This is a genomic window from Ferrovibrio sp. (assembly GCF_046297595.1).
Lineage (GTDB): Bacteria > Pseudomonadota > Alphaproteobacteria > Ferrovibrionales > Ferrovibrionaceae > Ferrovibrio.
This window is the reverse complement of the sequence record NZ_JBKBHT010000006.1, coordinates 53,983-108,028: the sequence shown is the minus strand read 5'-3', so window position 1 is coordinate 108,028 and position 54,046 is coordinate 53,983. Positions and strand designations below refer to the sequence as shown.

Sequence of the window (54,046 nt, the reverse complement as noted above, 5' to 3'; positions counted from 1 at the left end):
GACCGACGAGGAGCGGGCACGCGCCACCGACCGCTTCTATCGCGGCGACAGCAGCCGTTCGGCCGCCGATGGCGTCGGGCTGGGCCTCAGCCTCGTTGCTGCGATTGCGAAGCTGCATGGCGGGGAACTGAGGCTGGAGGACAGCCTGCTGGGCCAGACCCCGCCCGGCCTGCGCGCGGCCTTGGCTTTGCCGGCGCCGGCTTGCTAAGCTCCAGCCATGAGCCAGCACGATCACGACCACCATCATCATGACCACCACCACGGCAGCGAACTGAGCGACGTGGAGCTGCGCGTGCGCGCGCTGGAAAGCATCCTTGTCGAAAAGGGCTATGTCGATCCGGCCGCGCTGGACGTGCTGATCGAAACCTACGAAACCAAGGTCGGGCCGCATAACGGCGCCCATGTGGTGGCCAAGGCCTGGAGCGATCCGGCCTATCGCGACTGGCTGCGCAAGGATGCCACGGCCGCCATCGTCTCGCTGGGGTATTCTGGCCGCCAGGGCGAGCATATGGTGGCGGTGGAGAACACGCCGGACACCCACAACATGGTCGTCTGCACACTCTGCTCCTGCTATCCGTGGCCGGTGCTGGGCCTGCCGCCGGTCTGGTACAAGTCGGCGGCCTACCGCTCGCGCGCGGTGATCGACCCGCGCGGCGTGTTAAAAGATTTCGGCGTCACCCTGCCGATGGCCAAGCAGATCAAGCTGTGGGATTCCACGGCGGAAGTGCGCTACCTCGTGATCCCCGAACGCCCGGCCGGCACGGAGGGCTGGAGCGAGGAGCGGCTGGCGAAACTGGTGACGCGCGACAGCATGATCGGTACCGGGCTGGCCCGCGATCCGGAGGAGATCGGCGCATGAATGGCGCAGCCGATATGGGCGGCATGATGGGCTTCGGCCCGGTGCAGCCCGAACCCGAACATATCCGCTTCCATGCCGGCTGGGAAAAGCGCGTGCTGGCCATGACGCTGGCGATGGGCGCGACCGGGCAGTGGAACATCGACCAGTCGCGCTCGGCGCGCGAAAGCCTGCCGCCGCCGCAATACCTGGCCAAGAGCTATTACGAGATCTGGCTGGCGGGGCTGGAAAAGCTGATGGCCGACCGCGGGCTGGTCGGCGCGGACGAGATCGAGGCCGGCCGCGTGCTGGCGCCGCCGAAACAGCTGCCGCGCATCCTGAAGGCCGAGGCCGTGCCGGCCGTGCTGGCGAAAGGCGGCCCGACCGAACGCGAGGCGACCCAGCCGGCGCGTTTTAAAGTTGGCGACCGCGTGCGGGCGAAGAACATGCATCCCGCGGGCCATACCCGTCTGCCGCGTTACGTGCGCGGCCATGTCGGCATTGTCGAACTGTTGCATGGCATGCATGTCTTCCCCGATGCCAGCGCGCAGGGCCGGGGCGAGATGCCGCAATGGCTCTACACCGTGCGGTTCGAGGGCCGCGAGCTCTGGGGCGAAGGCGCCGATCCGACGGTGTCGGTCTCGGTCGATGCCTGGGACAGCTACCTGGAGCCGGCATGAGCGAGCTGAAGGCCCTGCTGCCCGATCTGCCCTGTGACGAGACCGCCGCGCCGGTCTTCCGCGCGCCGTGGGAGGCGCAGGCTTTTGCCATGGCCGTGGCCCTGCACCAGAAGGGCCTGTTCACCTGGCCGGAATGGGCCGAGAGCTTAAGCGCCGAGATCAAGCGCGCGCAGGCCGCCGGCGACCCCGATACCGGCGAGACCTACTATTACCACTGGCTCAACGCGCTGGAAAAACTTGTCGTGGCCAAAGGCGCGACTTCGGATGCCGCGCTGCATGAGCGCGCCGAGGCCTGGGACCGCGCGGCGAAAGCCACGCCGCACGGCCAGCCAATCATTCTCTAGCCATAGGCGGCATTGGCGGCAGGGGCCGGCGGGCGATCTCGTCGGCATCGTCTGGCGCCATGCCCAGACCGCGCAGGATGGTTGCCGAAATGGTCGCGACATGGCTTTTGCCGGCGCGACCGGCGAGGATGCTGTTGATCGCGGCATAATTGGTGCCGGTGATCATGTCCATGGCGGCGGGCACGCTGGCGACATGAAAGCGCTTCTGCCTGATGCCCAGCATCAGGTCGGCGCGGATGAAGGGTTCTACCTGTGCCGCCCAGATCGGCGAGAAGACCGCCACGGACATCGTGAATCGTGCCAGTTCGGGTTGTTCTAGCGCCATGACCATATAGCGGCGGCCGCCAATCGACATACGTTCGGCGCCGTCAGGAAGATGGGCGGCGCTGGCAGCGATCCGCTTGCAGTAATCCACACCGACCGCGACGGCGGCGGCCTCCATGATTCCTTCCTTGGTCTGGAAGTAGTTGTAGAAGGTGCCGTTGGCGACACCAGCGACCGCGGCGATTTCCTGGATCGTAGCGGCCTCGACGCCATGAGCGGCAAAAACCTTCACGGCGGCATCGAGCAGCTGGCGGCGGGTGCGGTCGCGTTTGGAGGGCGCCGATTTAGCCATTGACAAACTGAGAATCCTCTCATAAATGACGCTAGTCTCAGAAATGAGGTTATTCTCATTTTCTTAATGATACGCTAATCGCAGGAAGTTCCAAGGCAATTATGGCAGAGGCAAGCGAACGCAAAAAGGTCGTCGTGCTCGGCGCCGCCGGCAATCTCGGGCGCAGGCTGGTTGCGCGTGGGTTGGCCCATGGGCACGAGGTCACCGTATTCGTACGCAATGCCAGCCGTTTTGCCGAGCATTGGCCCGGTATTCTCCCGGAGCATGTCAGGGTCGTGGAGGGCGATGTCTTCGACAAGCGGGCCATGGCCTCGGCGGTCATGGGCTGCGATGCTCTTGTCAATGCAGCCGGCCATGTTGCGGACGGGGCGAGGTTTGTCTCGCTTTTCGAGAATGTCGTCGCTGCCGCGGAGCAGCATATGGCGCCTTCAGGCCGCCTATGGCTGCTCGCCGGCGCGGCGGTGCTGACCGTGCCGCATGCCGACCGGATTGGAGTCAGCCTGCCTGGCGTGCCGGCCATGTACAAAACGCACGAAATCAACTGGCGGCGTCTGCAGGCATCAAGCTGTGACTGGTCTCTGATGTGTCCCGGTCCGATGGTCGCCGCCGCCAACGGCCTGCCGCGAGACGATCTGCGGATCAGTGTCGAGATGCTGCCGTATCGGGTGGGGGCCTGGGCGCGCTGGGCCCCGCCTGTGGCCCTCTCGCTGCTGATGAAATCCAAGCTCTCGGAACTGATCGTAAGCTACGAGGACGTGGCCGAGATCATCATGACCAATCTTGCGCCGAATGGTCGCTTCAGTCGCCGTCGCGTGGGCGTTGCACTGCCCCTAAACGAGCGCGGCCGCAAAGAGAACTGGACACTTGGCGAGAAGGGGCCGACCGGCTGAAGCCGGCCTCGTATCCAACGGAGAGGGAAATGCGTAGACTCTGGAAGGTCGCGGCCGGTGTGGCCGGGGCGATAGCGCTTGTCATCGGCGGTGCCGCGGGATTCGCGGAACTCGTCAGCGAACGCAAGCTGCAGCGCGTGGTGCCGGTGACGGTCGCGGCCATCGACATCCCGTCCAGCACCGATGCCCTGCAGCACGGCCGGTATCTGTTTGAATCGCGCGGCTGCATCGACTGCCATGGCCGCGACGGTGCAGGCAAGACCTTCATCGATGATCCCAATGGCCTGTATGTCAAAGGGCCGAACCTGACGCTTGGCGCCGGCAGTCCGACCGCTGTTTACACCTCCGCCGACTGGGTGCGCGCGATCCGCCATGGCCTGAACCGGAATGGCCAGCCGCTGCTGATCATGCCCAGCGAAGACTATAACCGGATGACCGATGCCGATCTGGGCGCGATGGTGGCCTATATTCGCGCGCTGCCGCCGGTCGAAGGCGACCGGCGCGATCTGCGCCTGCCGCTGCCGGTGCGCCTTGTCTATGCCGCCGGCATTCTGAAAGACGTCGCCGAGAAAATCGACCATAGCCTGCCGCCCGCTTTGCCCGCACCGGCGGACGATGTGATCGCGCAGGGCGCCTACGCGGCCAATATGTGCCTGGGCTGTCACGGCGAAGGTTTCCGCGGCGGCAAAATCCCGGGCGCGCCGCCGGACTGGCCGGCCGCCGCCGACCTGCGCCCCGGGCCCGTGATGGCGCGGTATCCGACGTCCGAAGCCTTCGCTGCCATGCTGCGCGGCGGCAAGCGTCCGGATGGCAGCACCATCCAGGTAATGCCCTTCGACTCCCTCAAGGAAATGTCGGATGCCGAAATTGCCGCCCTGCTGGCCTATCTGAAGACGCTGCCGGGACCGGCCAGCTAAAGAACAGCCGCTAGAAATGCAGAACGCCGGGCTTGTGGCCCGGCGTTCGCGTCTTCGCAGGATGGATGTGGTTCAGCCCAGCGCGGCCAACACGGCGCGCTTGGCGATCACGCCCACCAGATGGGCGCGGTATTCCGAGCTGGCATGGATGTCGTTGTTCATGCTGCCCGCATCGGTCTTGATGCCCTTCAGCGCATCGGGCGAGAAGGACTTCGCCAGCGCGGCTTCCATCTCCTTGTGACGGAATACGCAGGGGCCGGCCCCGTTGATGGCCACCCGCACGCCGCTCGTCGTCTCGGCCACGAAGGCGCCCGCCATCACGTAGCGCGAGGCCGGGTTGGGGAATTTCACATAGCCGGCGCGCTTCGGGATCGGGAATTCCACCTTGGTGATGATCTCGCCTTCCTCCAGTGCGGTCTCGAACATGCCGGTGAAGAAATCGTCGGCCGCGATCTTGCGCTTGGAAGTATGGATGGTGGCGCCCAGGCCCAGCACGGCACCGGGATAGTCGGCCGCCGGGTCGTTGTTGGCCAGCGAACCGCCGATGGTGCCCATGTTGCGCACCTGCGGATCGCCGATGCCACCGGCCAGGGCCGCCAGGGCCGGGATGGCTTTCTTGACCTCGGCCGAGGCGGCGACGGCGGCATGGCGCGTGGTGGCGCCGATGATGACGCTGCCGCCCGAGACGGTGATGCCGTTCAGTTCGGCGATGCCGTTCAGGTCGACAAGGTCGGACGGCGAGGCCAGGCGCTGCTTCAGGGTCGGCAGCAGGGTCTGGCCGCCGGCCAGGAACTTGCCGTCGGTGGCGCTGCCGAGCAGCTTGGCCGCATCCGCCAGCGAGGCCGGGCGATGGTAATTGAACGCATACATGGGGCTTCTCCTCTGAACTCTATTCGGCGGCGGCGGCCAGGTGACGGCTCTGGATCACCTTCCAGACCTTCAGCGGCGTCGCCGGCATGGTGATGTCTTCGGTACCGAGCGCGTCGGTGATGGCATTCATCAGCGCCGCCGGCGCGGCAATCGCGCCGGCCTCGCCGCAGCCCTTCACACCCAGCGGATTATGCGGGCAGGGCGTCTCGATCATGCCGACCTTGTAGCTCGGCAGGTTGTCGGCGCGCGGCATGCAGTAATCCAGGAACGACGCCGTCAGCAGCTGGCCGCTTTCGGGATCGTAGACCACGCCTTCCAGCAAGGCCTGGCCGATGCCCTGGGCGATGCCGCCATGCACCTGGCCTTCGACGATCATCGGGTTGATCACCTTGCCGAAATCGTCCACCGCGACCCAGTTCGCCACGGTGGTGACGCCAGTGTCGCTGTCGATCTCCACCTCGGCTATGTGCACGCCGGCGGGGAAGGTGAAGTTGGCCGGATCGTAGAAGGCGCTGGCCTCCAGGCCCGGTTCCAGGTCGGCCGGGTAGTTATGCGGCACGTAGGCGGTGAAGGCCACCTGCGCCATCGGCACCTGCTTGTCGGTGCCCTTCACCGAGAAGGTGCCCTTGTCGAACACCACGTCGTCCACCGAGGCTTCCATCAGATGGGCCGCGATCTTCTTGCCCTTCTCGATGATCTTGTCGGCAGCACGCATCAGCGCCGAGCCGCCAACGGCCAGCGAGCGCGAGCCGTAGGTGCCCATGCCCATCGGCACCTGGGCCGTGTCGCCATGCACCACCTCGATATTCTCGAGCGGCACGCCCAGCTTGTCGGAGACGATCTGGGCGAAGGTGGTCTCGTGGCCCTGGCCGTGGCTGTGCGAGCCGGTATAGACGAACACCGTGCCGGTGGCGTTGAAGCGGATCTGGCCCGACTCCCACAGACCGACGCCGGCGCCGAGCGAACCGACCACGCTGCTGGGCGCGATGCCGCAGGCTTCGATATAGGCGCAGAAACCGATGCCGCGCAGCTTGCCCTTCTTGGCAGACTCCGCCTTGCGCTTGGCAAAGCCGGCGTAATCGGCAGCCTTGCAGGCTTCATCCAGCGCCTTGGCATACTGGCCGCTGTCATACACGCAGGCCACCGGCGTCTGGTACGGGAAGGCATCCACCGGCACGAAATTCTTCTTGCGCAGCTCGACGGGGTCCATCTTCAACTCGCGCGCCGCGGCTTCCACAATGCGCTCCACCACATAGGTGGCTTCCGGCCGGCCGGCGCCGCGATAGGCATCCACCGGCGTGGTGTTGGTGAACACCGCCTTCACCTCGGCATAGACGGCGGGCGTGGTGTATTGCCCGGCCAGCAGCAGGGCATAGAGATAGGTCGGCACGGCGGACGCGAAGGTGGACAGATACGCACCCATATTCGCCTTGGTGTCGACGCGCAGGGCCAGGAACTTGCCGTCCTTGTCGATGGCAAGCTCGGCATGGGTGACGTGGTCGCGGCCATGGGCGTCGGTGAGGAAGGCCTCGGTGCGGTCCGAGGTCCATTTCACCGGCTTCTTCAGTTTACGCGCCGCCCAGAAGCAGACGGTCTCTTCGGGATAGTTGAAGATTTTCGAGCCGAAACCGCCGCCCACATCCGGCGCGATCACGCGCACCTTGTGTTCGGGCAGGCCGAAGACGAAGGCGCACAGGATCAGCCGCAGCACATGCGGGTTCTGCGACGTCGTATAGACGGTGGTGGTGTCGGCGCCCGCATCGTATTCGGCGATGGCGCTGCGCGGCTCCATCGGGTTGGGCGACAGGCGATTGTTCAGCAGGTCGATCTTGGTGACATGGGCGGCCTTGGCAAAAGCAGCCTCGGTGGCGGCCTTGTCGCCGAATTCCCAGTCGTAGCAGAGGTTGCCGGGCGCATCGGCATGTACCTGCGGCGCCCCGGGCTTCAGCGCGGTGACGACATCCACCACCGGCGTCAGCACGTCGTAATCCACCTCGATGGCTTCGACGGCATCCTTGGCCTGGGACAGGCTTTCGGCGATTACCACCGCCACCTGATCGCCCACATGGCGCACATGGTCGACGGCGATGATGTCATGCTTCGGCGCCTTGTGCGGTTCGCCCTTCTTGTCCTTGACGGTCCAGCCGCAGATCAGGCCGCCGACCTTGTCGGCCGCCACATCCTGTCCGGTGAAGACGGCCACCACACCCGGCATCTTCTTCGCCGCATCGGCGCGGATCGCGCGGATCTTGGCGAAGGCATGCGGCGAGCGCAGGAACGCGGCATAGAGCTGACCAGGGCGATTGATATCGTCGGTGTAATGCCCCTGACCGGTAATGAAGCGGAAATCTTCTTTACGACGTACGGACTGACCGATGCCCTGGTTTGTCATGACGCTTACCCCCGCATTGCCTGTGCCCCGGCCATCACGGCCTTGACGATGTTATGATAGCCGGTGCAGCGGCAGAGATTGCCTTCCAGCTCGTGGCGAACGGTTTCTTCGCTCGGGTTCGGATTGCGCTGCACCAGGTCGATGGCGCTCATGATCATGCCCGGCGTGCAGAAGCCGCATTGCAGGGCGTGATGCTCGCGGAAGGCTTCCTGCATCGGATGCAGCTTGCCGTCCTTGGCCAGGCCCTCGATGGTCGTGACCTTGGCACCCTGGGCCTGTGCGGCCAGGATCGTGCAGGATTTCACGCTGTTGCCGTTCACATGCACGACGCAGGCGCCGCACTGGCTGGTGTCGCAGCCGACATGCGTGCCGGTCATGTTCAATTGGTCACGCAGAAACTGAACGAGCAGGGTGCGCGGTTCGACATCGCGCGTCACCGACTGGCCGTTGACGGTCATCGTCACGGAAATGGTCATGCTTTCCTCCCATCAAGCGCGGAGCTGAAGATAGCGCGCGCTTCACCCGGACAAGAGAGTGGGCGAAACGCGCGAATGGCGTCAAGTTGCAAAACGGCGAAGCCGCTCAATGCTGTGGAAAATATCTCAGCCGCGCAGCACGAGGACCGTTGCTGCGCATACGATCACGATCAGGCCGGCGATCCACAGCCAGCTCGGTATCCCGCCGGTGACCGGCCCCGCTTTCTGCGTTTGCGGTGCAACAGGCTGCTGTGATTTCGGCAGGGCGTCCAGGCTGGCCGACGCCGCGATCGGCTCGGCCATGGCGATATCCTTCGCGGCTTCGGCCACGGCGGCGGCATCTTGCGGTGCGGCAACGATCTGGTTGAACTTGGCGAAGAAGTCCTCGGCCATCTTGGCGGCCACGCCGTCGATCAGCCGGGCGCCGATCTGGGCCAGCTTGCCGCCCACCTGGGCCTGCACGCTGTAGGTCAGTTTCGTGGCGCCATTATCGGCATCCGCAAGCTGCACCTTGGCATTGCCCTTGCCGAAACCGGCCGCCACGCCGCCCTGGGCCTCGCCGTTGATCGTGCAACTGTTCGGCGGATCGATATCGGTCAGGGTCACCTTGCCCTTGAATTTGGCCTTCACCGGGCCGACCTTGACCTGGACGGCGGCCTCGAACTCGGTATCCGAGGTTTTGGTGACGGTTTCGCAGCCGGCAATGCACTGGCGCAGAATCTCGGGGTCGTAGAGGGCATCCCAGACCTTGGCCCGGGGGGCGGGGATGAGCTGTTCGCCGGTCAGTTCCATGGCAAATCTCCAGAAAACACTACATAATTACAGGCAGGGCGATGGGGCGGTCGATTCACGGGCTGTTAAGCTTAGCCGCCTAGGTTTGCGATAACTAGGTTCAGGTCTGGATGAGGGATTAGGGACGGTCATGGTCCCCGCAACGCGATCCGGTATCGATGTCAGTTTCTGGCTGCTTGAACGCGCGGCCACGGAACGTATTGCCATGTCGCTGCCCAAGCTGCGCTGGCTGCTCTACCTTGCCCAGGCCCATTATGCCATCGCCCGCGAGGGTGCCAAGCTGATGCCCGCCACCTTTCTGGTCGGCGAGGACGGGCCGATCGAACCCACGCTGGATCTGGTCTTCCAGGCCGGCATCGAGAATCCCTGGTCGCCGAGTTTGAGCGAAACGGCGGAAGCCTTCCTCGACGGCTTCTGGAAGCGTTTCGGCGCGCTGCCGGCCATCGCCCTGCATAAGCTCGTGGTCGGAGATCCGGCCTGGCGCCGGGCGCAGGAGAACGGCCCGGGCAGCGAGGTTCATGTCGAAACCCATCGCAGCCATCCCACCAAGAGCGCCGCCAAGGCCGGCCATGCCGCTCAGGCGCGCCCGAAGGTGGACCTGCCGCCGTTCGAGGAGGCAGTGCGGGCGAAAATCGCACAGCATTCCGGCGGACGCGCGCCTAGCCATGCCCTGACCCGGGCCATGCAGGGTCAGCCGGCCAAACCGCCGGTCCCGGCATCTGCGGGCCAGGCTTCGCCGGCCCCGGTTCCGGCACGCACGGCGTCGGTGCAGGAAGCCGCCGGCCATCTGCGTGCCGCGCCGCCCGACAGCCAGGAAGTCCGCTTTACCGCCGATGGCCGCTCGGTCACCCGCTGGCGCCCGAAACGCCGGGTCGAGGGCCCTACGATCTAAGTCCAAAGTCGCAGCTAACCCCACGCACGCCTTGTTAGAATCGTTTTGGCAGGTCCAAAAAATGATGTTACGCTTGGGGGCGTAGTCGGCAATTGAAGGATTAAAAGAGTGGATCAAGGGGGCTTCGGCGACGCGGAAATCATCAAGATTTCTGGCAAAGTTAAGTGGTTCAACGCCGTCAAAGGGTTTGGTTTCGTCAGTCCAGACGACAATTCCGGTGACGTGTTCCTGCACCTGTCCTGCCTGCGTCAGGCGGGTCACGAAAGCATCGAGGAAGGCACGACCGTGATGCTTGAGGTTGCCCGCAGGCCGAAAGGCATGCAGGCGATCCGTGTTCTGTCGGTCGATACCAGCACGGCTGCGCCGTCGGCCGGCCGCGGTCCCGGCGGCATGGGTGGCGGTTTTGGCGACCGCGGTCCGCGCCCGCCGCGTCAGCCGCGCTTTGGTGGCAATGACCGTTTCGGTGGCGGCGATCGCTTCGGCGGCGACCGCGGCGGTTTCGGCGGCGGCGGTTTCGGGGGAGACCGTGGCCCGCCGCGCTTCCCGTCGGTGGTCGCCCAGGGCGATTTCTTCGAGGCCAAGGTGAAGTGGTTCAATGCCGTGAAGGGCTACGGCTTCGTGTCGCGCGGCGATGGCCAGCAGGACATCTTCGTCCACATGGAAGTGCTGCGCCGCGAGGGCATCAACGAACTGCAGCCGGGCGATTCCGTGCGTGTGCGCATCGGCCAGGGCCCCAAGGGTCCGCAGGTCGCGGAAATCCGCAAGGACTGAGTCAGGGCTTTACGCCATCCTTCAAAACGCCGGCGCAGCTCACTGTGCCGGCGTTTTTGTTTCCAGGTTCGGCGGCCTCCTGTTGTCCGTCCTGTCTGCCTCAGGTTCGGCTTTCGCCTCGGTATTTGCCTCTTCCTCATGCGGGTAGTCGTTGAGGATCAGCAGCATGTCGACGGTTTCGCCGTCGCGCGCCAGCGGAAAATAGACGCGTTCGGTATCGATGAAATCACGATCGGGATGCGGCATCGGAAACCGGTCGTAGATCGGCCGGCGCGTGGTGACGCATTGGCGCATGTTGTTCCGGATGCGCTCCACATATTCCGGCAGCACCGCATCCTCGACATAGCGGCCATTGATCTCGCGACCGGCCACTTCTGTTTGCAATGTGCCGGTCAGGCGGAAGCGGAACCGCAATCCCTCGGCGCTGCGTTCCACATCCACCAGGTTGATGAAGGGCAGCAGCGCTTTCAGCCTCGTCGGGTCGATATCCTGCCGGCCCGGCAGGCGACCTGGCGGGGCCGCCTGCGCCAGATAGTCACGCAGTGCCGCGAAACGCGGATGCAGCCTGGCAAAATTCGGTCGCTGCACTGGACGTTCCTCCACGCCATACGACCTCAACTTGAATATTGAGTGCCTTTCTGCCGGTTAATTCAAGCGCTTCATAATCCGTATCCGGCCTATATCAGGGCAGTTCCACGGCATAATCGCCCACCGGCAGGGCCTTCGGGATCAGGCCCTGCCTGGTCAGGTAGTCGGCGAAGCGGGCATAACGCCGGCTGTCCAGCGCGCGCGGCGACTGGGCGAAGCGCGGCAGGGTGGCGGCCCAGGCCCGGCGGTTCAGCTCGTCGTCCAGGGTCTTGTTCTCCTTGATGAAGGCCTGCCAGCTCTGCTGCGGCTGGTTGTGCAGGGCGGCGACCGCTTCCTCCAGGGCATCCAGCAGGCGCGAGAGGCGCTGGTCGCCCAGCTTGTCCTTGTGCGCCACCAGGATCAGTTCGTCATAGAGCGGCACGCCGTAATCCTCGGGATAGAAGGCGCGGCCGGGCTTGCCGGCGATGTCCATCTGGTTCAGCTCGAAATTGCGAAAGGCGCCGATGGTGCCGTCCACCTTGCCGGCGAAAATCGAGGGCGACAGCGCGAAATTCACATTCACCAGGGTCACGTCCTTCAGGGTCAGGCCGTATTGCCCCAGCATGGTCTTCAGCAGCGCATCCTCGAAGCCGCCGACCGAATAGCCGATGGTCTTGCCTTTCAGGTCGGCCACCGATTTCACCGGCCCATCGCGCAGCACCACCAGCGAATTCAGCGGCGTCGCCACCAGCGTGCCGATGCGCCGCAACGGCAGGCCCTGCGCCACCTGCACATGCAGCTGCGGCTGGTAGGAAATCGCCACATCGGCCTTGCCGGCGGCCACAAGCTTGGGCGGATCGTTCGGATCGGCCGGCGCGATCAGGTCGACCTGCAATTCGTGCCGGTCGAAGATGCCGGTCTGCTTGGCCACGATCAGCGGCGCATGGTCGGGGTTGACGAACCAGTCCAGCATCACGGTCAGCTTGTCATGGGCCGAAGCCGCAACCGGCATCAGCAGCAGCGCGGCGGCAAGCGCGATATTACGCAACATCATCACGAACTCCTTCACTTGGATACATGGCTGTCCGCCTGCCAGGGCAGCAGACGGCGCGAGAGGAAATCTACGGCCGCATAGAGCGCGACGGCGCAGAGCGCCAGCGTGATCAGGGCGGCGAACATCAAATCGGTCTGCACGCGTGCATTGGCCTGCAGCATCAGGAAACCCAGCCCCGCGCTGGACCCGACCCATTCGCCGATCACCGCGCCGATGGGCGCCACGGCAGCCGCGATCTTCAGGCCGCTGGCAAAAGCAGGCAGGGCGGCCATCAGGCGGATGCGCAGCAGCACGCGATGGCGATGGCGCGGATCGTTCGCCGTCATCACCCGCGCCAGCTCCAGCCAGCCCGGCTCGGTGCGGCGCAGGCCGTCATACAAGGTCGCGGCCACGGGGAAGAAGATGATCAGCATGGCCATCACGATTTTCGACGCCATGCCATAGCCGAACCACAGCACCAGCAAAGGCGCCAGCGCAAAAACCGGAATCGCCTGGCTCGCCACGATCACCGGCAGCAGCCAGCGCCGCGCCTTGTTCGAGGCCAGCAGGCCGAGCGCAGCCATCGCACCGAGCAGCGCGCCGAACAAAAGACCCAGCAGCATCTCTGCGAGCGTGACAGTGGCCTCAGCCAGCAGCACATCGCCGCGCTCAATGAAGGCCCGCGCCACGGCGTAAGGCGGCGGCAGGATGTAAGGCGGCAGGGCGAACAGCGTGACGATCAACTGCCACAGCAGCGCGAGGCCTGTCAGCGTCACCAGAGGCCGCATCATGGCAGCGGCTCCTGCAGCGCTGCATGGATCAGGCGCAGGGCCGGCAGCACGGCGGGCGACAGCGGATCGCGCGGCGCGGGCATGCCGAACGCCGTCACTGGGCGCAGCTGCGCCGGATGCCCGGCCAGCAGCAGCACGCGGTCGGCAATGCGGCAGGCCTCGGCCGGGTCATGGGTGACGAACAGCACCATGCGATCCCGCAGCATTTCGCAGGCCAGCTCCTGCATCGATGCGCGCGTGATCGCATCCAGCGCCGAGAAGGGCTCGTCCATCAGCACCAGCGGCCGGTCTTCCATCAGCGTACGCGCCAGGGCCGCGCGCTGGCGCATGCCGCCCGACAATGCGGCGGGATAAGAGTCCATCCACGCATGCAGCCCCAGCCGGCGCAGCAGGGCCTCGGCCTTCGGAATGTCGGGCGTGTCGCCGCGCAGGCGTCCACCCAGCAGCACATTCTCGCGGATCGTCGCCCAGGGCAGCAGCAGGTCCTGCTGCGCCATCCAGGCCACGTTTCCGGCAACCGGCGTTTCCAGTCCGGGCAGCAGGCCGGCCACCTGTTTCAGCAGTGTGCTCTTGCCGCCGCCGCTCGGGCCCAGGATGGCGACGGTTTCGCCCGCGCGCAGATCGAGCGCAAAAGGGGCCAGCACTGCGCGGTCGCCATAGGCAAAGCCGCCGCCCTTCAGGCGAAGGGTGAAAGGCGGACTCGCAGACGAGGAGGAGAGTGGCAATATCACGCCGCTGATCCCTACGCCGGTCTTAACCGGATCAGGTTCGAGGGGTCGTCCGGACAACCCGGACCTCTCAGCCGCCCATCGGCTCCCCCTCAGAGGCAAGCCGTCATTATAGGGCAGCCGGCCGGCTTGTTAAGTCCCGCCACTTGTTAAGACTGGGTCGGCCGCTAGATTCAGGGCCTATGCCGGCCCCGCTGCTGATCGCCAACGACATCTACCGCCATTCCACCCTGGGCGGAAAACATCCGCTCTCGATTCCGCGCGTCTCCACCGTGCTCGATCTGGTGCAGGCCCTGGGCTGGCTGGCGCCGCAGCAATACCGCGACAGCCGCCCGGCCACGCCCGGGGAACTGGCGCGGTTCCATCGCCCGGACTACATCGCCGCCGTGCAGGCGGCCGAACGCGACCTCGCCATCAGCGCCGAGGATTCCGAGCGTTACAATCTCGGCCGCGGCGGCAATCCGGTCTATGCCACCATGTTCCGCCGCCCGGCCACCGGCGTCGGCGGCAGCCTGATCGCGTCACGGCATCTGCTGGACCAGCCGGGTATCATCTACAGCCCCGGCGGCGGCACCCATCACGGCCGCCCGGCTCAGGCTTCGGGCTTCTGCTATTTCAACGACCCGGTGCTGGCGATCCTGACCTTCCTCGATGCCGGCCTGTCGCGCGTGGCCTATGTCGATCTCGATGTGCATCACGGCGATGGCGTGGCGGAAGCCTTCGCCCATGATTCGCGCGTGCTGGTCCTCTCGGTGCACGAGGCCGGGCGCTGGCCGCATTCCGGAAGGCTGGAGGAAGAGGGCGCCGGCAACCTGTTCAACCTGCCGGTTCCGCCCGGCATGATCGACGACGAGATGGCCGCGCTTGTTCAGGACGCCATCGGTCCGCTGCTCGAATCCTTCCGGCCCGATGCCATGGTGATCCAGTGCGGCGCCGATGCGCTGGCCGACGATCCGCTGGCCAAGCAGGAACTGTCGAACAATGCACTGTGGCAGGCGGTGGCGGCGCTGAAAGGCATCGCGCCGCGCCTGTTGGTGCTGGGCGGCGGCGGTTATAATCCGTGGTCGGTGGCGCGCTGCTGGACCGGGATCTGGGCCGAGTTGAACGACCTGGAAAAACCCGACCGTCTGCCGGCGCCGGCGGAAAGCCTGCTGCGCAGTCTGAGCTGGAACCGCACGGCCGGGCGTTACCCGCCGGAGCACTGGTTCACCACGTTGCAGGATGCGCCGCGTTTTGGTGCCGTGCGGCAGGAAACCCGCGACCTCGTGCGGCGGGTGCAGGAAAGGATGAGGGCGTGAAACTGAAGTCGGTATGTGCCGTTCTGCTGTCCGTGATCCTGTTCAGCGCATCCTTCATGTTTTCCGCCTGGGCCCAGCCGCAGCCGACCCTGCCCCAGAGCGAGCTTGTCATCGTCACCAGCGGCAAGGGGCCGCAGCGTTTCACCGTCGAGCTGGCCGACAACGACCAGAGCCGGGCGCGCGGCATGATGTTCCGCCAGTCCATGGCGCCCGATGCCGGCATGCTGTTCGATTTCAAACAGGAGCAGATGGCCTCCTTCTGGATGCGCAATACCCTGATCCCGCTGGACATGATTTTCATCAAGGCCGACGGCACGATCCTCAACATCCACCAGCGCGCGATTCCCCGCGACGAGACCGGGATCAACTCGACCGGGCCGGTGCGGGCGGTGCTGGAGGTCAATGGCGGCACGGCCAGCCGGCTGGGCATCAAGCCCGGCGACCGGGTGCAGCACGCCATTTTCGGCAATCCGCCAAAGAAGTAGCCCCGGAGATACCCGTTAACCCGGGATTTCCGGCTCCTGCGGCAGAGTGTCCGGGCACTGGCCCCGATGGGGCCGTCTGTGCTAAAAGGCCCTCGCTTTTCCGCCATTTAGGGCGGGGTGTAGCTCAGTCTGGTAGAGCGCCTGCTTTGGGAGCAGGAAGTCGCTGGTTCGAATCCAGTCACCCCGACCATAATGACGGCCAGACCAGGATCAGACCGTTTCCAGGGGTTGTGCCATGACCAAGGCGCGTATCTATCAGCCGGCCAAGACCGCGATGCAGTCGGGCAGGGCGAAGACAAAGCAGTGGGTGCTGGAATACGACACCGCCGATGCCCGCTTCGTCGAGCCGCTGATGGGCTGGACCGGATCGCAGGGCACGCTCAGCCAGCTCACCCTGAAATTCGATACGCTGGACGACGCCAAGGCCTATGCCGACAAGCGCGGCATCGATTATGAGGTCGAGCTGCCGCAGGAGCGCAGGCTGGCCAACCGCGCCTACGCCGATAACTTCGCGTATACCAGAATCCGCTAAACCGGTTTCCGGCGGGGCGCCCGTGATGGCCGGCTCCGCCGGCCATTGACGTTTGTTGACCTTGGGTGCCCTTAGCTCAGTTGGATAGAGCAGCCGCCTTCTAAGCGGCAGGTCGGTGGTTCGAATCCACCAGGGCACGCCAATCTTTCGTTTTTAGTATCTATTTCTAAATAGAGCCTGGTCGGTATGACCAGGTTGTGCATCGCTGTGACAACGGTTCGTACAGAGAAGGCAGTCCTGACGGAGGCGAGAGACTCAGCGGAGTATTTATAAATGGCTCGAAAAGTGAGGGCGCCTACAAAATCCGGCGCCTAGCCTTGCGCACAGTAATGATTAGATCGCTACCTGTACCAGTGATATTGCGAACCTTATGATAGCTCGCGAAGCGGTCAGATTCTCCAAAGGGTGCACCTGAGACGGCCGCCCTAAAACGGATGAGCTTATTTTCGAGAAGAATGTCAGATTCCCACCCCTCGTTCTGGCAGTAGGCGACGAGTTGGGAAAGACGGTGAAGACGCCCAGTGAGACGCTCTTCTACCAGCTTGTCGCCTTCCTTTGCTGTACGTGCCCAATATTCGGCAGCGGCTTCTTCAATCGCCTTGACCTCGGTAATTATGTCGTCCACTCGGGCTGTGATCTCGGCGACACGTAACTCGTAGCGTTTTAAGAAATATGAAAGAAGCGCGCCGATAAGCGTACCGATGAGGCCGGCAACCGCGGCGACGGGGATGATGCCTTCTTTTGTCGAACTAATACCAAGGAAGTAAATGGAGGCGCCCCCGATGAGGAGTCCTGTAACACCAGAGATGGCACATGCCATCCACATCATTCTGCCTCAGAAGTCCGCTACTGTTTTTTAGCAGAGTCGATGTAATCCCAAATCTCGGTCACATAGACACGATAGGGAGCGGTTCTAGCCACCAACTTGAGTTTCTTGTGGAGCTCATCAGGAGTGAAGCCGGCAACCCGCACCAGGCCGCCAAATGCTTCTTCTAGAAAAGAGGAGCCGTATCCCTCAACGTCATCAAGAATGACCTCCACGGTCTCGCTGCTCTGCAGACGTGGACGCAGCAAGTCATCACGGAACTGTTCACCGCTAAACGCACCATCTTTTTTGTAGCGGCCTGCAGGTACGTCGGAGAAATCTTTGGCTATGGCGATAGTGGTCATGGCGTAGTTCCAGATAGGATGGGGTCCGTCAATGACAAGTCCCAAGCTATAAGTGTTCCATTTAACGGTACGTTATATTCTTTAATTTCCGGTTCACGACCGGGCACATATGTATAAGAACCGCGCCGGCTGATGATCCGCAACTTATTTTCGGGACTGTCATCCAACAATCGCAGAATATTTGCAAATCCTTTCCCGCGATGTTCTTGCTCTGTGGCAGATCGCCGCACCTGTACTGCCGCTGCGATCATATGCCCGTCATCGGTTGTCCAGTTCAGACTAGTCATAAGCCCCCTGACACGCTCCCAGAACTTAGAGCGGGGCAGGGACCGAGGAATGGTTATTCCTTGGTCGAAGAAGATTACTTGGACTCGGCCCTCCTGATCCACGGAGCCTGACATCCACCAACGCTTACCAAGCCGAGAAAGTGCCAAGAAATCCTCGCGGTCTTCGGGATAGGCGTGATCGATGGCATTCGCCATTGCTTCCACGATTGCGTCGTAGAGGAGTTGGGTTTTCGGGAACTTGCCGATCAGCCCTTCAAGTTCTTGCCGTAATTCCTTGGCAAATTGGCCATCATTGCTGACGCCCGATTTAAATTTGATCCAGTGACCTTTGGTAATTTCCTCCAGCGCGGGCGGCTCGACGCCAAGGACTTCAAAGAACCCCATCTCGCAAAGCAAGCGGCGAACGTGCGGGTCCCAGGTTTCGGTTTGGGCTCGAAGCTGGCCGGTGCGCATCGAAGTGAGACGCCAACGGTCGAACTCAGAAACAACGCATAAAGCCGCTGCTGGCGCGATGCGCTTGATCTTATCGAAGTCCACCTTGCGCCGCTGCTGCTTCAGGGTGGCTACACGTGCCAGCTCGCGCATGGCGCCCAGAAACTCCGCAGTTTCGGCGTGGTTCTCGACGAAGCTGATCACTTCGGGAGCCCCGATTACGAGTTGGCCTTCGGAGTTAACATACGCCTGCTTCCACGCGGGCAATGTCGTAGACTGCGGGAGGGTCGCGGGCTTTTGATGAAATCGGCGTTTGGCCGCCTTGAAGGCGCGCCACGGTGCTCGGGCCTGGTGGATAAGCCACCTGCGCTGCCTCTCCGTCAGCTTCCGCAATGCTCCTTACTCCCCACGGCGCTACTGGGAAGCGCTGTGCCGCCAGCTATTGCGCTGCCCTTGGTTGAGTCGTTGTAAGTTGTACACAGCGATGATACAAGCTATTCGTATTTGCAGGTTCATAAGATATTGAATCATAAGTAATTTCAGGTCGATGGGATTGGCTCTTCCCTAGGTGCCGTTATAGGTGGTGCCACCCGTATTTTCACTATGCGGCCAGTTGGAAATATTTCATCTCTGTGATCCAGGCGCTAGCGCTGTACCTGCTAGTTCCCCGGTACCAGTGAAGGGCAAGGTGATCAGGCCGGGCTTGCCCTTCTCACTATATGTTGCTATATTGTTCTCGAGCGGCAAAGCCTGATTTCTGATTATGGAAAATCTCCGTTTCTAGGAAATTCTACAGTTTAACACATCAAAACCATCGCAAAACGACGCAAACCGGCTGAAAACCCGCCGCATAACGGCCAACAAAATACGCGATCCATATGGTTCGGCCGCCCGGGCCATGGCCGGCGCTTTTCTGCCGCAGGCGGACGGGTATGGTAGGCGACGAAATACAGGCCGGAGCCGCATAGGCAGCCGGCCCACGGAACAGAGGTTGGAGGAAACCCGAAGATGACCATCACCAAGGTCGCCCTGATCACCGGCGCGGGCACCGGCATCGGCAAGGCTTCGGCCATCGCCCTGGCCAAGGCGGGCTATAACGTCGTGCTGGCCGGCCGCCGGCTGGAGCCGTTGCAGACTGCCGCCCGCGAGGCCGAGGCCCATGGCGTGCGCGCCGTGGCGGTGGCCACCGATGTGGGCGACCACGCCCAGGTGAAGGCGCTGTTCGCCAAGACCAAGCAGGCCTTCGGCCGGCTGGATGTGCTGTTCAACAATGCCGGCATGGGCACGCCGGCCATGCCGCTGGAAGACCTGTCGTACGAACAGTGGAAGGCGGTGGTGGATGTCAACCTCACCGGGCCGTTCCTGTGCACCCAGGAAGCCTTCCGCATCATGAAGGACCAGACCCCGCGCGGCGGCCGCATCATCAACAACGGCTCGATCTCGGCCTATGCGCCGCGTCCGTTCTCGGCGCCTTATACATCCACCAAGCACGCCATCAGCGGCCTCACGCGGGCCAGCTCGCTGGATGGCCGCGCCTACGACATCGCCGTGGGCCAGATCGACATCGGCAACGCGGCCACCGAGATGACCGAGCGCATGAAGGCCGGCGTGCTGCAGGCCGACGGCTCCACCCGGGCCGAGCCGCGCATGGATGTCGAGCATGTGGCCAATGCCGTGGTGCACATGGCCAGCCTGCCGCTGGAGGCCAATGTGCTGTTCATGACGGTGATGGCCACCAAGATGCCCTTCGTCGGGCGCGGCTGATCTCTATTTCGCCTTTCGCCTCTCCCATGCCGCGCGGGCGAGGCAGAAGATCGTGAACAGCATCTGCGCGCCGGCCTGGGCCGTGTTGGTGGTGCCGTCATATTGCGGTGCCACCTCCACCACGTCGCCGCCGATCACGTCCAGGCCGATCAGGCCGCGCAGGATCGCCAGCGCCTCGGCCGTGCTCAGGCCCCCGATCTCGGGCGTGCCGGTGCCGGGTGCGAAGGCGGGGTCCAGGCCGTCCACGTCGAACGAGACATAGACCGGCCCGTCGCCCACCACCTGGCGGGCCTTCGCGATGATGGCCGGGATGCCCATGGTGGCGACCTCCTCGGCATGGATCACCGTCATCCCGGACTCGTAGGAGAATTCCCACAGGTATTCCGCGCCGCCGCGGATGCCGATCTGGATGGTGCGCTCGGGGTCCAGCACGCCGTCCAGCACCGCCATGCGGAAAGGGCCGCCATGGTGGAATTTCGAACCCTCATAGGGGCCCGACGTGTCGCAATGGGCGTCGATATGCACCAGGCCCACCGGCCGGTCGGCGCCCAGCGCCTTCAGGATCGGCCAGGTGACCGAATGGTCGCCGCCCACCGATAGCGGGATCACGCCGGCGGCCTTGATGCGCTGGTAAAAGGCCGCGATATCCTCGTGGCAGCTCTCCAGGCTGAAGCGGCTGCGGAACGGCACGTCGCCGATATCGGCCGCCTTGCAGCCGGCAAAGGGCGCCATCTTCAGGGCATGCTCGTAGGGGCCGATGCGCTCCACCGCCCGCACCGCCCGGGGCCCCAGCCGGGCGCCGGCGCGATTGGTCACGCCCAGGTCCATGGGCAGGCCGATCAGGGCGAAATCCAGCCCGGCGAAGTCGTCGGCCTGGGCGGCGTCCGGGCGGTAGGGGGCATCCAGGAAGGTGGCGACATCCGAGAAGGGCCATTTGCGCCGGTCGCCCTCGCTGAACTGCTGCTCGGCCACGGCACGGAAGGCCGGGTCGAAGATATCCCCACCTTTTGTATCGACGAACTTCGCGCGCAGGGCTTGCAGTTTGGCTGGATCGGTCATGACGGCACTATACCAAGGGAGGAGAGGCGCGGGCTAAGTCTATGAAGTTTGGTCGGCTGTCTCAAACGATTGTCGTGCCAGTCTCACGCCGCCCTGGCCGCCAGATCAATGCCAGCGAACCGGCGGGAAAGATTGCGCGGCGCCCGGGAAAGGCATTAAATTCATGAAATATTTATGCGGCAAGGGGATAACCCGAATATCAGGGGCGCCGTGAGTTCGGCTAGAGGGGGTAAAGGGTCAGAATGAACCCGATGGAAGTAGAACGGATGCTCGGCCGCCACAGAGAGTGGCTGCTCAAGCGTCCCCGTGGAGCGCGTCTCAATCTTTCCCTGGCCGATCTTCAGGGCTACGACTTCAGCGGCGCCGACCTGCGTGCCGCCAAGCTGTCCGGCGCCAACCTCTCGCGTGCCGTGCTGGTCGAGACCAACCTTTCAGAAGCCGATCTGTTTGCCGCCAATCTGGAGCGGGCAGACCTCTCGCGGGCCGATCTGTCGAAAGCCGATCTGCGCGGCGCCTCGATGCGCGGCGCCACGCTTGCGGGCGCCCGTCTGATGGGCGTGGATTTCCGTGGCGGCGCGCTGATGCAGGCTTCCGACGACGGCGTCGGTTTCGGTGCCAAGGATGCCAGCGGCAAGAAGCCCAAGGCCAATACGGGCGGCGCGGACCTGGCCGAGGCCAACCTGCGCGGTTCGAACCTGACCGGCTCGAACATGAACGGCGTCAATCTGGCCGGCGCCAACCTGTCGCGCGCGAATCTGACCAAGGTGTCGCTGCGCAAGGCCAACCTGGCCGGTGCCGATTTCAAGGGCGCCTGCCTGCGCGGCGTCGACATGTCGCTGGCGCTGATCGACGGCGCCGATTTCCAGGGTGCCGACCTGAAGGGCGCGATCCTGGAAGACGTCGACATGGATTCCGCCAATTTCGCCGGCGCGGAACTGTTCGTCGATGTCTCCAGCTTCGGCGATACGGTGGCGAACATCCTTCAGGAACACGAGAAGTGGATCAAGACCGACGGCAAGGAAGGCTCGCGCGCCGATCTTGCCGGTCTGAACATGGAACGTATCGACCTGTCGGGCAAAGACCTCAGCGGCGCGAACCTGAAAGGCGCCAAGCTGGCCGGCGCCAAGCTGCAGAACGCCAACCTGGTGATGACCGACCTGTCGGAAGCCGACCTGACCGGCGCCAACCTGATCGGCGCACTGGCCAATGGCGCCAACCTGGCCCGCGCCACACTGCACAAGGCGATCCTGCAGCGCGCACAGTTCGGTCAGGTGCCGCTACGCGGTCCGGATGGCAAGCCGATCGGACGTTTCTGGTCGGCCAGCCTGGCGGCTGCCGATGCGACGGAAGCCGATTTCTCCGATGCGTTGCTGAAAGGCGCCAACCTGATCGATGCCAAGCTGACGCGGGCGCGGCTAATCAATGCCAACCTCACCGACGCCAAGATGGTCAATACCGACATGAACGGCGCGGATACCACCGGCGCGCAGCTGCCGCCCCAGGGCTGATTGCAAAAAGCTTGATCACAGAACGGCCGGCTGGAACCGGCCGTTCTGTGGCTTTTCAGTTTTCCATATTGCGGGCGCGTTCGATGCGCATGCGGCCGGCGTATTCGACGGCTTCCTTGTGTTGCTCGGGCACGACGGTCATCAGTTTCTGGTTGAGGTTACGTGACATCTGCCATTCCTTCTTGGGCTCGTTCTTGCTGAGCAGAGCCTTGGAATTCAGGTTGGACAGGATGCGCTCCCAGATCGTGTCGGCACAGAAGGGCAGCCGGCCCTCGCCGAGTGTGCGGTTGAGCTTTTCCAATAGCGGGTCGGGTTTCGCCGGCATGACAAGCTTGCCGGCGGAAAGATCGGCCAGGGCGATCAGGGCTTCCGCCAGACCGGGACGTGGCCCAAGCAGATCCTGGATCAGCGTCGTTGAGTCGAGGCAGGCTGCGGCCAGTTCATCCAGCAGGGCGCCATTGCCGTTCATCGGCCGGTCGATCATGTCGGTCAGGATGATGTCCAGCCGCGCGGCATAGCTCGACATGCTCTGCGTGACCTTGGCGGTCTGAAAGAAATAGGTGAAGCGCAACTCGTCGTCCTGCATGCGCGCGGCCAGGCGCTCGTAGAGCCTGGCGAAATCGTTATTCTCGAACGGCGGCAGGTTTTTCTCCGCCATCGCATCGCGGGTGCGCTGGATCAGTTTGTCGAACAGGGCTTCCAGCTTCTTGCTGCGCTCGGCCTGGCTCGGCAGGCCGGGCTGGGTCTGCGCGCCGGCCAGGGCATAGAGTCCCGCACGCAGGAAATTGCTCATGTCATTCAGCTTGCGCTGATGCTGGGGCGAGTGCAGCAGTTCAATCGCGGTGGCGTTCTGCTTGTCGAGGAATTCGCGGAAGGCGGCGCTGAATCCCTTGACCGCGGGCCGGCGGGCCAGGTCATAGACCGTCTCACAAACCGGAAACACACCCTTGAAGGGGCGCGTCACCATCGCCTTGGCCTTGGCGGACGCGGTTTTGTTGAAGATTTCCGTCTGGGTCGCGAAGCCGTCGGAGCGGGCGCGGGAGCGCAGAATCTTGACGGCGGTGAAATCGCCCATGTTCAGCAGGGCATTGGCCTGGGCGATGGCGGATTTTTCCATCTGTTCGTTGGCATGCTGCGTCATGCCGGAATCGCCTTCCAGACGCTTGTCCAGGCGCCAGCGGCCATCAACCTGAACATAGATTTCGTATGCGTAGGCCCGCGAGCCGAACAATGACCCAAACACCATTTATATCCCCCGCCAGCTCGGCTTGTAATAGAATTGGAATTGGAACGAATCTTCGCCCGCAGGCCCGCTTTTGACAAGACCCGCTACGATATTCAGTCTTGTTTTTCGCGCCGTTCCTTGTCGGCCAACGCTTTTTGCTCAACCAGCTGCAGCTGCTTGGCAAAACGCTCGAAGGCCTGTGAAACGGACAGGACAAACTGCCTGTGCTGCGGCTCCGGCATTTCCAGAGCGGCTTCGGCAAAGCGCCGCGCCTGATGACGGGCAAGTCCTGCCGCATCGCGGAAGGCATCGGCGCGCACCTGCTCGAAGGTAGAGAGGATGCAATGCCGAGTGATGCTTTCCTCGACGGTCTTGAACGAGGCTTCCTTGACCATGCCGTCTTTCAGCAGGTCAAAAACCAGCAGGGTCTCTTCGGAGATCTTGTTGATGATGCCATCGACGCGTTCGCGATCGCGCGGGGTCGGGGCCAGGTCTGGCTCCGCCGGCCGTTTAGAGGCTCGTTTGACAACGTTGCGCCACATGGCGAAACAGGCGGTCCTTTCTGGGCCCGATGGATGGCGTTTCGGATAGTGCGACACAACCCCGGGGTGCGCTACCACTTTCGGGCAGGATTGGTTTAAAAGCCTTAAATTTTCAGCACGCGGACTGACGGAATTTTCGGGCAAACTCCGGAAAAGGTCGCCTTATTTTTCCGTAACCTATTCGGCTGCCGCCAAATATTCCTATTTGGGGCGTGATCTGCTATAACCGGGTCGCCTTAACAGGGGCGAGAAAAAACGGGGTCAGCCTAACAAGGAAATGACCGGCAGGCGTGGCGGTAGCCGCTGCGACCTTTGTGCTTTTTAGCATCCCGCCGCCACCGGCCGGGATGCCGGGGGTAGGGGAGGTATTGTGAATATCCTGCTGGCACTCAGCCGTCTGATCGACGGCCTGAACGCCGCCATTGGCCGCACCGTGTATTGGGCGGTACTTGTCGCGGTGATCATCAGTTCGGGCAACGCGGTTGTCCGCTACGGCTTCAATACCAGTTCGAATGCATGGCTCGAGGTGCAGTGGTACCTGTTCTCGGCCATTTTCATGCTTTGCGCCGGCTATACCCTGCTACGCAACGAGCATATCCGCATCGACGTGATCGTCAGCCGGTTTTCCGAGCGCACGCTGACCTGGATCGACATCATTGGAACCGCACTGTTCTTGCTGCCGATCTCCTTCATCATCATGTACCTGTCCTGGCCGGTGCTGGTCGATTCCTTCATCCGCCATGAAATGTCAAGCGATGCGGGCGGCCTGATCCGGTGGCCGGTGAAGCTGCTCATCCCGGTCGGCTTCCTGCTGCTTGTCCTGCAGGGTGTTTCCGAACTGATCAAACGCATCGCCTTTTTGCAGGGCCTGATCCCCAATCCGGCACCGAGAAAACAGGATGCCCATAGCCCAGTCGACGGCGCGGCGGAGTAATCAACCATGGTCCAGTTTCTGATCGACAACATGGCGCCGTTGATGTTTGCGGCGCTGGTCTTCTTCCTGCTGTTCGGTTATCCGGTGGCATTCGCACTGGCCGCAAACGGCTTGTTGTTCGCCTTTATCGGAATCGAGCTTGGGCTTCTGACACCGGCTTTGCTGCAGGCTTTGCCCGAACGTGTGTTCGGCATCATGCGCAACGACACATTGCTGGCCATCCCTTTCTTCACCTTTATGGGCTTGATTCTCGAACGATCGGGCATGGCGGAAGACCTGCTCGACACCATCGGCCAGCTTTTCGGCCCGATGCGCGGCGGTCTGGCCTATGCCGTGGTTTTCGTCGGCGCGCTGCTCGCGGCGACCACGGGCGTCGTGGCGGCATCGGTCATCTCGATGGGTCTGATCTCTCTGCCGATCATGCTGCGGTATGGCTATGACCGGCGACTGGCAACTGGCGTGATCGCGGCATCGGGTACGCTGGCACAGATCATCCCGCCCAGCCTGGTGCTCATCATCATGGCCGACCAGCTGGGCCGCTCGGTTGGCGACATGTATGCCGGCGCACTGGTTCCTGGCCTCGTGCTGTCCTCGCTGTATGCGGGCTATATTTTCCTGGTCTCGATGATCAACAAGAACGCGGCGCCGGCCCTGCCGCCCGAGGCGCGTACGCTGCGCGGCATGCAGCTGATGATCCGCGTGATCGTTTCGCTGGTGCCGCCGTTAGTGCTGATCTTCCTGGTGCTGGGCACGATCTTCCTTGGCATCGCGACGCCGACCGAAGGTGGCGCTATGGGTGCGTCCGGCGCGCTGATCCTGGCACTGATCAAGCGCAAGCTGGACTGGTCGTTGCTGCGGCAGGCGATGGATACGACGGCCAAGCTGTCGGCCTTCGTGATCTTCATCCTGATCGGTTCCACCGTGTTCGGCCTGACCTTCCGCGCGGTGAACGGCGACTTGTGGGTGGAGCACCTGCTGACCAGCCTGCCGGGCGGCCAGACTGGCTTCCTGATCGTCGTCAACATCATGGTGTTCCTGCTGGCCTTCTTCCTCGATTTCTTCGAGCTGGCTTTCATCGTGGTGCCCTTGCTGGGACCGGCCGCGGAAAAGCTGGGCATCGACCTGATCTGGTTTGGCGTCTTGCTGGGCGTGAACATGCAGACCTCGTTCATGCATCCGCCGTTCGGTTTTGCGCTGTTCTACCTGCGCAGCGTGGCGCCGGTCGCCGACTACATCGACAAGGTCACCGGAAAGCTGATCCCGAAAATCACTACCGGGCAGATATACTGGGGCGCGGTGCCGTTCGTGTGCATCCAGATCATCATGGTTGCTCTGGTGATCGCATTCCCGGAGATGGTTACCTCGATGCTCGACCGTGGACCGGTCCTGAACGAAACCGAACTCCAGATGCAGTTGCAGTTCGAAACGCCCGATTACGGATCTCCCGACACGGGTGCTGATGTGCAGAACGACATCACCGAGTCCCAGGACGGCGAAGAAGAAGTGGATATCGAGCTGGAAGAGGAATCTGGCGAGGAAGAGGAAGAAGAAAGCGGTACGCCGAAATAAGGCGTGCTGCAGGTTTCCTGTTCCTCGAGAATCGAAAAGGCCGGCTTTGCAAGCCGGCCTTTTTTTATTCGGGTGACGATGGAGTCGAAAAAAGAAAGGCCCCGTGAGGGGCCTTTCCGGTGGTGTATCAGCCCTTTTTCTTGGCGGGCGCCTTCTTCTTTTGCGAGGCAGCGATCATGAAGTTGTCGAAGGTGTTTTCGGCAACGCGCCACCACATGACTTCATCGTCGCGGAACTTGACCCAGCTGTCGAAGACCTTCTTGAACTTCGGGTTCTTCGCGCTGGTTTCCGCGTAGAGTTCGACGGCAGCATTGAAGCTGGCTTCCATCACCGGGCGCGGGAAAGCACGGAGCTGGGTGCCGCCGGCAATCAGCTTGCGCAGGGCTGCTGGGTTCAGGGCGTCGTACTTGGCGACCATCCAGACGTTGGCTTCGGCGCAGGCCGCTTCCAGAACGGCCTGGTATTCCTTCGGCAGCTTGTTCCACTGCTCGAGGTTGACCATGACCGAAAGCTGCGGACCGCCTTCCCACCAACCCGGATAGTAGTAGTACTTGGCGACCTTGTTGAAGCCGAGCTTCTCGTCGTCATACGGGCCGACCCACTCAGCAGCATCGATGGTGCCTTTTTCGAGCGAGGGGTAGATGTCGCCGCCGGCGATCTGCTGCGGCACGACGCCCAGTTTGGTCAGCACCTGACCGGCGAAGCCGCCGATGCGGAACTTCAGGCCATTGAGGTCTTCAACGGTCTTGATCTCCTTGCGGAACCAGCCGCCCATCTGCGAGCCGGTATTGCCGGCCGGAATCGCATGGCAGTTATAGTCCTTGAAGAACTCGTTCATGAGCTGGCGACCGCCGCCATGATACATCCAGGCATTCTGCTGGCGGGCGTTGAGGCCGAAGGGCACGGCAGTGTCGAAGGCGAAGGTCGGGTCCTTGCCGATATAGTAGTAGTTGGCGGTATGCCCGCATTCCACCGTGCCGGCCTGGACGGCATCCAGAACCTGCAGACCCGGCACGATTTCGCCGCCGGCGAAAACGCGGATCTGGAACTTGCCGCCGGTGGCAGCTTCAACCCGCTTGGCCACCACTTCACCGGCGCCAAAGATGGTATCCAGGCTCTTCGGGAAAGAGGAGGCCATGCGCCAGCGGATTTCGGGCATGGTCTGGGCAATCGCCGGAGCCGGAAAGCTCGCGGCAACGCCGATGCTGCCGGCGCCGGCCAGGGCCGCGCCTTTAAGGAACTTACGTCGCTGCATTGTTTGTTATCTCCCTGTTTTTATGTTTTCGACTGACGGGCCGGACTCTGCGGCCCGCTGCCGAACGCCCCCGCAGACTCGTGCTGTGATGAACGTTGCGGGGAGAGTACGAAATCAAATTGCCCGTAACAACGCGGATGAAGGAAAACCTTGTAAGGCAGCATTGACGCGCTCTATGCGGAATGCCGTATGCAGATGTTTGCGTTTTCAGAGGAGTCGAATCTGCTGCCTCCCGAGCAGCAAGCAGTTCGAAGTCGGGGCGGGAATGATTATTATATGTATTTGTTATATATAGTAATTTTCTTTCACAGACGCTGGCCGCGCCGTCGTTTTCGGTCGAAACTAATTGGTTCGTTTAACTGGTATCGTCCGCACTGATCCTTTAAAACACCAGCCCAATGCGGGAGGGCAGCCGGCGTGCGCTGAAGGGCACGAGGGCTTGGCGTTCCGGCAGATGCCGGTCGGTATTGGGGGATGTCCACAGCGACATCATCGACGATCAAAGCCGGTTCCGCGTCTTTCATTCCTAAAAAGAGGATTGGTTCGGTGCGTGCCATTGCCCTGATCATCACGGCGATCAGCCGCATGAATACCCTTTTGGGCCAGGTGTTTTCCTGGTTCACGCTCGGGATCGTGCTGGTCTGCTTCACCGTCGTTGTACTCCGCTATGTGTTTTCCATCGGCTTCGTCTGGATGCAGGACCTTTATGTCTGGATGAACGGCATCATGTTCACCGGCATCGCGGGGTTTGTGCTGCTGAAGGAAGGGCATGTACGGGTCGATATTTTCTATCGGCCGGCCCAATTGCGGCGGAAGGCGTGGATCGACCTGATCGGCACGCTCGTTTTCCTGGCGCCTTTCACTTACATGGTGACCGCATATAGCTGGGCCTATGTGGCCCGGTCCTGGCGCTTCAATGAAAGCTCCGGGAATATCGGCGGCATGCCGGGACTGTATGTCCTGAAAACCTTCATCATCGTTTTTGCCGTTGTGGTTGCCCTGCAGGGCCTGGCGATGGCCTTGCGGAGTCTGCTGGTGCTGATGAATCGCGAAGACCTGTTACCGCCGGCCCTTCGTTACCAGAAGGAGGGCTGAGGCCATGGATACCGTTCTGATCGGCGAGGTTCTCGCCGTCCTGATGTTCTTCGGCATCATCGCGGTGCTGATGCTGGGGTATCCGGTGGCTTTCTCGCTGGCCGGCACGTCGCTGATCTTCGGTGTGATCGGCTACTGGCTCGGCGCATTCGATCCCTCGAACCTGAGCAGCATCGCCGGCCGTTATGTCGGCACGATGGTGAACGAGGTTCTGGTAGCCGTGCCCCTGTTCATTTTCATGGGCGTGATGCTGGAAAGCTCCAAGATCGCGGAGCAGCTGCTCGTGACGATGGGGCGTTTGTTCGGCAGCCTGCGCGGTGGCCTTGGCCTGTCGGTCATCCTGGTCGGCGCGCTGCTGGCGGCCTCGACGGGCATTGTCGGTGCGACGGTCGTGACCATGGGGCTGCTCAGTCTGCCGGCGATGATGCGCGCGGGATACGATCCCAAGCTGGCGACCGGCGTGATCTGCGCCTCGGGCACGCTGGGGCAGATCATTCCGCCCTCCACGGTGCTGATCTTCATGGGCGACATGCTCGCTGGCATGAATGCCCAGGTGCAGATGGCCAAAGGCAATTTCGCGCCAACCCCGGTTTCGGTGGGCGACCTGTTTGCCGGCGCCTTCATTCCCGGCCTGATCCTGGTCGGCCTGTATTCGCTGTATGTGATCTACAAGGCCGTGACCGATCCCAAGAGCTGTCCGGCCCTGGAAGTCACGGCGGAAGAGCGGAAATCGCTGGGTCGCGATATCCTGGTTGCCCTGCTGCCGCCGCTGCTGCTGATCATCGCCGTGCTGGGCAGTATCCTGACCGGCATCGCGACACCGACGGAATCGGCCTCGGTGGGCGCGGTCGGCGCGTTGCTGATGGCTGCGGTGCGGGGCCGGCTCAACCTTGCAGCCCTGCGGCATGTGATGATGTCGACGGCGCTGATCACCTCGATGGTGTTCATCATCATCTTCGGCGCCTCGGTCTTCTCGATCACCTTCCGCATGATGGGTGGCGACAACCTGGTCGAGGAACTGCTGCGCAGCCTGCCCGGCGGTGTCATCGGCGCGATCATCTTCGTGATGCTGCTGATGTTCGTGCTCGGGTTCATCCTGGATACGTTCGAGATCATCTTCATCGTGATCCCGATCACCGCGCCGATCCTGCTGGCGATGGATGTCAGTCCGCTCTGGCTGGGCGTCATGGTCGGCGTCAACCTGCAGACCAGTTTCCTGACCCCGCCCTTCGGGTTCTCGTTGTTCTATCTGCGCGGCGTTGCGCCGAGCAGCATCAGCACGGGCCAGATCTACAAGGGCATCATCCCGTTCGTCGGCCTGCAGGTTATCGCCATGGTGCTGCTGTTCGTCTTCCCCGAACTGGCGACCTGGCTGCCGGAAGCGGTGCTGTCGAAGTAAGCCGTCTGCGAGAGCAGGCATAAAAAAGGGCCCGCTTTTTTCAGCGGGCCCTTTCGTTTGGCTTGCGTATGAAGCTTACGAGATCTGGAAATACTTCTCGCGGGCGATCAGGAAAGCGCTGTCGACGATTTCCGTGCGGGTGCGCAGGATATTCAGCGACTTGATGAAGCTCTCGGCCGTCTTCTTGACGAGGGCATCGTCGCTGTTACGGACCGTGGTGAGCACTTCCTTCGCGGCAGCGGCACCAGCCTTGAGGATTTCCTCAGGGAACTTCTGGATCTTGACGCCGTGCTTGTCGACCAGGGTCTTCAGGGCCACCGGATCGTTGGCATACATATCCGACGCGGTGTTGTCGTATTCGGCCTGACAGGCATTCTCGACGATAGCCTGCAGATCCTTCGGCAGGGCCGAGAACTTCGACTTGTTGACCACCGCTTCGGTGGCCAGGCCCGGCTCGATGAAGCTCGGGAAGTAGTAGTTCTTGGCGACCTGATAGAAGCCCAGGGCGAGATCGTTATACGGGCCGACAAACTCGGCGGCATCCAGCGCACCGGACTGCAGGGCCTGGAAGATTTCGCCAGCGGCCAGGTTCACCACTGTGGCACCGAGCTTTTCCCAGGTCTGGCCGCCGAGGCCGGGCGTACGGAACTTCATGCCCTTGAGGTCGGCGACGCCGGTCAGCTCCTTGCGGAACCAGCCGCCCGCCTGGGTGCCGGTGTCGCCGGACAGGAAGCCCTTGACGCCGAACTTGTCGTAAATTTCGTCCCAGATCTGCTGGCCGCCCATGAAGCGGACCCAGGCAGCCAGTTCACGCGAGGTCATGCCGAACGGCACGCCGGTGAAGAACGACAGGGCGCGGGACTTGCCCTGCCAGTAATAGGCGGCGCCATGGCTCATTTCAGCCGAGCCTTCGATCACGGCATCCAGGGCCTGCAGCGGCGGAACCAGTTCGCCGGCGGCGAAAACGCGGACGGTCAGGCGGCCGCCCGACATGTCGGTGATGCGCTTGGCAAGACGCTCGGCGCCAACACCCAGGCCCGGGAAGTTCTTCGGCCAAGTGGTGACCATGCGCCACTCCATGCGGCCCTGCGACAGGGCAGGAGCAGCAAAAGACGCGGTCGTGGCGGCGCCGGCAAGCGCGGCACCCTTGATGAAATTACGGCGTTTCATTGCAGAAGTTTCCTCCATATCTGCATTCATTTACGGGCCACAGCCTCTGATTGCCCGACAAAGGAAGTATCGTCGGGTTACCAGATTCTCTTGAGCAGAACTAAGTGCCCAACCCTGAAAAGAAAATGCCGCGCCGACCCTGAAAAGACAATATTTTCAGGCTGTCTACGGATGATTCTTTCGTCGTAATCGCCTCAAGCTATGCGGGCAGGGGGCGCCACCCTTCAGGGTTGAGGGCTTCCAGGGGGCGGAATTGGCTCTTGTAGGCCATCTTGCGGCTCTCGGCGATCCAGTAGCCGAGGTAGACGTAGGGCAACCCCAGCTCAACGGCATTGGCGATATGCCAAAGGATGATGAAACTGCCCGGGCTGCGGCGTTCGAAATCCGGATCGAAGAAGCTGTAAACCAGCGACACGCCGTCGCTCATCTCGTCAATCAGGCAAATGCCGAGCAACCGCCCATCGGGACAACGGAATTCCGACAGCCCGCTGCGCACGGGGCTGTCCTCCACCATGGCCCGGTAATCGGCAAATTCCATGTCGGCCATGCCGCCGCCGTCATGGCGGGCCGTCACGTAGCGGCGGAAGACCTGGTAATGCTCGCGGGTGGCATACGCGGGCAGGCGCCGTGCCAGGGTGCCGGCATTGCGTTTGAGGATTCGCCGCTGCGTCACCGAGGGCACAAAATCGGCGACCGGCACGCGGACTGGCACGCAGGCATTGCAGTTCTCGCAGGCGGGCCGATAGGCAAGATCCTGGCTACGACGGAAACCGGCCTGGCTCAGCGCATTGTGCAAGCCATCGGGGTCCTCGCCGGCAAGCAGCGTCACCACCTTCCGTTCCAGCTTGCCCGGTAGGTAAGGGCAAGGGGTCGGCGGCGTGGCAAAGAAGTGCCGTAAAGGTATCTGCAGGCGATGTTTCACGTCGCAGTCCGTCGCTGAAGCGTCAGGTAGAGCTTAGTATAAATAGCCGGCTTGGGGAGGGGGATTCTACGTTTCACCCGCCCAACGGCCTCCGCACCACCAGGGTTCCGCACAGGATGTCGTGCAGGCAGCGGCCGCGGTTGTTGAACAGCGCCCAGAGCAGGATCAGGCCGCCGGTGAAGCTGACCGTCACATAAAACGCGGCGGTATGGAGCAGGGCCTGCAGGTATCCCGGTTTGCCGCCATTCCAGACCCGGACTTCCAGCCCGAACAGGCGCATGCCCAGGGTTGCCGAGGCAGCCCCTCCGATGGTCAGGGTGTGATAGGCGATCGGGATCGCCGCGCCGATCAGCACCAGCAGTGGCGTGAGCAGGCCGAAACTCACAATGGTCAGCAGACCAAGCATGATCTTGTAGACGATCAGAATTCCGGTCAGAACGCCAAGATCGATAAGGTAGGCGAACAATCGCCGACCGGTCACCCCGGCATATAATGCGGGATCGTCATCGATCCGGCCCGCAGGGACATAAGGCGGTTCCGGCACCAAGCCGCGTGAAGGGCGATAATTGTCAGACATCAGCGGGTCGGCAGGATACGGATGGCGCCATTCGCCGGCCCGGGGCCGTTCAAGCCTGGCGGGGGTGGTGGTGGTGGCGGCGGGTTACGCAACACGCCAGGTACTGGCTGCTGCCGGGCTGCACCACCGCCGGCGTCATTACCCCCGGCTGCCGCCTTCTGTGCGTCGCTCAGCAGCAGGATGGCGATGCGGCGATTCCGCGGGTCAAGCGGATTGTCCTTGATCAGCAAATCCTGGTCGGCATTGCCGGTGACCTGACGTATCCGATCCGCCGGTACCCCCGCCTCGATCATGGCGCGCCGGGCCGCGTTCGCACGGTCGGCAGACAATTCCCAGTTCGAATACGCGCCCTGGCCACGGAAGGGCTGGGCATCGGTATTCCCGCTGATCGCCAGCTTGTTCGGAAGCTTGGAGACGGCCTGAGCGACCTGCTGCATCAGGCGACGCGCCTTGTCGTTCAGTCCGGCGCTGCCCGATGGGAACATCGAGGACTGCTCCTCGTCGACGAGCTGGATGCGGAAACCTTCCGGGGTGTTGTCGAACACGATCTGCTTTGAGAGTTCAGCCAGCTGCGGATTGCTGGCGATGGCCTGACGAATCTGTTCCTCGACCTCGCGGAAGTTCTCGGCTTCCACCTGGGCCAGACGTTCGCGCGCCGCCTGGGCGTCGATCTGTTGTAGATCTGACAGCTGCTGTTGACCGTCACCGATCTGGGCCTGCTCGCCGGTGCCGGTCTGCGCCATCGAGGGGTCCTGGAAACGGTCGCCGCGCGTGCCCGCCGCGGGCGGTGGCTGGCGGGCGTCGGGGTATTTCTGGTCGTATTGCGGCTGGTCTTCCTGATCGCTCTTTTCGGCCGAAGGGCCGACGATCACGGTTGGCAGGCCAAAGCTGGAAATCTTGCCGCCGTCTTCCAGGATGGTACGGCCGCCAAGCACGCCGCCGGCACCAGACAGGCTGCGGCTGACGGAAGCCGGCGAGAAATAGTCGGCCACGCCCTTCTTCTGCTCGTCGGTGGTCACATTCAGCAGCCACAGCAGCAGGAAGAAGGCCATCATCGCCGTCACAAAGTCGGCATACGCCACCTTCCAGGCGCCGCCATGATGACCATGGGCCGCCTTCTTGATCTTCTTGACGATGATTGGGCGTTCGCCGTCGACCGCTGCCATGGATCAATCGTCCCGCTGCATTACACAGACTGCACTTTACTGGTCGCCTCTTCGACCTCGTAGAAGGTCGGGCGCACGTTCGACATCAGCGATTTGCGCGCGAATTCCACCGACACCGCTGGCGCGTAGCCCTGCAGATGCGCCAGCAGGCCGGCCTTCATGCAGAGCATGTATTTCTGGTCATGTTCCTGAGTTGCCTTACAGGCGGCGGCGATCGGCGAGACGATGCCGTAGGAAAGCAAAATGCCGAGGAAGGTGCCGACCAGCGCGCCGCCGATCAGCTTGCCCAGCACTTCCGGCGGCTCGCTGATCGAGCCCATGGTCTTGATCACGCCTAGCACGGCGGCGACGATGCCCAGCGCCGGGAAGCTTTCGCCGAAGGCGGTGAGGGCGGCCTGGGCCAAGTGATCTTCCTGGTGATGGACTTCGAGCTCCATGTCCATCAGGGATTCCATCTCGTGCGGGTTTTCGCTGCCAAGGGTCATCAGGCGCAGATAGTCGCACAGGAAATCCATGGCGTGATGATCGGCCATGAATTTCGGAAACTGCGTGAAGAGTTTGCTCTCTTCGGGCTTTTCGATGTGTTGTTCAAGCGCAAGCATGCCCTTGCTCTTGGCCAGCTTGAACACGCTGTACATCATCGACATCAGCTCGAGGTAATCGTCCTTGGTGTATTTTGGCCCCTTGAAGGAAAGCTTGAAGCCGTTCAGCGCGGCTTTCAGCACCGGCTTGGGATTACCGACGATGAATGCGCCGACACCTGCGCCGCCGATGATGACCAGCTCGAACGGCTGCCACAGCACGGCCAGCTTGCCGCCCATGGCCATGTAGCCGCCGAGCACGCAACCCAGGCCAATAACCGAGCCGATGATAACCAGCATCCCAACTCTCCATGCCCGCGTCCGGCGATTCGGCCGGATACACGTCAACCCAAGTCTTTTTTATCGTATGCGGCGGGTAAATAGAATATTGAAAAAGCAATGATATTTACTCATTCCTGAGACGCACCCGGCCCAGCGCGCCAGCCTCGATGTCGGCCGGGCGTAACGACATGGGAATGTACTGCACCGCAGCCCAGGGGGCGGCAAAATCGCCATAATTCGGCGAAAGCGGGTGCCCGGATTGCCCGGTCGAGTGCATGAACTGGGATCGGTTGAGGTCGGCCAGATCGTAAATCGCCCGCAATGAGGCGGCATGACGGTTGGCATAGGGTTCCTGGTCATCGCCCAGATCGTTGCGGCCCACGTTAACCGTGAATGTGTCTCCGGGGCTGGGGGTGCCGACCTCGAAGAAGCGCCGCAGAACCGGGATATTGCTGAACGGACGGTGGGGCGCGCGGGTGTGGTGGGCATCGCCCCAGCGCCAGCGGCTGAGATCGGAACCGTAACGGCCCTTCAAATCATCGAGAGCGAGGTCGAGGGCTTCGGCGACAAGAGTAGAACAAGGGCTTGTCGCCCCGGTCGCGACATTGCCGCACCAGCGAGACTGACCGTCTGTATTGCTGAGAATGTTTTTCATCAGGATCGGGCGGTGCCGCCACAGGGATGTGAAGACTTCGCCCAGTTCGTCGGCGAGCACCAAACGGGTCAGCTCGCGATACCAGGCCTGGAAGATCAGGGGTTCGGCGCGACTGATCGCCATTGTGCCGTCCCATCCCATCAGCATGGCATGGGCGGTTGGCAATTCAGAATTCCGTGGCGCAGGCTTCAGCGGCGCGCCGAGCAGAAACGGCAGTATTTCCGCCGCCATCAAGGACAGGGTATCACCCTGTATCTGCTTGAAGCTTTCAACCGAATGAATCGGTCGCTCGCGCAGCAGATGTTCGATCCGGCGTGCGCGGAATGGTTCTGCCCATTCCGAAGTGATGAAATAGTGATAGCTGTCCGGCACGATCTTGTGGTTCGCCGTCACCACCATGCCCTGCGGCGGATTGTAACTGCGGGGAAGCTGATCAAAGGGGATGAATCCGGCCCAGTCGTAGCGGGCATCCCAACCCGGCGCAGGCGCAAGACCTTTCAAATCGTTTTCCGGTTTACGGATCGGCACGAGGCCAGGGGCAAGGAACCCGATATTCCCCTCGCGATCGGCATAGACGATGTTCTGCTGCGGAGAGACGAAACGGCGGTAGTTGTTGATGAAGCTGGACCAGTCGGTGATCGTGTCCACACCGGTCAGTGCATCGGCGGTGGTGTCGTCGTCGCGCAGGGCGGTCCAACTGAATGCCAGCGCATAGCCCGGTTCGAGCAGTCGCCTGGAGGTATCATGCACATCGGAAATGATCGGGCCATGGCGGGTTTCGCGCACCGTCAGGCTGATCGGGTCAGCGCCGCGTACCGTGATGATCTCCTCACGCAGGATGAAGGGTGCGCTGCCATCTGGCGTGATGTAGCGGGATGAGTCGGCTGGATCGATCTTTTCGATATACAGGTCCTGCGTATCCGGACCGGTATTGGTGAAGCCCCAGGCCACGCGGCCGTTATGGCCGAGGATCACACCGGGCACGCCGGGCAGGGTGGCGCCGATCACTGCGCCGGACGGCGAGGCCATCTGCGCGAAATACCAGATGGCGGGTGTCGTCAGGCCAAGATGCGGATCGTTTGCCAGCAGGGGCTGTCCGGTCACGGTGCGCTTGCCGTTGACCACCCAGTTGTTCGATCCAAGGCCCTCCGGCCGCGGCGGCGGCAGTATCTGTTGAAGACGCTCGACATCGATGGCGTCGGCCACCTGACGATACAGATCGCTGAAATCGGCCAGCGCCACCGGCGCGTCGCCGGGATAGGGCGGATAGAAATCCTCGACCTGTTGTCGGGTTAGGCGCTGCGACAATCCCAGCCTGGCCAGTTCGCTGCCCCAGTTGCCGCCGAGGTCCCAGGCCATCATTTTTAGCCAGCCCAGCGTATCCGCCGGCGTCCAGGGTTCAGGCACGATGTCGAAGATCAGGAATTCCGGCGGCAGAGGGCCAGAGCGGGTTTCGAGAAATGCATTCACGCCGTTGGCATAGGCCTGCAGATAGGCCTGCGTATCGGGCAGCAGCGCGGCAAAGGCGGCGATCGCTTTGCGGCGGATGCCGAGTGTGCGGATGAATTTATCGGTGTTGAGCGCCTGCGGACCAAACACTTCCGACAGGCGGCCTGCCGCGACGCGTCGCTGCACCTCCATTTGCCACAGGCGGTCCTGGGCATGGGCATATCCGAGGCCAAAGGCGGCGTCGGCACGGCTGGCACCACGGATATGGGCCACCGCATGACGGTCGCGCACGATCTCGACCGGCCCGGACAATGGCGTGGCAACCGTGACGTCGCCACTCATATCGGGCAGGGACAGGCGGGCCGTGATGTACAAGGCGCCGGCAACCATGCCAGCCAGCAGAAACAGAATCGTAAAAATACGGACGAACCAGCGCATCAATCCCCGCTCAGCATAAAGACCCGAGCAGACTTAACAGATTCGCAAGTGATTTGCAGGATTGAAAAAATACTTGCCTTATTCAGGCTACGGCGAGTTCGCGACCGCCTGTAAGGCTGTTCTGCACGCTGCTGAATGCAGCCAGAGCAGCACTGGGAATGGGTGACGCAGGCGGCGCCGGCGCGGGCGCCGGAGCAGCAGGTTGTGCCGACTGCGTGGGTGCCGACGCAGTGGCCGGAACCTCTTCAGCGCCATTATTCGTCGTATCGAAAGTGACCGGCTGCACCGGGGCCTTCTCAGTTTCCTGATCGCCTTTCCCGAACTGCGCCCGGAGTTCCGAAGCTTCGATCTGGTTCTGCTGATACTCACGCACCACGCGCGGGCTGGGATACTGCTGCTGGACTTCGCCGGTTTCGCTGTTTCGGATTTCAACGATTGCGAGTCGGGTTACCAGATCAAGCCGGATGAACGGGCTGAGATAAGCCGCCACATTGCGGGATGGCGAGGGAATGGTGATGATATTGTTCTGATTGCCGCCAGAACGCGCTGAAAGACCCGCGAAGCCAGTGAGGTCATCAGCGGGTGTCGAGTAATCGCTATCTGTTACTGTACGGGCACCGCGGGCTATCGCACCGCTGCTGCCCGCCACGGCGTAACTGCCAATGGTCTCGAGCGGCATAATGGGCTTCTCCCACGCCAAATATGGTTACTCGATTGTGTATTTACTATAAAAATCGCGGATTTGCAAGCGCAAATTGTTTGTGCGCTGCGAATAGTCTCGGCAGTAGTGTTAATTTAGAAGATTGCCCCGACGGCAAGGTTAGGGCAGACTTCACACAAGATCGCGGTTAACCATAACTGCTTCATTTAATTTGTTTTTTTAGGGGGGAACGATGGCGAAAGTGGCTTTTATTGGTCTGGGCGTGATGGGCTATCCGATGGCTGGGCATCTGGTTAAGGCCGGTCATGCGGTCACGGTCTGGAACCGGTCCGGAGAAAAAGCCGACCGCTGGGTGGCCCAGCACAAGGGCGAGAAAGCCGCCAGTCCGAAGGCCGCCGCCGCCGGGGCCGAATTCGTCATGGCCTGCGTGGGCAATGACGACGATCTGCGTTCGGTGGTGTATGGCGAGACGGGCGCCTTCGCCGGCATGGCCAAGGGAGCAATCTTCGTAGACCACACCACGGCCTCGGCCGATGTCGCCCGCGAATTGCACGCCAAGGCGAAGGCTGCGGGCTTCGGCTTCATCGATGCCCCGGTTTCCGGCGGCCAGGCCGGTGCCGAGAATGGCCAACTGACCATCATGTGCGGTGGCGAGGCGGCCGACTACGAGAAGATCAAGCCGGTGATCCAGGCCTATGCCAAGATGCAGAACCTGATGGGCGGTCCGGGCAGCGGACAACTCACCAAGATGATGAACCAGATCTGCATCGCCGGTCTGGTGCAGGGACTTGCGGAAGCCCTGGCCTTTGGCCGCGCTGCCGGCCTCGACCTGATGAAGGCCGTGGAAGTGATTTCCAAGGGTGCCGCGGGCTCGTGGCAGATGGACAACCGGCACAAGACCATGATCGAAGGCAAGTTCGATTACGGCTTCGCGGTCGACTGGATGCGCAAGGATCTGGGCATCTGCCTGGCCGAGGCTCGCCGCAATGGCTCCAGCCTGCCGGTGACAGCGCTGGTGGACCAGTTCTATGCCGAAGTGCAGCAGATGGGCGGCAACCGCTGGGACACGTCGAGTCTGATGGCGCGTCTGGAAGCAACCAAGACCAAGAAGCACTGACGGCAGATGGGCATGGCGGCCGGAGTTATTTGCCTTCGGCCAGCATGCGCGCGATGTCGCGGGCGAAATAAGTCAGCACACCGTCGCAGCCTGCACGCTTGAAGGCCAGCAGGCTTTCAAGCGCCACGCGGCTGCGGTCCAGCCAGCCGCGTTCGGCAGCGCCCGCCAGCATCGCGTATTCCCCCGACACCTGATAGGCATAGGTCGGCAGGCGGAAGGCCTGCTTCACGCGCCAACAGATGTCCAGATACGGCATGCCGGGCTTCACCATCACCATGTCGGCCCCTTCGGCGATGTCCAACGCCACCTCGCGCAGGGCCTCATCACCGTTGGCCGGGTTCATCTGGTAGGTGCGCTTGTCGCCCACGCCCAGATTCACGGCCGAGCCGACCGCATCACGGAACGGGCCGTAGAAGGCCGAGGCATATTTCGCGGCATAGGCCATGAGTTGCACATGCTGCAGCTTTTCCTGCTCGAGCGCCGAGCGGATGGCGCCGATGCGGCCATCCATCATGTCGGACGGCGCGATGATGTCGCAGCCGGCGCGCACCTGCACCAGGGCCTGCTGCACCAGGGCGGCGACGGTTTCGTCGTTCAGGATCTGTCCGTCCTTCAGCAGGCCGTCATGGCCATGCGAGGTATAGGGATCGAGCGCCACGTCGCACAGCACGCCCAGATTGGTGGTGGCGGCCTTGATGGCGCGCACCGTGCGGCACACGACGTTGTCCGGATTGTGGGCCTCACGGCCATCATCGGTCTTCAATCCGGGATCGGTGGCCGGAAACAGTGCGATGGCGGGAATACCGAGGGCTTCCGCTTCTTTCGCGGCTGCCACGGCATTGTCGATACTCAACCGCTCGACGCCCGGCATCGACGGGATCGGGATATTGGTTTTACCACCATGGACGAAGATCGGCCAGATGAGGTCGTCGACGCTGAGGCGGTTTTCGGCCACCAGGCGGCGGCTCCAGTCGGAACGGCGCAGGCGGCGCGGGCGCGAGGCGGGAAAGGGCGGAAGGGGGGCGATGCTCTCGGTCATTCAGAGAGCTTTATCAAACCGCTCCTGAAACGCAATCCAGACCCAGGGCGATGTACCGAAAATACGACCGAGCCGCAGGGCCAGGCCGAAGGAAATCGGCCTTTCGCCGCTCAGGACCATGCGCAGCAGTTTCCTGGGCATGCGGGCTTCGCGGTGAAAATGGTCAGGGTCGGAGCCATGGGCGGCAATCGCCCGCTCCAGCAGAAGGCCGGGATGGATTGGCAGCATGACCAGACCTCGCAAGTCCGCCTTGGACAATGCAAGTATGGGGCAGGCTGGTTAATGCCCCGTAACGCCGCCGCCGCCGCGTGGCGGCCGGCCGGCAAGACGGTCGAACTGGTCGAGCAGATCAGTCATGTCCTGATCCAGCTTTGGCGTCGCAACCGGTGCGTCATTGGCCGGCGGCCGCGCCGGCGCCGGCAGGACAGGCTGGTCGCGACCCGACAGCCTGGCGGCCAGTTCGACATCCTCGCGGCAGCGAATGGTGAACCAGAATGTCGATCCGGCGCAGGGAGCGCTGACGACGCCGATCTCGCCGCCCATCAGATGCACCAGATGTCGGCAGATGGTCAGGCCTAGACCCGTGCCGCCGTAGCGGCGTGTCATCGAGGCATCGGCCTGGGTGAAGGGTTCGAACAGTTTTTCCTGCTGGTCGGGCGCGATGCCGATGCCTGTGTCACGAATGGCGCAATGCAGCATGAACTCGCCATTCTGCAGCGCGGTGCTGGTGATCGTGACGGTGACGTCGCCATTCTCGGTGAACTTGATCGCATTGCCCAGCAGGTTGGTCAGCACCTGGCGAAGGCGCAGCGGATCGCCGATCACATGCTCAGGCACATCCGGCGCGATATCCAGATTCAGGCGGTTGCCGCCCTCGCGCGCACGGGGCGCCATCAGGGTCAGCACGTTCTCGATGGTGGGATGCAGATCGAAATCGATGGACTCGATCTGCAGCTTTCCCGCCTCCAGTTTCGAAACGTCGAGGATATCGTCGATCAGTCCCAGCAGATCGCGTGCCGATTGCTGGGCCACCTCGGCATAGCGCTTCAGCGCCGCGTCCTGCTCGTCGCGATGGATCAGGCTGAGCATGCCCAGCACGCCGTTCATAGGGGTGCGAATTTCATGGCTCATCATCGCAAGGAAACTGGACTTCGCACGGTGCGAGGCTTCGGCGGCGTCGCGGGCCAGAGTCAGGGCCTGGGCCGTTTCGGCCAGCTTGACGGACTGTTCCTCCAGCATCTGGCGCTGCCATTCGAGTTCGTTCATCTGGCGGCGGATCTGGTCGATGTCTTCCAGGCTGCCGATCATGCGCAGCGGCCGGCCGGCGGCATTGCGCGTCACATCCGCACGCGCCAGCACCCATAGATACTGGCCGTTGCCGCGCTGTATCCGGAACTCGCATTCATACGGCCGGCCGCTGCGCAGACTGTCGTTGACTTGGCGGGCGACGCGGGCCGCATCGTCGGGGTGAATCAGGCTGTTGAACTCGGTGATCGTGCTGCGCGCGGCGAGCGGCGACGGGTGGCCGCTGTCCTGCAGGTAGTTGGCGATGATCAACAGATCGCCGCTGGCCAGATTCCAGTCCCAGATACCCAGCCGGCTGCTGCGTGCGGCCGCTTCAAACAGATCGTTGCTGGCCTGCAGGGCGCTGCGGGCGGCCGCCATGGCACGCTGCTGGATCATCACGCGCATCGCCAGGGTGATCAGCCCGGCGATCATGTAGGTGGCGACCAGGCAGGCCATCAGCGACAGGGCAGGCACCAGCCGATCAGACGATGTAGCGAGGTTGGCCTGCCAGAGCGTGAACGAGGCGAGGATGCCGCCGATCAGCACGACCGCCTGGGCGACCAGCAGGCTTGGCGGAGAAATATCGACCGACGGATAATAGGTGCGTGCCGCACAGGCGGCGCCGAACAGGAACAGCAACGCAGCGCCGTCGGGCAGGGCTGCAGCATGGGATGCCCATTCCGGTTCCTGCGGCAGGATATCCAGGGCGGCCATGGCCAGCATGGTGGCCATGGCGAGCATTGTCATGGCGATGGTCCAGCCCAGGGGCACATTCCCGGCAGTGGCGTTGACAGCCGGCTTGACGCAGAGGCGAAGCGCACCGATCAGGCCGCCGATGGCGACGACCGGCCCCATATGGCCGAACCAGCGTTCAACCGGGCTCAGGGTGTCGAAGGTCGCGGCAACATGCTGCAGCCCGGGCATCTGCATCGTGCCCAGCAAACCTCCGAGGCAAAGCAGGGCAAGGCCCGCAGCAACCAGGCGGGAAAATATCGAATAGCGATCACGTGTCAGCAGGGCGATGCCGGCCAGGAAAGCGGCCAGCGCTATATCGGCATGGAATGGTGAATGGCCAGGCAGGGCGGTCGTCATGACGCCGGTCAGGAATGGCGGATAGGCCAGCAGGAAGGCCATGCCCAGCAGAACGATGGCCAGGCTGTAGGCTATGCCGCGCAATGGCCAGCCGGCTGCGGCCGGGGAGTCCGGCGCGGCGGAAGGGGCTGGCGTCAGCATCGGTTGAAATGACAGGTCATGGCGGGGCGCAAAGCTAGCATGCGGAAGGCAGGCATGCGACTCTGGCGCAAGATTCTACCGGAGACTCGGCGCGGCTGGAGCGTTGACGGCGGTTGGAGGGGCGATTAAGACCCGCATTAAGGGAGAAAACGCAATGCTGTTCGAGTTATCCGATGATCAGCGGGCCATCCAGGAAACGGCGCGCCGTTTCGCCACCGATCGCATGCTGCCCAATGCCGCCCGCTGGGATGAGGACAAGCACTTTCCGGTCGAGGAATTGAGGGAAGCCGCCGCGCTCGGGTTTGGCGGAATCTATGTGCGCGACGATGTGGGCGGTTCGGGCCTGAGCCGTCTGGATGCCGCGATCATCTTCGAGGAGCTGGCTGCGGGTTGCACGTCGACGGCGGCCTATATCTCGATCCATAACATGGCCGCGTGGATGATCGATCGTTTCGGTAACGAGGCGCAGCGTCAGCGCTACCTGCCCAGCCTGTGCAGCATGGAGAGTTTCGCCTCCTACTGCCTGACCGAACCCAATGCCGGTTCCGATGCCGCCTCGCTGCAGACCAAGGCCGCGGATGCCGGCGATCATTACGTGCTGAACGGCACCAAGGCATTCATCTCAGGCGGCGGGCGCTCGGATATCTATGTCTGCATGGTGCGGACGGGCGAGACGGGCGCGCGCGGCGTTTCCTGCCTGATCGTCGAGAAGGGCATGCCGGGCCTTTCGTTCGGTGCGCAGGAACGCAAGCTGGGCTGGAACAGCCAGCCGACCGCCATGGTGATCTTCGAGGATTGCAAGGTGCCGAAAGCCAACCTGGTCGGCGGCGAAGGCGAGGGGTTCCGCATCGCCATGGCAGGGCTGGATGGCGGCCGGATCAATATTGGCGCCTGCTCGCTGGGCGCGGCCAAGGCCTGCCTGACCACGGCGCGCGAATATGTCGCCAACCGCAAGCAGTTCGGCAATGCCATTGCCAGTTTCCAGGCCACGCAGTTCAAGCTGGCCGATATGGCCACCGATCTGGCTGCCGCGCGGCTGATGATCCGTCAGGCGGCCGCGATGCTGGATGCCAAGCACCCCGAGGCGACGATGTACTGCGCGATGGCCAAACGGCTGGCCACCGATTCCGGCTTTGCCATCTGCAACGAGGCGCTGCAGCTGCATGGCGGTTACGGCTATCTGAAGGATTATCCGGTGGAACGCTATCTGCGCGACTCACGCGTGCACCAGATTCTGGAAGGCACCAACGAGATCATGCGGGTGATCATATCCCGTGCGCTGCTGTCAGGCTCTTTTCACGATTGATTGACGTACCCTCAAGGACACCATGACCGACGATATCCTGTTTTCCGTTCGCAACGGCGTTGCCACCATCCAACTCAACCGCCCGAAAGCCCTGAATGCCCTGACGCATGACATGTGCGTGCCGCTGGAACGCCATCTGCGCGACTGGGCGAAGGATCCTGCCGTGAAGGCCGTGATCATCAAGGGCAGCGGCGAGAAGGCTTTCTGCGCCGGCGGCGATATCCGCAAGCTGGCCGACCGCGAGCCGGGCGGCGCCGAATACCGTCGCAGCTTCTGGCATGACGAATACCGCTGCAACACACTGATCGGCGAATTCCCCAAGCCCTTTATTGCCCTGGTCGATGGCATCTTCATGGGTGGCGGCGTGGGTCTGTCGGTGCATGGCAGCCATCGCATCATCAGCGAATATGCGCATTTCGCCATGCCGGAGACCGGTATCGGCCTGTTCCCGGATGTCGGCGGCACATATTTCCTGCCGCGCTGCCCGGGCGAGTTGGGTACCTATCTGGGCCTGACCGGCACGCGGCTGAAAGGCGCCGACATCATCGCGGCTGGCGTCGCCACGCATTTCGTGCCACGTGAGAAAATGGCAGCCCTTGAAGAAGCGCTGGTTGCCGCCGCACCGGCCGACAAGGCTGCTGTCGATGCGGTCGTGGCACGCTTTGCCGCCGATCCCGGCCCTTCGGCGCTGGCGCAGGCGAAGCCCCAGATCGACCGGCTCTTCTCCGGTGCCACGGTGGCCGAAATCATGACGGCGCTGGAAGCCGATGGCAGCGACTTCGCGCAAGAACAGGCTCGCACCATCCGTGCCAAATCGCCCACCTCGGTGAAGCTCACCTTCGCCCAGCTGCGGCGCGGCCGCAGCCTGTCGCTGCGCGACTGCATGCGGCTGGAGTGGCGCATGTGCAATCACGTGGCGGAAGGCCATGACTTCTATGAAGGCGTGCGCGCCGTGATCATCGACAAGGATCACCATCCGAAGTGGCAGCCGGCGACGCTGGAAGCGGTTTCGGATGCCGAGATCGAGAAATATTTCGAACCAGTGCCGCAGGGCGAACTGCAGTTCGACTGACAACCACAAGAACACAAACCACAAGAACACAGGCGGAGGAACATCATGGCGAATATCGGTTTCATCGGCGTCGGCAACATGGGTGGCCCGATGGCGCGCAACCTGCTGAAAGCCGGGCATAAGGTGAAAGCCTTCGACCTGATGCCCGAGCTGGTGCAGAAAGTGATCGAGGCGGGTGGCACCAAGGCCGCCTCGGCGCAGGAAGCCGCGCAAGATGTGGATGCCGTGATCAGCATGCTGCCGGCGGGCAAACATGTGCTCAGCGTCTATACCGGCGACAAGGGCATCCTGGCGGCGGCGCGTCCCGGCACGCTGTTCATCGACAGTTCGACCATCGACGTGAAATCCGCCCGCGAAGCCATTGCCGCAGCCGAAGCCAAGGGCATGCTGATGCTGGATGCGCCGGTATCGGGTGGCGTGGCCGGCGCAGAGAATGCTGCGCTGACCTTCATGGTCGGCGGAACCGATGCGGCCTTCGCCAGGGCTAAGCCGATCCTTGAGGCCATGGGCAAAAAGATCGTGCATGCTGGCGGGGCAGGGAATGGCCAGGTCGCCAAGATCTGCAACAACATGGTGCTGGGCATCAGCATGATCGCCGTGTCGGAAGCTTTTGTGATGGCTGAAAAGCTCGGGCTTTCGGCGCAGGCGATGTTCGATATTGTCTCCAGCTCGTCAGGTTCCTGCTGGGCCTTGGTCAATCACTGCCCGGTGCCCGGTCCGGTGCCGACCTCGGCGGCCAATCGCGATTACAAGCCGGGCTTCGCGGCCGAACTGATGCTGAAGGACCTTAAGCTGTCGCAGGAAGCGGCGCGCAGCGCCGGGGCACAGACCCCGCTGGGCGCCGAGGCCACCGCACTGTTTTCCGAATACGTTCAGGGCGGCAACGGACCGTCCGATTATTCGGGCATCATCCGCATGATCCGCAGCATGGCCTGACGAATATCCGTCAACTCCGGTCCGGCCTTGCCTTTGGCAGATTGCGCAGGTCATCCCGGCTCAGATCGGTCACGAAGGCGGCATCCTTGTCCCGCATTTCCAGGCGGAGATGCCGCCATTCGACTTCGACCCGCTCCTCGGTCAGGCCCAGCAGCCTGTCAATTCCGACAATGACTGACACGACCTTGCCGCTCCGATCGACGACAAGGTTTTCAATCTCGCCGATCCGGGCGCCCCGGGCATCATGCAAGGGCTGACCGAGGATGGCCGCCTGTGCCTGGCTGTGTTCCGGCATGTTCTCCCGGACAGAGAAATCGGGTGCCTTTGATTTCTCCCCTTCGGGGATGCCGGGAACTGCGTTGGGCCCCGGGACGGCGGCGCGCGGCTGGCGGGGCGCCGGTTCTTCCTGTTTGGGAGCTTGCGCCACGAGCCGGGGCTGGGCGATGGCAGCATGCTGTAATCCCAGAATAGCCAGGGTTGCGATTGAGGCTGCGATGAAGCGTTGTCTGGTCATGGAATACCTTCCATTCAGCGCGATACCGCGACAGGCGTGATGCCTGCCGGCATATTCGGCGAGGCGACTCTCGATTGGAGTTGTTGCCTGATTGTCGATGAATCGTCAGCGAGCCGGGCCGGGCGATGGATGTGATCGCCTAATACCAGGAATGGCAGGCTGGCGATGATAGCGGCCAGCAGGATGAGGCAGATATCGTGCATGGTTTGCTCCCTGCTCGTATGCTGGCGGAGGCAACCTCCGCTGCGCAGGAATAAACAGACCAGAAAGCGGGAAGTTCCGGGAATTATGCCGGGGGAATGACGGCTGTCGCCTCGATTTCGATCTTAGCGCGATCCTCCAGCAGGGCGGCCACCTGCACCAGGGTCATGGCCGGGTAGTGCTTGCCAATGATCTCGCGGTAGACCTTGCCCAGATCGGCATTGCGGGCGAGGTAATCCTTCTTGTCGACCACATACCAGGTCATGCGGACGATATGCTCGGGGCGGGCGCCCGCTTCGGCGAGCACGCGTACGATGTTGCGCAGGGCCTGACGGGTCTGCTCGACAAGGTCATCGCTTTCGAAGCGAGCCTCGGCCGTCCAGCCGATCTGCCCGGCCACGAAGACAAGCCGGCCCTCTGCGGCGATGCCATTGGCATAGCCTTTGGGTTTTGCCCATTCAGCCGGATTGAGAATCTTCATCCGTATCCCTCCGAATATTTTATATATAAAATATATTGCCGGGCCCGGCAAGCGGCATATCTCTGGAAGCGTAACTCTGCTGCCCGGGCTTTGATGCTTGAGCCGGCTGACAAAGAAATGGTAACAGACCTGACATGTCACACGCGACAGGGAGTGGTGACGGGGAAGCGATCGTGGAGTTTCGCCGCATCGGGGCGGCGTTGAAAGTGATCGCGGTAGATCCCATTACCGGCATGGAAGTATCCATGGTTGGTGATCCGCGCCTGTCGCAACAGGAGCTGGCCCGACTTGCGGTTCAGAAGCTGCGGTATATGCAGAAAAAGCAGCAGAACCCGGGTTGACCGGCCGTAACGGGGGACAATGGAGTACTTTCTTCAGCAGCTTATCAACGGCGTAACCCTGGGTGCGGTCTACGCATTGATCGCCATCGGCTACACGATGGTCTACGGCATCATCGGCATGATCAATTTCGCCCATGGCGAAATCTACATGATCGGTGCCTTCATCGCGGTGATCGGCTTCTCCGTGCTGGGCCTGCTCGGGATCACCTGGGTTCCGCTGGCCCTAATCATCGTGCTGGCCGCCGCCATGATGCTCACCGGCCTGTATGGCTGGACGGTTGAGCGCATCGCCTATCGGCCGCTGCGCGGCTCGTTCCGGCTGGCGCCGCTGATCTCGGCCATCGGCATGTCGATCTTCCTGCAGAATTACGTGCAGATCGCCCAGGGTGCCCGGATCAAGCCCCTGCAACCCATGATTCGCGGTGGCGTCGAATTGATGCACGGCGAGACATTCTCGGTCAGTCTTTCCTACATGCAGATGATCATCATCGCGCTCACCGTCCTGTTGATGGGCGGTTTCTCCTGGCTGATCGCGGCGACGCCACTTGGCCGCGCCCAGCGCGCCTGCGAACAGGATCGCACCATGGCCGGTCTGCTTGGCGTGAATGTGGATCGCACGATCTCGCTCACTTTCGTGCTCGGCGCCATTCTGGCCGCGGTGGCCGGCGTGATGGTCAGCCTGTATTACGGCGTGGTCGACTTCTACATTGGCTTCCTGGCCGGGCTGAAGGCCTTCACGGCTGCGGTGCTCGGCGGCATTGGCTCGCTGCCCGGCGCCATGCTGGGTGGCTTGCTGATCGGCCTGATCGAGGCTTTCTGGTCGGCCTATTTCAGCATCGAATACAAGGATGTCGCGGCTTTCTCGATTCTTGTCATCGTGCTGATCTTCCGCCCCACCGGCCTGCTTGGCCGTCCGGAAATCGAGAAGGTCTGACATGACGCCAGCGCAACGCCTCCGCGACGCGGTGCTCGCCGCCCTGGTCGCCGCCGCCCTCTCGTTTCCGCTGCTGGGTTTCGAAACCGTCGATACCGGCGGACCACTCGGCATCAATACGCGTTTTGCCTGGGTCGGTTATGCCGCCGGCATCGTGTTCGTTGGCCGTCTGGCCTTCATGGCCCTGCTGGACTGGCATCGCCAGCGCGGCAGCCGTGTGCAGCAGAATGGGGCCGCTGCGGTCGAACGCCGCGATTTCCTGACCTGGCTGGGCAGCAAGGCCGATGCATGGCTGATGCCGGCGCTGATAGCCTTTGCGGCGGTTCTGCCATTCCTGCCGTTCGCCGACCGCACCGTGGTCGATCTGGCCACTGTTGTCCTGATCTATGTGATGCTCGGTTGGGGCCTGAACATCGTGGTCGGCCTGGCCGGTCTGCTCGACCTGGGCTACGTGGCCTTCTATGCCGTGGGTGCCTATACCTACGCGATCCTGGCGATCCAGTTCGGTCTCAGCTTCTGGATATGCCTGCCGCTGGCTGGCATTTTCGCCGCCACTTTCGGCGTGATCCTCGGCTTTCCGGTGCTGCGCCTGCGCGGCGATTATCTGGCCATCGTCACGCTGGGCTTCGGCGAGATCATCCGCATCGTCCTGCTGAACTGGACCGAGGTGACGTCGGGCTCCAATGGCATCTCCGGCATTCCGCGCCCGTCCTTCTTCGGCTTTCCCTTTACCGCCGATCCACCGGACGGCGAGACCGCTTTCCATCAATTGCTCGGGCTGGAATTCTCGTCGCTGCACCGGATCGTGTTTCTGTATTACGTGATCTTGGTGCTGGCCCTGATCACGAACCTCTTCACCATGCGCATCCGCAAACTTCCCGTGGGTCGCGCCTGGGAGGCCCTGCGCGAGGATGAGATCGCCTGCAAGGCGCTCGGCATCAATCCGACCAACACCAAGCTGACCGCCTTTGCCATCGGCGCGATGTTCGGCGGTTTCGCTGGCAGCTTCTTTGCCACACGGCAGGGCTTCATCAGCCCCGAAAGCTTCTCGTTCATCGAGTCTGCCGTGATCCTGGCCATCGTGGTGCTGGGCGGCATGGGCAGTCAGGCCGGCATCGTGCTGGCTGCCGCCTTCCTGACCCTGCTGCCTGAACTGGCCCGCGAGTTCTCGCTTTACCGCATGCTGGCTTTCGGTGCCGCCATGGTGCTGATCATGATCTGGCGGCCGCAGGGGCTGCTGTCCTATCGGGAACCGACGATCAGGCTTTCAAAACTGAAAGCCTCGGCAGGTGGAGGCGCGCCATGACAACGCCCCTCCTGCAGGTCGAGCATCTGACCATGCGCTTTGGCGGCCTGGTTGCCGTCAACGATGTCTCCTTCGATGCCATGCCGGGCCAGATCACCGCGATTATCGGGCCGAACGGCGCCGGCAAGACCACGGTGTTCAACTGCATTGCCGGTTTCTACAAGCCGACGGTCGGCCGGCTCACTCTGCGCCGCAATGGCGAGCCCTACCTGCTGGAACGCATGCAGGGCCACGACATCGCGGCCAAGGCCCGGGTGGCGCGCACCTTCCAGAACATCCGGCTGTTCCCGAAGATGACGGTGCTGGAGAACCTGATCGTTGCCCAGCACAACAAGCTGATGCGTGCTTCGGGCTACACGTTCCTGGGCCTGTTCGGTCTGGGCGGCTATGGCAAGGCCGAAGCCGATGCCATCGACCGGGCACGTTACTGGCTGGAGCGTACAAATCTGACCGATCTGGCCGACGAACCGGCCGGCGCGCTGCCCTATGGCGGACAGCGCCGACTGGAGATCGCACGCGCCATGTGCACCGAGCCGGCTTTGCTGTGTCTGGACGAACCGGCCGCCGGCCTCAATCCGCGTGAATCCGCCGAACTCAATACCCTGCTGCAGTTCATCCGCAGGGATCACGATTGCGGCGTGCTGCTGATCGAGCATGACATGAGCGTGGTGATGCAGATTTCCGATCATATCGTGGTGCTGGATTACGGCCGCAAGATCGCCGATGGCACGCCTGAGCAGATCCGCAACGACCCTGCCGTGATCCGGGCCTATCTCGGCGAGCCGGAAGGCGACGAGAAGGGGGCGGCCTGATGCTCAGCATCTCGGGAGTGCATACCTTCTACGGCGCGGTTCATGCACTGAAGGGCGTCGATATCGAAGTCGGGCAGGGCGAGATCGTAGCCCTGATCGGCGCCAACGGTGCCGGCAAGTCCACCCTGTTGATGACCATCTGCGGCAATCCGAAGCCGCGCCATGGCAGCATCCGCCTCGAAGACCAGAATATCGTCGGCATTCCGACGCATATGCTGGTGCGTCGCGGACTGGCCCATGCACCGGAAGGCCGGCGCATCTTTCCGCGCATGACCGTGCTGGAAAACCTGCGCATGGGCGCCGTGGCCGCCGATCCCGCGCATTTCGACGACGACCTGGAAAGGGTCTTTACGCTGTTCCCGCGTTTGAAAGAGCGGCGCGAGCAACGTGGCGGCACATTGTCGGGCGGTGAACAGCAGATGCTGGCCATCGGGCGTGCGCTGATGAGCCGGCCGCGCCTGCTGCTGCTGGACGAGCCTTCGCTCGGTCTGGCGCCACTGGTGGTGAAGCAGATTTTCTCGATCATTGAGGAGATCAACAAACGCGATGGCGTGACGGTGCTGCTGGTCGAGCAGAATGCCTATCACGCGCTCAAGCTGGCCCATCGCGGTTATGTGCTGGTCAACGGCAAGATCACTATGAGCGGCCGCGGCGCCGATCTGCTGGCAGACGAGCAGATTCGCGCGGCCTATCTGGAAGGCGGTCACGGATGAACGAGATTCTGGGCGAGAGCATTCCCGTATTCATCGGCCTGACCGTGATCCTGGTCGGCGGCTGCGGTTTTATGATGGGACAGGCCATCGCCAATACCTGGCGACCCTACTGGCAGGTGGTGCCCTATAGCCTGCTGCTGGCGGCCACCAGCCGCTTCCTGGCCTTCGCCCTGTTCGAGGAACAGCTTCTGGCGGTAGTGCCATACCTCACAGCTGCGGTTGTCGTGCTGGGCCTGGCCACTTTGGGATTCCGGCTGACCCAGGCCGACCTGATGGTTCACCAGTATCCGTGGCTATATGAGCGGTCCGGCTTGCTGGGGTGGAAGGACAGACAGGCGTCACCTTAGGTTGTTGCCCGAAGGCCCCGGACTGATTAGAGTTTCGCATCAGTATTTTAAACAGGGAGAGGATATCATGCGTAGACTTATGACTGGTTTGGCGGTTGTCGCTGCGGTTGGCCTGTTCGCCGGCGCTGCTTCGGCCCAGGTGAAGATCGCGCTGAATGGCCCGATCACCGGCCAGCTCGCCAGCTTCGGCGAGCAGATGAAGCGCGGTGCCGAGATGGCCGTTGCCGACCTGAACGCCAAGGGCGGCGTGAACGGCCAGAAGATCACGCTCGTGATCGGCGATGACCAGTGCGATCCGAAGCAGGCGGTGGCGGTGGCCAATCGCGCGGCCCAGGAAAAGGTCGCGGCCGTGATCGGCCATTTCTGCTCGGGTTCGTCGATCCCGGCCTCGGATGTCTACAAGGAAGAAAACATCCTGCAGATCACGCCGGCCTCGACCAATCCGAAATACACGGATCGCGGCTACAAGAACACCTTCCGCGTCTGTGGCCGCGATGACCAGCAGGGCATCGTCGCCGGCGACTACATCATGGACAAGTACAAGGGCAAGAAGGTCGCCATCCTGCATGACAAGACCGCCTACGGTCAGGGTCTGGCGGACGAGACCAAGAAGCGCCTGAACTCGAAGGGCGTGAAGGAAGCCATGTACGAGGCGATCACCCCTGGCGAGAAGGATTACTCGGCGCTGGTGTCGAAGATGAAGCAGGCCGGCATCGACCTGATCTATCTGGGTGGCTATCACCCCGAAGGTGGCCTGATCGTGCGCCAGGCCAAGGAGCAGGGCCTGAACGCCGTGCTGATGGGCGGCGACGCCCTGGTCGACAAGCAGTTCTGGGCGATCTCGGGCCCGGCCGGTGAAGGCACCCTGATGACCTTCGACGCCGATCCGCGCAAGAACCCGGTTGCCAAGCCGATCGTCGACAAGTTCAAGGCCGGCGGCTACGACCCCGAGGGCTACACCCTCTATACCTATGCCGCGATCCAGGTCTGGGCCGAGGCTGCAACCAAGGCGAAGTCGTTCAAGACGGGCGATGTCGAGAAGGTGATGCGCAGCAACAAGTTCAGCACCGTGCTGAACGAAATCTCCTTCGACGCCAAGGGCGACACCACGTCGCCGGCCTACAAGGTCTATGTCTGGAAGAACGGTTCCTACGACTACGTGAACTGATCCCATCCGATCAGGAGAAAGCCCGGCCCGTGCCGGGCTTTTTTCCGCCCAGAGCGTGCCTGTTATGTTCTTTTGGCCGAAAGGGCAGGTAAACACCCGGTTGTCATTTCCCTTGTTGCTGGGGTTGGCACCTGCCACCGGATATTGTAGGGTCCGGCGTCTTTTCCCGAGGTGCTCCGCCGATGTCCAAGCCCACGGTCGCTCTTGCCGCCGATCATGCCGGTTTTGAATTGAAAAACCTGCTGCGGGATGAGCTTAAGGCCCAGGGCTATCCGGTCCTCGACCTCGGCACCAATTCTTCCGACAGCGTCGATTACCCCGATTTCGGACGCAAACTGGCCCAGGCCGTGGCCGACGGTCAGGCCCAGATGGGCGTCGTGGTCTGCGGGACCGGGATTGGCATCTCAATTGCCGCCAATCGCGTGCCGGGCTGCCGGGCCGCTTTGTGCCATGACAGCACCAGCGCACGTCTGTGCCGCGAGCATAACGATGCCAATGTGCTGGCGCTCGGTGCCCGCCTGATCGGCGTGGAGACGGCGCGCGACTGCCTGAAAGCTTTCCTCGAAACCCCGTTCGCCGGCGGACGCCATACCCGCCGCGTGGAGAAACTCGGCCAGCCTGCCTGATCACAACCAGAATACCCCAGAGCCGGAGTACCCAGATGTCCAGCACCGCCGCCAAGCCCACCGTCACTCATGCAGGCTTTTTCGAGCGTTCGCTCGCCCAGGCCGACCCCGAGATTTTCGCCTCGATCACTGCCGAATTGGACCGGCAGCAGAACCAGATTGAACTGATCGCTTCGGAAAACATCGTCAGCCGCGCCGTGCTGGAGGCGCAGGGCTCGGTGATGACCAACAAATATGCCGAAGGCTATCCGGGCAAGCGCTATTACAACGGCTGCGAATTCGTCGACATCGCCGAAAGCCTGGCCATCGAGCGCGCCAAGAAAATCTTCGGCTGCGGCTTTGCCAATGTGCAGCCGCATTCCGGCGCGCAGGCCAACCAGGCCGTGTTCATGGCGGTGCTGAAGCCGGGCGATACCTTCATGGGCCTCGACCTGGCCGCCGGCGGTCACCTGACCCATGGCGCCGCCGCCAACCAGTCGGGCAAGTGGTTCAACGTCGTCAGCTATACGGTGCGGCAGGACGACCAGCGCATCGACATGGACCAGGTGGCCAAGCTGGCCGAAC

59 protein-coding genes, 2 tRNA genes and 1 riboswitch (2 of these 62 running past the window's edge) are annotated in these 54,046 nt (G+C 62.7%); of the genes, 32 read left to right on the top strand and 29 right to left on the bottom strand.

The window, feature by feature from the left end; translation table 11 throughout:
• The 4 genes in view from ACK4FJ_RS15880 to ACK4FJ_RS15865 are tightly spaced (at most 9 nt apart) and all read left to right on the top strand, a layout consistent with a single transcriptional unit that may run on beyond the window.
• Positions 1-208, top strand: the 3' portion of a protein-coding gene (locus ACK4FJ_RS15880; protein WP_409767700.1) for a sensor histidine kinase. Its footprint begins 1,169 nt before the window's first position; only the last 208 of its 1,377 coding nucleotides appear in the window; the start codon falls outside the window, past its left edge; its stop codon occupies positions 206-208.
• 9 nt (positions 209-217) lie between these two features.
• Positions 218-859, top strand: a complete 642-nt coding sequence (nthA, locus tag ACK4FJ_RS15875) for a nitrile hydratase subunit alpha (protein WP_409767699.1) — start codon at positions 218-220, stop codon at positions 857-859.
• Entirely contained in the window at positions 856-1,515 is a 660-nt protein-coding gene (gene nthB / locus ACK4FJ_RS15870) for a nitrile hydratase subunit beta (RefSeq protein ID WP_409767698.1), read from the top strand. The genes nthA and nthB overlap by 4 nt, the downstream gene beginning before the upstream one ends.
• The gene (locus tag ACK4FJ_RS15865; protein ID WP_409767697.1) at positions 1,512-1,859 is read left to right on the top strand and encodes a nitrile hydratase accessory protein; all 348 of its coding nucleotides are present in this window, start codon (positions 1,512-1,514) and stop codon (positions 1,857-1,859) included. The genes nthB and ACK4FJ_RS15865 overlap by 4 nt, the downstream gene beginning before the upstream one ends.
• Here the strand turns inward: ACK4FJ_RS15865 and ACK4FJ_RS15860 are convergent.
• Positions 1,849-2,475, bottom strand: a complete 627-nt coding sequence (locus tag ACK4FJ_RS15860; RefSeq protein ID WP_409767696.1) for a TetR/AcrR family transcriptional regulator — start codon at positions 2,473-2,475, stop codon at positions 1,849-1,851. The two genes, ACK4FJ_RS15865 and ACK4FJ_RS15860, sit on opposite strands and share 11 nt — an antisense overlap.
• A 101-nt stretch (positions 2,476-2,576) precedes the next feature.
• Here ACK4FJ_RS15860 and ACK4FJ_RS15855 point away from each other — a divergent pair, with 101 nt between their 5' ends.
• On the top strand, positions 2,577-3,365 hold the full coding sequence (locus tag ACK4FJ_RS15855) for an NAD(P)-dependent oxidoreductase (RefSeq protein ID WP_409767695.1): 789 nt from the start codon (positions 2,577-2,579) through the stop codon (positions 3,363-3,365).
• 29 nt (positions 3,366-3,394) lie between these two features.
• The gene (locus tag ACK4FJ_RS15850) at positions 3,395-4,282 is read left to right on the top strand and encodes a c-type cytochrome (protein WP_409767694.1); all 888 of its coding nucleotides are present in this window, start codon (positions 3,395-3,397) and stop codon (positions 4,280-4,282) included.
• Between the two features lie 72 nt (positions 4,283-4,354).
• Here the strand turns inward: ACK4FJ_RS15850 and ACK4FJ_RS15845 are convergent, their stop codons facing one another.
• The 4 genes from ACK4FJ_RS15845 to ACK4FJ_RS15830 all read right to left on the bottom strand — a co-directional run bounded on the left by ACK4FJ_RS15845 (position 4,355) and on the right by ACK4FJ_RS15830 (position 8,812).
• Positions 4,355-5,152, bottom strand: coding sequence for an FAD binding domain-containing protein (locus ACK4FJ_RS15845; protein WP_409767693.1), 798 nt, complete (start codon positions 5,150-5,152; stop codon positions 4,355-4,357).
• Positions 5,153-5,171: 19 nt separating this feature from the next.
• Positions 5,172-7,544: a xanthine dehydrogenase family protein molybdopterin-binding subunit gene (locus ACK4FJ_RS15840; RefSeq protein ID WP_409767692.1), complete on the bottom strand. Its 2,373-nt coding sequence runs from the start codon at positions 7,542-7,544 to the stop codon at positions 5,172-5,174.
• A 5-nt stretch (positions 7,545-7,549) separates the two neighbouring features.
• Positions 7,550-8,020 (bottom strand): (2Fe-2S)-binding protein, encoded by a 471-nt coding sequence (locus tag ACK4FJ_RS15835; RefSeq protein ID WP_409767690.1) that lies wholly within the window; start codon positions 8,018-8,020, stop codon positions 7,550-7,552.
• Between the two features lie 126 nt (positions 8,021-8,146).
• Positions 8,147-8,812 carry an SRPBCC family protein gene (locus ACK4FJ_RS15830; RefSeq protein ID WP_409767689.1) on the bottom strand — a complete coding sequence of 222 codons (666 nt, stop codon included), beginning with the start codon at positions 8,810-8,812 and terminating at the stop codon, positions 8,147-8,149.
• 130 nt (positions 8,813-8,942) lie between these two features.
• Here ACK4FJ_RS15830 and ACK4FJ_RS15825 point away from each other — a divergent pair, with 130 nt between their 5' ends.
• Together ACK4FJ_RS15825 and ACK4FJ_RS15820 are read left to right on the top strand one after the other, a co-directional pair.
• Complete coding sequence (locus tag ACK4FJ_RS15825; protein WP_409767688.1) at positions 8,943-9,704, top strand: hypothetical protein; 762 nt, start codon at positions 8,943-8,945, stop codon at positions 9,702-9,704.
• 108 nt (positions 9,705-9,812) lie between these two features.
• A complete protein-coding gene (locus ACK4FJ_RS15820; protein WP_409767687.1) occupies positions 9,813-10,475 on the top strand; it encodes a cold-shock protein in 663 nt (220 codons plus the stop codon).
• 39 nt (positions 10,476-10,514) lie between these two features.
• Here ACK4FJ_RS15820 and ACK4FJ_RS15815 read toward each other — a convergent pair whose 3' ends face one another.
• From ACK4FJ_RS15815 to ACK4FJ_RS15800, 4 genes are all read right to left on the bottom strand, one after another.
• The gene (locus ACK4FJ_RS15815) at positions 10,515-11,063 is read right to left on the bottom strand and encodes a PAS domain-containing protein (protein ID WP_409767686.1); all 549 of its coding nucleotides are present in this window, start codon (positions 11,061-11,063) and stop codon (positions 10,515-10,517) included.
• A 94-nt stretch (positions 11,064-11,157) separates the two neighbouring features.
• Positions 11,158-12,096 carry an ABC transporter substrate-binding protein gene (locus ACK4FJ_RS15810; protein WP_409767685.1) on the bottom strand — a complete coding sequence of 313 codons (939 nt, stop codon included), beginning with the start codon at positions 12,094-12,096 and terminating at the stop codon, positions 11,158-11,160.
• An 11-nt stretch (positions 12,097-12,107) separates the two neighbouring features.
• Positions 12,108-12,863 (bottom strand): ABC transporter permease, encoded by a 756-nt coding sequence (locus ACK4FJ_RS15805; RefSeq protein ID WP_409767854.1) that lies wholly within the window; start codon positions 12,861-12,863, stop codon positions 12,108-12,110.
• Entirely contained in the window at positions 12,863-13,597 is a 735-nt protein-coding gene (locus ACK4FJ_RS15800) for an ABC transporter ATP-binding protein (protein ID WP_409767684.1), read from the bottom strand. The genes ACK4FJ_RS15805 and ACK4FJ_RS15800 overlap by 1 nt, the downstream gene beginning before the upstream one ends.
• Positions 13,589-13,696: riboswitch (TPP riboswitch) on the bottom strand. Its footprint overlaps the gene before it by 9 nt.
• Positions 13,697-13,776: 80 nt before the next feature.
• Here ACK4FJ_RS15800 and ACK4FJ_RS15795 point away from each other — a divergent pair.
• The 5 genes from ACK4FJ_RS15795 to ACK4FJ_RS15775 all read left to right on the top strand — a co-directional run bounded on the left by ACK4FJ_RS15795 (position 13,777) and on the right by ACK4FJ_RS15775 (position 16,051).
• Entirely contained in the window at positions 13,777-14,892 is a 1,116-nt protein-coding gene (locus ACK4FJ_RS15795) for an acetoin utilization protein AcuC (RefSeq protein WP_409767683.1), read from the top strand.
• Complete coding sequence (locus tag ACK4FJ_RS15790) at positions 14,889-15,377, top strand: DUF192 domain-containing protein (RefSeq protein ID WP_409767681.1); 489 nt, start codon at positions 14,889-14,891, stop codon at positions 15,375-15,377. The genes ACK4FJ_RS15795 and ACK4FJ_RS15790 overlap by 4 nt, the downstream gene beginning before the upstream one ends.
• 113 nt (positions 15,378-15,490) lie before the next feature.
• Positions 15,491-15,567: transfer RNA gene (locus ACK4FJ_RS15785), tRNA-Pro, on the top strand.
• A gap of 45 nt (positions 15,568-15,612) precedes the next feature.
• Positions 15,613-15,909, top strand: coding sequence for an ETC complex I subunit (locus ACK4FJ_RS15780; RefSeq protein WP_409767679.1), 297 nt, complete (start codon positions 15,613-15,615; stop codon positions 15,907-15,909).
• Between the two features lie 65 nt (positions 15,910-15,974).
• Positions 15,975-16,051: transfer RNA gene (locus ACK4FJ_RS15775), tRNA-Arg, on the top strand.
• 153 nt (positions 16,052-16,204) lie between these two features.
• Here the strand turns inward: ACK4FJ_RS15775 and ACK4FJ_RS15770 are convergent.
• The 3 genes from ACK4FJ_RS15770 to ACK4FJ_RS15760 are packed head-to-tail and all read right to left on the bottom strand — an operon-like array spanning position 16,205 to position 18,002.
• The gene (locus ACK4FJ_RS15770; RefSeq protein ID WP_409767678.1) at positions 16,205-16,729 is read right to left on the bottom strand and encodes a hypothetical protein; all 525 of its coding nucleotides are present in this window, start codon (positions 16,727-16,729) and stop codon (positions 16,205-16,207) included.
• Positions 16,730-16,755: 26 nt separating this feature from the next.
• Positions 16,756-17,079 (bottom strand): STAS-like domain-containing protein, encoded by a 324-nt coding sequence (locus ACK4FJ_RS15765; protein WP_409767677.1) that lies wholly within the window; start codon positions 17,077-17,079, stop codon positions 16,756-16,758.
• Positions 17,076-18,002 carry a hypothetical protein gene (locus tag ACK4FJ_RS15760; protein ID WP_409767676.1) on the bottom strand — a complete coding sequence of 309 codons (927 nt, stop codon included), beginning with the start codon at positions 18,000-18,002 and terminating at the stop codon, positions 17,076-17,078. The genes ACK4FJ_RS15765 and ACK4FJ_RS15760 overlap by 4 nt, the downstream gene beginning before the upstream one ends.
• Before the next feature lie 804 nt (positions 18,003-18,806).
• On the opposite strand from ACK4FJ_RS15760, the gene ACK4FJ_RS15755 reads away from it, so the two are divergent.
• On the top strand, positions 18,807-19,562 hold the full coding sequence (locus tag ACK4FJ_RS15755) for an SDR family oxidoreductase (protein WP_409767675.1): 756 nt from the start codon (positions 18,807-18,809) through the stop codon (positions 19,560-19,562).
• A gap of 3 nt (positions 19,563-19,565) precedes the next feature.
• On the opposite strand, the gene speB is transcribed toward ACK4FJ_RS15755, so the two are convergent.
• Positions 19,566-20,621, bottom strand: a complete 1,056-nt coding sequence (speB, locus tag ACK4FJ_RS15750; RefSeq protein WP_409767673.1) for an agmatinase — start codon at positions 20,619-20,621, stop codon at positions 19,566-19,568.
• A 251-nt stretch (positions 20,622-20,872) separates the two neighbouring features.
• Here speB and ACK4FJ_RS15745 point away from each other — a divergent pair, with 251 nt between their 5' ends.
• Positions 20,873-22,129 carry a pentapeptide repeat-containing protein gene (locus tag ACK4FJ_RS15745; RefSeq protein ID WP_374305084.1) on the top strand — a complete coding sequence of 419 codons (1,257 nt, stop codon included), beginning with the start codon at positions 20,873-20,875 and terminating at the stop codon, positions 22,127-22,129.
• A 55-nt stretch (positions 22,130-22,184) separates the two neighbouring features.
• On the opposite strand, the gene ACK4FJ_RS15740 is transcribed toward ACK4FJ_RS15745, so the two are convergent.
• Positions 22,185-23,375 carry a hypothetical protein gene (locus ACK4FJ_RS15740; protein WP_409767672.1) on the bottom strand — a complete coding sequence of 397 codons (1,191 nt, stop codon included), beginning with the start codon at positions 23,373-23,375 and terminating at the stop codon, positions 22,185-22,187.
• A gap of 92 nt (positions 23,376-23,467) precedes the next feature.
• A complete protein-coding gene (locus ACK4FJ_RS15735) occupies positions 23,468-23,896 on the bottom strand; it encodes a hypothetical protein (protein WP_409767671.1) in 429 nt (142 codons plus the stop codon).
• Between the two features lie 370 nt (positions 23,897-24,266).
• Between ACK4FJ_RS15735 and ACK4FJ_RS15730 the strand changes: the two genes are divergently transcribed.
• Positions 24,267-24,830 (top strand): TRAP transporter small permease subunit, encoded by a 564-nt coding sequence (locus tag ACK4FJ_RS15730; protein WP_409767670.1) that lies wholly within the window; start codon positions 24,267-24,269, stop codon positions 24,828-24,830.
• 6 nt (positions 24,831-24,836) lie between these two features.
• Positions 24,837-26,399: a TRAP transporter large permease subunit gene (locus tag ACK4FJ_RS15725; protein WP_409767669.1), complete on the top strand. Its 1,563-nt coding sequence runs from the start codon at positions 24,837-24,839 to the stop codon at positions 26,397-26,399.
• Positions 26,400-26,526: 127 nt separating this feature from the next.
• Here ACK4FJ_RS15725 and ACK4FJ_RS15720 read toward each other — a convergent pair whose 3' ends face one another.
• Positions 26,527-27,654: a TRAP transporter substrate-binding protein gene (locus ACK4FJ_RS15720; protein ID WP_409767668.1), complete on the bottom strand. Its 1,128-nt coding sequence runs from the start codon at positions 27,652-27,654 to the stop codon at positions 26,527-26,529.
• A 546-nt stretch (positions 27,655-28,200) separates the two neighbouring features.
• Between ACK4FJ_RS15720 and ACK4FJ_RS15715 the strand changes: the two genes are divergently transcribed.
• On the top strand, positions 28,201-28,749 hold the full coding sequence (locus ACK4FJ_RS15715; RefSeq protein ID WP_409767667.1) for a TRAP transporter small permease subunit: 549 nt from the start codon (positions 28,201-28,203) through the stop codon (positions 28,747-28,749).
• Between the two features lie 4 nt (positions 28,750-28,753).
• Entirely contained in the window at positions 28,754-30,148 is a 1,395-nt protein-coding gene (locus tag ACK4FJ_RS15710; protein WP_409767666.1) for a TRAP transporter large permease subunit, read from the top strand.
• A 75-nt stretch (positions 30,149-30,223) separates the two neighbouring features.
• On the opposite strand, the gene ACK4FJ_RS15705 is transcribed toward ACK4FJ_RS15710, so the two are convergent.
• The 7 genes from ACK4FJ_RS15705 to ACK4FJ_RS15675 form a co-directional block, all read right to left on the bottom strand.
• Positions 30,224-31,318, bottom strand: a complete 1,095-nt coding sequence (locus ACK4FJ_RS15705; RefSeq protein WP_409767665.1) for a TRAP transporter substrate-binding protein — start codon at positions 31,316-31,318, stop codon at positions 30,224-30,226.
• 199 nt (positions 31,319-31,517) lie between these two features.
• The gene (locus ACK4FJ_RS15700) at positions 31,518-32,240 is read right to left on the bottom strand and encodes an arginyltransferase (protein WP_409767664.1); all 723 of its coding nucleotides are present in this window, start codon (positions 32,238-32,240) and stop codon (positions 31,518-31,520) included.
• 73 nt (positions 32,241-32,313) lie between these two features.
• Positions 32,314-32,817, bottom strand: coding sequence for an RDD family protein (locus ACK4FJ_RS15695; protein WP_409767663.1), 504 nt, complete (start codon positions 32,815-32,817; stop codon positions 32,314-32,316).
• On the bottom strand, positions 32,817-33,983 hold the full coding sequence (locus ACK4FJ_RS15690; RefSeq protein WP_409767662.1) for a flagellar motor protein MotB: 1,167 nt from the start codon (positions 33,981-33,983) through the stop codon (positions 32,817-32,819). The genes ACK4FJ_RS15695 and ACK4FJ_RS15690 overlap by 1 nt, the downstream gene beginning before the upstream one ends.
• A gap of 20 nt (positions 33,984-34,003) precedes the next feature.
• Entirely contained in the window at positions 34,004-34,864 is an 861-nt protein-coding gene (gene motA, locus ACK4FJ_RS15685) for a flagellar motor stator protein MotA (protein WP_409767661.1), read from the bottom strand.
• A gap of 106 nt (positions 34,865-34,970) precedes the next feature.
• The gene (locus ACK4FJ_RS15680) at positions 34,971-37,388 is read right to left on the bottom strand and encodes a penicillin acylase family protein (RefSeq protein WP_409767660.1); all 2,418 of its coding nucleotides are present in this window, start codon (positions 37,386-37,388) and stop codon (positions 34,971-34,973) included.
• Between the two features lie 82 nt (positions 37,389-37,470).
• Positions 37,471-38,067, bottom strand: coding sequence for a hypothetical protein (locus tag ACK4FJ_RS15675; protein WP_409767659.1), 597 nt, complete (start codon positions 38,065-38,067; stop codon positions 37,471-37,473).
• A 214-nt stretch (positions 38,068-38,281) separates the two neighbouring features.
• Here ACK4FJ_RS15675 and ACK4FJ_RS15670 point away from each other — a divergent pair, with 214 nt between their 5' ends.
• Positions 38,282-39,166 (top strand): NAD(P)-dependent oxidoreductase, encoded by an 885-nt coding sequence (locus ACK4FJ_RS15670; RefSeq protein ID WP_409767658.1) that lies wholly within the window; start codon positions 38,282-38,284, stop codon positions 39,164-39,166.
• Between the two features lie 25 nt (positions 39,167-39,191).
• Here ACK4FJ_RS15670 and hemB read toward each other — a convergent pair whose 3' ends face one another.
• From hemB to ACK4FJ_RS15655, 3 genes are read right to left on the bottom strand one after another with little or no spacing between them, the layout of a single operon-like run.
• On the bottom strand, positions 39,192-40,205 hold the full coding sequence (gene hemB, locus ACK4FJ_RS15665; RefSeq protein WP_409767657.1) for a porphobilinogen synthase: 1,014 nt from the start codon (positions 40,203-40,205) through the stop codon (positions 39,192-39,194).
• Positions 40,206-40,433: a transcriptional regulator gene (locus ACK4FJ_RS15660; RefSeq protein ID WP_409767656.1), complete on the bottom strand. Its 228-nt coding sequence runs from the start codon at positions 40,431-40,433 to the stop codon at positions 40,206-40,208.
• A 51-nt stretch (positions 40,434-40,484) separates the two neighbouring features.
• Positions 40,485-42,725: an ATP-binding protein gene (locus ACK4FJ_RS15655; RefSeq protein WP_409767654.1), complete on the bottom strand. Its 2,241-nt coding sequence runs from the start codon at positions 42,723-42,725 to the stop codon at positions 40,485-40,487.
• Between the two features lie 154 nt (positions 42,726-42,879).
• On the opposite strand from ACK4FJ_RS15655, the gene ACK4FJ_RS15650 reads away from it, so the two are divergent.
• Genes ACK4FJ_RS15650 through mmsB form a run of 3 tightly spaced genes read left to right on the top strand, consistent with a single transcriptional unit; the run spans position 42,880 to position 46,039 of the window.
• Entirely contained in the window at positions 42,880-44,031 is a 1,152-nt protein-coding gene (locus ACK4FJ_RS15650; protein WP_409767653.1) for an isobutyryl-CoA dehydrogenase, read from the top strand.
• Positions 44,032-44,053: 22 nt separating this feature from the next.
• A complete protein-coding gene (locus ACK4FJ_RS15645) occupies positions 44,054-45,103 on the top strand; it encodes an enoyl-CoA hydratase/isomerase family protein (RefSeq protein ID WP_409767652.1) in 1,050 nt (349 codons plus the stop codon).
• A 45-nt stretch (positions 45,104-45,148) separates the two neighbouring features.
• Complete coding sequence (mmsB, locus tag ACK4FJ_RS15640) at positions 45,149-46,039, top strand: 3-hydroxyisobutyrate dehydrogenase (protein ID WP_409767651.1); 891 nt, start codon at positions 45,149-45,151, stop codon at positions 46,037-46,039.
• 10 nt (positions 46,040-46,049) lie between these two features.
• Here the strand turns inward: mmsB and ACK4FJ_RS15635 are convergent, their stop codons facing one another.
• The 3 genes from ACK4FJ_RS15635 to ACK4FJ_RS15625 form a co-directional block, all read right to left on the bottom strand.
• Entirely contained in the window at positions 46,050-46,553 is a 504-nt protein-coding gene (locus ACK4FJ_RS15635; protein ID WP_409767650.1) for a PRC-barrel domain-containing protein, read from the bottom strand.
• Positions 46,554-46,567: 14 nt separating this feature from the next.
• Positions 46,568-46,756, bottom strand: a complete 189-nt coding sequence (locus tag ACK4FJ_RS15630; RefSeq protein WP_409767648.1) for a hypothetical protein — start codon at positions 46,754-46,756, stop codon at positions 46,568-46,570.
• Positions 46,757-46,839: 83 nt separating this feature from the next.
• Positions 46,840-47,235 carry a RidA family protein gene (locus tag ACK4FJ_RS15625; protein WP_409767647.1) on the bottom strand — a complete coding sequence of 132 codons (396 nt, stop codon included), beginning with the start codon at positions 47,233-47,235 and terminating at the stop codon, positions 46,840-46,842.
• 134 nt (positions 47,236-47,369) lie between these two features.
• Here ACK4FJ_RS15625 and ACK4FJ_RS15620 point away from each other — a divergent pair, with 134 nt between their 5' ends.
• The 9 genes from ACK4FJ_RS15620 to glyA form a co-directional block, all read left to right on the top strand.
• Positions 47,370-47,576, top strand: coding sequence for a DUF6898 family protein (locus tag ACK4FJ_RS15620; RefSeq protein ID WP_409767646.1), 207 nt, complete (start codon positions 47,370-47,372; stop codon positions 47,574-47,576).
• Between the two features lie 19 nt (positions 47,577-47,595).
• Positions 47,596-48,510, top strand: a complete 915-nt coding sequence (locus ACK4FJ_RS15615) for an ABC transporter permease subunit (RefSeq protein ID WP_409767645.1) — start codon at positions 47,596-47,598, stop codon at positions 48,508-48,510.
• 1 nt (position 48,511) lies between these two features.
• Positions 48,512-49,816 (top strand): high-affinity branched-chain amino acid ABC transporter permease LivM, encoded by a 1,305-nt coding sequence (gene livM / locus ACK4FJ_RS15610; protein WP_409767644.1) that lies wholly within the window; start codon positions 48,512-48,514, stop codon positions 49,814-49,816.
• Complete coding sequence (locus ACK4FJ_RS15605; protein WP_409767643.1) at positions 49,813-50,628, top strand: ABC transporter ATP-binding protein; 816 nt, start codon at positions 49,813-49,815, stop codon at positions 50,626-50,628. The genes livM and ACK4FJ_RS15605 overlap by 4 nt, the downstream gene beginning before the upstream one ends.
• Complete coding sequence (locus ACK4FJ_RS15600) at positions 50,628-51,341, top strand: ABC transporter ATP-binding protein (protein ID WP_409767642.1); 714 nt, start codon at positions 50,628-50,630, stop codon at positions 51,339-51,341. The genes ACK4FJ_RS15605 and ACK4FJ_RS15600 overlap by 1 nt, the downstream gene beginning before the upstream one ends.
• Positions 51,338-51,688, top strand: coding sequence for a DUF6867 family protein (locus tag ACK4FJ_RS15595; RefSeq protein WP_409767641.1), 351 nt, complete (start codon positions 51,338-51,340; stop codon positions 51,686-51,688). Before ACK4FJ_RS15600 ends, ACK4FJ_RS15595 begins: the two co-directional genes overlap by 4 nt.
• A gap of 67 nt (positions 51,689-51,755) precedes the next feature.
• On the top strand, positions 51,756-52,856 hold the full coding sequence (locus ACK4FJ_RS15590; protein ID WP_409767640.1) for a branched-chain amino acid ABC transporter substrate-binding protein: 1,101 nt from the start codon (positions 51,756-51,758) through the stop codon (positions 52,854-52,856).
• Between the two features lie 182 nt (positions 52,857-53,038).
• Complete coding sequence (rpiB, locus tag ACK4FJ_RS15585) at positions 53,039-53,482, top strand: ribose 5-phosphate isomerase B (protein ID WP_409767639.1); 444 nt, start codon at positions 53,039-53,041, stop codon at positions 53,480-53,482.
• Positions 53,483-53,517: 35 nt separating this feature from the next.
• Positions 53,518-54,046: the 5' end (the start) of a serine hydroxymethyltransferase gene (glyA, locus tag ACK4FJ_RS15580; RefSeq protein WP_409767638.1), read on the top strand. The gene runs 779 nt beyond the window's last position; the window shows 529 of its 1,308 coding nt (coding positions 1-529); it begins with the start codon at positions 53,518-53,520; the stop codon falls past the right edge of the window.

What these genes read in the sequence shown, in the direction of transcription:
- nthA (WP_409767699.1), top strand. Translation starts at nt 218, where the DNA reads ATGAGCCAGCACGATCACGACCACCATCATCATGACCACCACCACGGC.
- nthB (WP_409767698.1), top strand. Translation starts at nt 856, where the DNA reads ATGAATGGCGCAGCCGATATGGGCGGCATGATGGGCTTCGGCCCGGTG.
- ACK4FJ_RS15865 (WP_409767697.1), top strand. Translation starts at nt 1,512, where the DNA reads ATGAGCGAGCTGAAGGCCCTGCTGCCCGATCTGCCCTGTGACGAGACC.
- ACK4FJ_RS15860 (WP_409767696.1), bottom strand. Translation starts at nt 2,475, where the DNA reads ATGGCTAAATCGGCGCCCTCCAAACGCGACCGCACCCGCCGCCAGCTG.
- ACK4FJ_RS15855 (WP_409767695.1), top strand. Translation starts at nt 2,577, where the DNA reads ATGGCAGAGGCAAGCGAACGCAAAAAGGTCGTCGTGCTCGGCGCCGCC.
- ACK4FJ_RS15850 (WP_409767694.1), top strand. Translation starts at nt 3,395, where the DNA reads ATGCGTAGACTCTGGAAGGTCGCGGCCGGTGTGGCCGGGGCGATAGCG.
- ACK4FJ_RS15845 (WP_409767693.1), bottom strand. Translation starts at nt 5,152, where the DNA reads ATGTATGCGTTCAATTACCATCGCCCGGCCTCGCTGGCGGATGCGGCC.
- ACK4FJ_RS15840 (WP_409767692.1), bottom strand. Translation starts at nt 7,544, where the DNA reads ATGACAAACCAGGGCATCGGTCAGTCCGTACGTCGTAAAGAAGATTTC.
- ACK4FJ_RS15835 (WP_409767690.1), bottom strand. Translation starts at nt 8,020, where the DNA reads ATGACCATTTCCGTGACGATGACCGTCAACGGCCAGTCGGTGACGCGC.
- ACK4FJ_RS15830 (WP_409767689.1), bottom strand. Translation starts at nt 8,812, where the DNA reads ATGGAACTGACCGGCGAACAGCTCATCCCCGCCCCCCGGGCCAAGGTC.
- ACK4FJ_RS15825 (WP_409767688.1), top strand. Translation starts at nt 8,943, where the DNA reads ATGGTCCCCGCAACGCGATCCGGTATCGATGTCAGTTTCTGGCTGCTT.
- ACK4FJ_RS15810 (WP_409767685.1), bottom strand. Translation starts at nt 12,096, where the DNA reads ATGATGTTGCGTAATATCGCGCTTGCCGCCGCGCTGCTGCTGATGCCG.
- ACK4FJ_RS15805 (WP_409767854.1), bottom strand. Translation starts at nt 12,863, where the DNA reads ATGCGGCCTCTGGTGACGCTGACAGGCCTCGCGCTGCTGTGGCAGTTG.
- ACK4FJ_RS15795 (WP_409767683.1), top strand. Translation starts at nt 13,777, where the DNA reads ATGCCGGCCCCGCTGCTGATCGCCAACGACATCTACCGCCATTCCACC.
- ACK4FJ_RS15780 (WP_409767679.1), top strand. Translation starts at nt 15,613, where the DNA reads ATGACCAAGGCGCGTATCTATCAGCCGGCCAAGACCGCGATGCAGTCG.
- ACK4FJ_RS15770 (WP_409767678.1), bottom strand. Translation starts at nt 16,729, where the DNA reads ATGGCATGTGCCATCTCTGGTGTTACAGGACTCCTCATCGGGGGCGCC.
- ACK4FJ_RS15765 (WP_409767677.1), bottom strand. Translation starts at nt 17,079, where the DNA reads ATGACCACTATCGCCATAGCCAAAGATTTCTCCGACGTACCTGCAGGC.
- ACK4FJ_RS15755 (WP_409767675.1), top strand. Translation starts at nt 18,807, where the DNA reads ATGACCATCACCAAGGTCGCCCTGATCACCGGCGCGGGCACCGGCATC.
- speB (WP_409767673.1), bottom strand. Translation starts at nt 20,621, where the DNA reads ATGACCGATCCAGCCAAACTGCAAGCCCTGCGCGCGAAGTTCGTCGAT.
- ACK4FJ_RS15745 (WP_374305084.1), top strand. Translation starts at nt 20,873, where the DNA reads ATGGAAGTAGAACGGATGCTCGGCCGCCACAGAGAGTGGCTGCTCAAG.
- ACK4FJ_RS15740 (WP_409767672.1), bottom strand. Translation starts at nt 23,375, where the DNA reads ATGGTGTTTGGGTCATTGTTCGGCTCGCGGGCCTACGCATACGAAATC.
- ACK4FJ_RS15735 (WP_409767671.1), bottom strand. Translation starts at nt 23,896, where the DNA reads ATGTGGCGCAACGTTGTCAAACGAGCCTCTAAACGGCCGGCGGAGCCA.
- ACK4FJ_RS15725 (WP_409767669.1), top strand. Translation starts at nt 24,837, where the DNA reads ATGGTCCAGTTTCTGATCGACAACATGGCGCCGTTGATGTTTGCGGCG.
- ACK4FJ_RS15720 (WP_409767668.1), bottom strand. Translation starts at nt 27,654, where the DNA reads ATGCAGCGACGTAAGTTCCTTAAAGGCGCGGCCCTGGCCGGCGCCGGC.
- ACK4FJ_RS15710 (WP_409767666.1), top strand. Translation starts at nt 28,754, where the DNA reads ATGGATACCGTTCTGATCGGCGAGGTTCTCGCCGTCCTGATGTTCTTC.
- ACK4FJ_RS15705 (WP_409767665.1), bottom strand. Translation starts at nt 31,318, where the DNA reads ATGAAACGCCGTAATTTCATCAAGGGTGCCGCGCTTGCCGGCGCCGCC.
- ACK4FJ_RS15695 (WP_409767663.1), bottom strand. Translation starts at nt 32,817, where the DNA reads ATGTCTGACAATTATCGCCCTTCACGCGGCTTGGTGCCGGAACCGCCT.
- ACK4FJ_RS15690 (WP_409767662.1), bottom strand. Translation starts at nt 33,983, where the DNA reads ATGGCAGCGGTCGACGGCGAACGCCCAATCATCGTCAAGAAGATCAAG.
- motA (WP_409767661.1), bottom strand. Translation starts at nt 34,864, where the DNA reads ATGCTGGTTATCATCGGCTCGGTTATTGGCCTGGGTTGCGTGCTCGGC.
- ACK4FJ_RS15680 (WP_409767660.1), bottom strand. Translation starts at nt 37,388, where the DNA reads ATGCGCTGGTTCGTCCGTATTTTTACGATTCTGTTTCTGCTGGCTGGC.
- ACK4FJ_RS15675 (WP_409767659.1), bottom strand. Translation starts at nt 38,067, where the DNA reads ATGCCGCTCGAGACCATTGGCAGTTACGCCGTGGCGGGCAGCAGCGGT.
- ACK4FJ_RS15670 (WP_409767658.1), top strand. Translation starts at nt 38,282, where the DNA reads ATGGCGAAAGTGGCTTTTATTGGTCTGGGCGTGATGGGCTATCCGATG.
- hemB (WP_409767657.1), bottom strand. Translation starts at nt 40,205, where the DNA reads ATGACCGAGAGCATCGCCCCCCTTCCGCCCTTTCCCGCCTCGCGCCCG.
- ACK4FJ_RS15660 (WP_409767656.1), bottom strand. Translation starts at nt 40,433, where the DNA reads ATGCTGCCAATCCATCCCGGCCTTCTGCTGGAGCGGGCGATTGCCGCC.
- ACK4FJ_RS15655 (WP_409767654.1), bottom strand. Translation starts at nt 42,725, where the DNA reads ATGCTGACGCCAGCCCCTTCCGCCGCGCCGGACTCCCCGGCCGCAGCC.
- ACK4FJ_RS15650 (WP_409767653.1), top strand. Translation starts at nt 42,880, where the DNA reads ATGCTGTTCGAGTTATCCGATGATCAGCGGGCCATCCAGGAAACGGCG.
- ACK4FJ_RS15645 (WP_409767652.1), top strand. Translation starts at nt 44,054, where the DNA reads ATGACCGACGATATCCTGTTTTCCGTTCGCAACGGCGTTGCCACCATC.
- mmsB (WP_409767651.1), top strand. Translation starts at nt 45,149, where the DNA reads ATGGCGAATATCGGTTTCATCGGCGTCGGCAACATGGGTGGCCCGATG.
- ACK4FJ_RS15635 (WP_409767650.1), bottom strand. Translation starts at nt 46,553, where the DNA reads ATGACCAGACAACGCTTCATCGCAGCCTCAATCGCAACCCTGGCTATT.
- ACK4FJ_RS15630 (WP_409767648.1), bottom strand. Translation starts at nt 46,756, where the DNA reads ATGCACGATATCTGCCTCATCCTGCTGGCCGCTATCATCGCCAGCCTG.
- ACK4FJ_RS15625 (WP_409767647.1), bottom strand. Translation starts at nt 47,235, where the DNA reads ATGAAGATTCTCAATCCGGCTGAATGGGCAAAACCCAAAGGCTATGCC.
- ACK4FJ_RS15620 (WP_409767646.1), top strand. Translation starts at nt 47,370, where the DNA reads ATGTCACACGCGACAGGGAGTGGTGACGGGGAAGCGATCGTGGAGTTT.
- ACK4FJ_RS15615 (WP_409767645.1), top strand. Translation starts at nt 47,596, where the DNA reads ATGGAGTACTTTCTTCAGCAGCTTATCAACGGCGTAACCCTGGGTGCG.
- livM (WP_409767644.1), top strand. Translation starts at nt 48,512, where the DNA reads ATGACGCCAGCGCAACGCCTCCGCGACGCGGTGCTCGCCGCCCTGGTC.
- ACK4FJ_RS15605 (WP_409767643.1), top strand. Translation starts at nt 49,813, where the DNA reads ATGACAACGCCCCTCCTGCAGGTCGAGCATCTGACCATGCGCTTTGGC.
- ACK4FJ_RS15600 (WP_409767642.1), top strand. Translation starts at nt 50,628, where the DNA reads ATGCTCAGCATCTCGGGAGTGCATACCTTCTACGGCGCGGTTCATGCA.
- ACK4FJ_RS15595 (WP_409767641.1), top strand. Translation starts at nt 51,338, where the DNA reads ATGAACGAGATTCTGGGCGAGAGCATTCCCGTATTCATCGGCCTGACC.
- ACK4FJ_RS15590 (WP_409767640.1), top strand. Translation starts at nt 51,756, where the DNA reads ATGCGTAGACTTATGACTGGTTTGGCGGTTGTCGCTGCGGTTGGCCTG.
- rpiB (WP_409767639.1), top strand. Translation starts at nt 53,039, where the DNA reads ATGTCCAAGCCCACGGTCGCTCTTGCCGCCGATCATGCCGGTTTTGAA.